Below are 57,671 nucleotides of genomic sequence, written 5' to 3' on the forward strand. Positions count from 1 at the left end.
GTATTCAACTTGATCATCAACAGATGCAAGCGGTGGATGCGAATAATGACTTTGATGAAGATCTTTTAGGGATCTTTATTGAAGAGGCAGAAGAGTTATTGGTGGGGATTGACCAAGACCTTAGTACTTGGACACGTGATCAGACCAATACTTCAGCTTTGAATAATTTAATGCGTTATTTGCATACCCTAAAAGGTGGTGCAAATATGATTGCCGCATCTCATGTGGGTTTAATTTCGCATGAATTAGAATCGATTTATGAGCGCATTATTCGTCAGCAAATTTCGATTACGCCTGCGTTAATTCAAATTATTCGTTTAGTGCAGGATGATATTTCAGATCGTATTCAAACCATTCGTGACCAAGGGATCGACTACCCAGCGAATAATGTGATCGATATTCTCAAGAATATTCAGTCAATTGTGGCAGGAGAGCGTTCAGAAGCTGTTGTATTGGCTTCGGCCCCTATTTCTGCTGAAACTGAACAAGCAGCAGTAGAACCAGATGTATCGGTGTCAGAGCCGATGGATGTTGCTGAAGACACTGCAGAAGCAGTGGTTGAAGCTCAAACGACTGCTCACACTGAGTCTGCTGTTGAACATCTTGAACATGCGGTTGCTGAACATGTTGAGCATCCAGATGACGATCTACGTTCTGTCATGGAAGAAACCTTCCTTGAAGAATCTGAGGAAATTCTTGAACAAGCCGTTCAATTATTAAATCAATGGACTGAACAACGTAGTGACCGTAACGTATTGCTTCAATTACAACGTGCTGCCCACAGTATTAAGGGTGGTGCGCGTATGGTTGAAAATGAACCTGTTGCCGCAATTGCGTATCAACTTGAGACGACGTTTGAGCATTTCGCGGTTCATCATTTCAACTCAAATGCGTATGACGGCTTGCTCAAAACGACTTTGGCATGGTTAAAAGAAGCGATCTTCAACTATGACTATAGTAATTTTGACAGCATCAAATTGAGCTTAGAGTCCATTCAATATGTGGATGTTACGGTTCAATTGCCAAACCGTGTTGCAGAATTAGAACAAGGTATTGTTAGCAAAGGCTTTGAATTTATTCAAGGTGATGGTGTTGAACCTCCATCTATGTTGGGTGAATGGTCTGAAGCCAATTCGTCTGATAACAGCAATGAGATGATTCGTATCTCGGCTGATCTCGTCGAGAAGATGATTGACTTATCAGGCGAAAACTCGATTAACCGTTCACGTATTGAGATGGACTTAGGTCAGCTAGGCAATACCTTGAATGAAATGGAGTTAGCCATCAAGCGACTTGCTGACCAGTTACGTCGAATGGATGGTGAGCTTGAGTCACAAATTATTGCCAAACATGGTTCTGAAAATTCACGCTATGCGGATTTCGACCCATTGGAGATGGACCAATATTCATCGATTAACCAATTGTCAAAATCTCTAGCCGAATCTGCGTCGGATTTGGTTGACTTCAAGAGTACTTTGGCAGAAAAAATCCGTGATGCGGAAGGTTTGCTATTACAACAATCACGTATTCAGTCAGAAATTCAAGAAAGTCTGATGCGTACCCGTTTGGTGCCATTTGATCGTTTGTTACCACGTTTACAACGTATTGTGCGTCAAACCTCTTCGACCTTGAACCGTCCTGCAGAATTGATTGTTCAAAATACAGAAGGTGAATTGGACCGTACGATCTTAGAGCGTTTGGTGACACCATTTGAACATATGCTGCGTAATGCGGTCGACCATGGTTTAGAAGATACTGCTGACCGTTTGGCTTTAAAAAAGCCAGAAGTAGGTAGCATCGTCTTGAACATTAGTCGTCAGGGTACTGATGTACTGGTGTCTTTCAGTGATGATGGTAAAGGGATTGATGAAACCAAAATTAAAGACAAAGCCTTAAAACTTGGTTTAATCAAAGCGGATCAGTTCCTCGATAAACAAGAAATCTTGCAATTGATCTTCCATCCAGGTTTCTCAACGGCACAATCGGTAACGCAAATTTCGGGTCGTGGTGTTGGTCTGGATGTGGTGCAAAGTGAAATTAAAGCCTTGGGTGGTCATGTTTCCGTTGAGTCTGAGTTAGGTAAAGGGACGACCTTTACGATTCGTGTACCAACCACAGTAGCGGTCAGCGATGCCTTGATGGTGAAAGCGGGCGATCAGCAATATGCGATTTCATTAGCGCAAATTGAACGTATTGTCCGTATTGCACCTACGGCACTCGAAACTTACTTCAATAGTAAGGATGACGTGTTTAAAATTGACAACACCAATTACAAACTACGTTATCTATCAGAGTTTGTGGGTAATCAGCCAATTCCACGTTTAAATAATGTCGGCCATTCATTGCCTGTATTGCTAATAAAAGGCAACAGTGGTCAAACCATTGCTTTATTGGTAGATCAGCTGGTGGGTTCACGTTCTCAAATCGTGGTGAAACCAATTGGTCAACAATTTACCAGTGTGGCCGCGATTGCAGGTGCCACGATTCTAGGTGATGGTCATGTATGTTTGATTTTGGATGGGCAAAATATTGCACGTCAAATTCAAACTACGCAGCGTGTTAAACATTCAGCTGAACAGCGTGATTTGGGCCGTCAATCCAATGCACGTCGTTTAGTGATGATTGTCGATGACTCGGTGACAGTACGTAAGGTGACTTCACGCTTACTTGAACGTCAAGGTTATGACATCGTGACCGCGAAAGATGGTGTAGATGCAATTGAGCAGCTTGAAAATGTCCGTCCAGACTTGATGCTACTCGATATTGAAATGCCACGTATGGATGGTTTCGAAGTGACAAACTTAGTCCGTCACCACGATATTCACCGTGACTTGCCAATCATTATGATTACATCGCGTACTGGTGAAAAACATCGTGAGCGTGCATTTAGCTTAGGTGTGACTCACTATATGGGTAAACCATTCCAAGAAGCTGAATTGCTTGCCAATATTGAAGCTTTAATTGCAGAAAAGCAGGGGTAATTTATGAGCCAAAACACTGTTTCTCAGGTTGTCAGCGATAAAATTGATCAGCAGGAACTGCAACATCTCATTACGGTTTCTACCGGTTTTATCGATGCGTATATCATCGATTGTCATGGTAAAGAGCCAATGTTGTTACCACAAAATATTGTTCTTTCAGCGCTCGATAGTGCAACCAATGTTCCTTTTGTTGAATGGCATGAATTGAAATTGCCTGTTTTCTCAGTCAATGATCCTGCAAAAAATCAGGGTGTGGCTTTGGTCATTGAAGGGGATGATGTTGGACAGCGTTTTGCACTGATGTGTAATGAGATGCCGAAAACCATTCGTTTGCGTATTTCTGAAGTGGTTGATGAAGAAAAAGCCGTGAAAGACGCCAATATTTTCCAATATGTACGCATGGCCGATCAGGTATTTCATATTCCAAATTTAGCCAATATTCAAAACAGCATTGGGCTTCAAGCGGCTTAATATTTGCAAAAACGAGATATAAAAAAGGAACTCAATGGAGTTCCTTTTTTATATTGCAGAGAATACTTAAGCCAACAGGTTTTCTAAAATCTTTTCGTAAATTTCAGAAAGTAGCTCCAACTCTTCCACATTGACGTGTTCATTGATTTGGTGAATCGTGGCATTCAAAACACCCAATTCAAGCACCTGTGCACCTGTAGGCGCAATGAATCGACCATCAGAAGTACCACCACTGGTCGAAAGTTCAGTTTCTGTCCCTGTAACATCACGAATGGCATCACGTGCGGCATTCACTAACTCACCGACAGGGGTGAGGAATGGAAGACCAGATAAGGTCCAAGAGATATCATATTCAACGCCATGACGATCTAGAATTTCCAAGGTGCGTGCTTTGAGTTCGTCCGCCGTCACTTCTGTTGAATAGCGGAAGTTAAAGAGTAAATTCATCGTGCCCGGAACAACGTTGGTTGCACCTGTGCCGGCATTAATATTGGAAATTTGGAACGACGTTGCAGGGAAGTATTCGTTACCATTGTCCCACACGGTATCGCAAAGCTCAGCCAATGCTTTTGAAGCTGTATGGATTGGGTTGATTGCTAGATGTGGGTAAGCAACGTGACCTTGTTTACCTTTAACTGTTAAATTGGCATTTAGCGAACCACGACGACCATTTTTAACAATATCGCCAAGTGTGTTGGTGCTTGAAGGTTCACCCACCAAACACCAAGTCATTTTTTCATTACGCGCTTCTAAAGTTTCAACAACTTTGACTGTCCCATTGATCGAAGGACCTTCTTCGTCAGAGGTAATGAGAAATGCAATAGAACCTTTATGGTTTGGATGTTTCGCAACAAAACGTTCGGAAGCGACAACCATAGCTGCCAACGCTGTTTTCATATCTGCGCTGCCACGACCATATAGTTTTCCGTCGCGAATTTCAGGAAGAAATGGGTCAGAACCCCATGCATCCAAGTTACCCGTAGGTACCACATCAGTATGACCTGCAAAGCAAAATACTGGTGCTTCAGTCCCTTTACGTGCCCAAAGATTATCTACATCATCAAAACGCATATTTTCAATGTTAAAGCCAATCTTGGCTAAACGATCTGCCATAATGTTCTGGCAGGTATGGTCAATCGGTGTCACCGACGGTTGGCGCAGTAGTTCTAGGCTGAGATCAAGAGTTGCTGTTGAGGTCATGCTAAATACAGAAGTCAAAAATGTCGCAATATAATAGGCGAATCAACAAGCGAAGGGAAATTTAGACGTAAAAAAACCCTATTAAAAAATAGGGCTCTTTTATAAATTCTTGGGAAAGAAATTAATTGCGGCGAATTTCTTCCGAAGTTTTCTCAGCAGTATTGGTTACCGCATCTCCAGCTTTAGATACGTCTTTACCAACACCTTTTACTGTATTACAACCTGTCAGTACAAAAGCAACCATAAGTGATGCAGCTAAAATTTTTTTCATTGACTGTATTCTCCATTATGAAAGAATAATTTTTAGAGGGATAAATTATTCTGATGTGAGATTTAGATTAAAAAATAGCCGTATCAAACAGTAGGTGGTTTTTACGGTGGTTGAGTAAATAAATGTAAATTTCTACTAAATGGTGGATTGAGTCTTAAATCGTTTGCGGCAAAATCAAGCGTGGCTGTCTATACATATAATAGCTTTCCTCACTGTCTTTTTTATATAAACCATCTGTCCACCAATGTGCGGTTTTACTTGTCGGTTGCTGCTGCACGCAAATCCATTCATGTCGTTGTAGGCGATAATAGCCTTGACTCGTAGATGGAATGACATGTCCCCATTGACCTATTCTACGTGCAGGATTGACCCAGTTTGGTAATGTGCTGGTACGCTGAATAGGTAAATATAATTGACCCTTTAAAACGCAATAGCGCTGTTGAATCTGCTGCCCAAGTGCTTCATCAAATTGGAATTGTTTTTGGGTGAAATGATTGAGCTTTCGAGCCAAAGTATCACTACGATTTAAGCCATACCAATAAGGTAATTGAAAATCACGCTCGGCTAGATAATATTTTAAAGCCACTTCCCAATGTTCAACTTCACCACTTTCAGTATTTTTTAAAACAAAATCGAGTTCACCTACTGTACGAGGGCCGTCAATTTTTTGAATGCTATGTCCGAGTAACTGGTAGGGATGGTATGGGTGATCGAGAAGCCAAAACCACATAAACATTTCGAAACGTAAACCAAGACGAGTACTTTTTAATTTTTGTAAAAATTCTACTAATGCACTTGGGTGTTGTTCGAGTTGTTTTAAACGGGGTAGGTAGGCTTCAAAATGTTTTTGCCAAAGCTCGCTTGGATGAAAATGAAAGGGATAGCGGATTTCGAGTTCATAGGGAATTTGCTGCAGAATATTTGGGCTAGCAATACAGAAAGCTAATTGGCGAACTAAGGGCTGTTTAAATTGCAACCATGGCTCAAAATAAGACGACGTTGTCGGGGTTACAGCCATATTGAAACCTTTCGAATAATGCAGAATAACAACGGATAATTGTTAAAAACATCTTATACTACCTGAATTGAAAGTTCAGGGTAGCGGTATGAAGACGTTGTTTTGGCGAAGCTTAGTGGTTGTCTTTGTCATTTTAGGCTTTATAGGGGCTTTATTGCCGGGAATGCCCACGACAGTCTTCTTAATATTAGCAGCATGGGCAGCTTCAAAAGGCTGGCCACAAATGGATGCTTGGTTATTGAATCATCCTAAATACGGCCCAACCCTACGCGCTTGGCGCGAAAATGGCACCGTCCCCCGCAAAGCAAAATGGTTTGCATCGATCATGATGTTTGTGAGTGGTCTGATTATGCTTTTTACATCAGCACCGATTGCCGTCAAGATTTTCACTGACTTAACCATGTTGATTGTTGGCATTTGGTTATGGACACGACCAGAGCCAAATAAGATTAGGACTATTGAAACATCGCCGCAGACACAACCACAAGATAAAGATAAGCAGAAAGAGCAAGAGCATGTCTGAATATACCCAAGATCAAGCAGATATCCTGATTAACTTGAAAGATCAAACTTTAACTTTGCCGAAACTGAATAAGTTTTACCTCATTTCATCGGGTAAAAATGGCATTGGTGAACAGGAAAATAGTGGCAAGACGCCACGTGGCTGGCATAAGGTCGCTGAAAAGTTTGGTGGACAACAACCTCAAAATGCAGTTTTTAAAGCGCGTCAATGGACAGGAGAGGTTTACGATGAGCAACTTGCCGCATCATATCCTGATCGGGATTGGATTTTATCTCGAATATTATGGCTAAGTGGTTTGGAACCGGGCTTTAATGCAGGTGAGGGCTGTGATACTTATCAACGCTATATTTATATCCATGGCACACCAGATCGCGAGCCTATGGGGATACCGATGTCACATGGTTGTATTCGCATGCGAAACAGCGATGTTGTAGAACTTTATCAATTGATTCCATTAAATGCGCTGGTTTACATCACTGAACATTGAACACGTCGTTAAAAGTACAAGCCATGAAAACCGAAGTTCATGGCATCAAAACAAAGATTTGAAAAATTAAAGTGAGTTTGAAAGGCGTTTTTTTGTCAGGACTTTTGTCAGGACTAATGCTCGCAAACTAACAGAAAATCGTGTTTGAATGTATTTTGTACACTGTGGTGTTTTAGAATGTAGTGTATGTGATGAATTAATCGTCGGTTCGCTGAATGATTAGTTATGAGTCCACGCGAAAAACTGTTTTTTATGTGAATGATGCAGAATATAAGTCATATTTTTAGTAATAAATTTACAGGTTTATAGCTAAAAAATGTTCAAAAATACTGATTTTTCCGCAATATAACTTATTTTTTAATCACTCAAACAGAAAAAGTGGAAAAGAGTTAGAAAAGCGTTTGACAGACCGTGAGGATTCTCTATAATGCACCTCATCAAACGATGAACATGTTTTGAAAAGGGCGCTTAGCTCAGTTGGTAGAGCGTCTGCCTTACAAGCAGAATGTCGGCGGTTCGATCCCGTCAGCGCCCACCAAGCCTTTTCAGTGTTAAGATATTTAGAGTGCAGCGGTAGTTCAGTTGGTTAGAATACCGGCCTGTCACGCCGGGGGTCGCGGGTTCGAGTCCCGTCCGCTGCGCCACTTTAAATCTTAATTCGTTTGAACCACAATAGCGACATTGTGTAAGTGCAGCGGTAGTTCAGTTGGTTAGAATACCGGCCTGTCACGCCGGGGGTCGCGGGTTCGAGTCCCGTCCGCTGCGCCATTTACATGATAGACCTTTTGAGGGCGCTTAGCTCAGTTGGTAGAGCGTCTGCCTTACAAGCAGAATGTCGGCGGTTCGATCCCGTCAGCGCCCACCATATTTTTTTGCGATGCAGCGGTAGTTCAGTTGGTTAGAATACCGGCCTGTCACGCCGGGGGTCGCGGGTTCGAGTCCCGTCCGCTGCGCCATTTCAAAGAATATAATTGTTGTACCCTTTAAGGGCGCTTAGCTCAGTTGGTAGAGCGTCTGCCTTACAAGCAGAATGTCGGCGGTTCGATCCCGTCAGCGCCCACCATATCTTTTAAGATATAGGTTGTGTTTCGAAAGAAACTACGTGATGCAGCGGTAGTTCAGTTGGTTAGAATACCGGCCTGTCACGCCGGGGGTCGCGGGTTCGAGTCCCGTCCGCTGCGCCATTTATCTTAAAAATCTCTGTTCAAGAGAATGCCTTTAGAAAAATCTTCGATTTTTCTCTTGCGCTCAGACAAAGCTTCGCTTTGTTACTCTTCGCTCAGGGCGCTTAGCTCAGTTGGTAGAGCGTCTGCCTTACAAGCAGAATGTCGGCGGTTCGATCCCGTCAGCGCCCACCATATTCTTCTATAGAAACTTCTTTATCCAAAAGCTTGCCTAAATTTTCTGATTTACATAGAATCCGCTCTATAATAATTTTAATATTGTATGTGATCTATGAGAAATCCATATCAGCGCAAGGCAGCGTCTAAAACTCAAACTACAAATTACAATCCTCAAGAAACCTATAAACAATTTATTGAAAATATGGTCGCTCAAGGTGGCGTGATTGCGTTATATCAAGATGGTTGGGCACTTTGTGCGACACCTACAGGTCAGCGTTCCTTCGCCATTTGGCAAAACCGTGGTTTGGCACGTTTATTAATTAAAGACAATTGGTCCAATTATGAAATTCAGGAAATTTCATTAAAAGACTTTATCGAAAAAGTCATTCCGTTTTTACGTAGCGAGAGCACTACGGTGTCTTTAGATTTGACCCCGGAAGGGCAAAATATTTTGGTTGCACCTGAAAAGATGCTGTTAGATATTAAAAATTATTTATATCAAGTCTACCAGCAGCGACCAGAAATCTTTGAAAACCTTAAAATTCCTTTGCCACGTAGCATTCGTTTAAATTAATGGTTTATTTACAGCATAAAAAAGCCCTTGTTCACTAATCGAACAAGGGCTTTTTTTAATACTCATTGAGTACAAATCCGCTCAAAAAGGCAAAATATTCTCGTAGCCAAGAATTGTAGCGGATGTACAGCGGTGTTGGCGCTGCAATGGTATACACCTGTGTATAGCCTAGCTTTTGTGCAATTGCTTTTGCACGTGGGAGATGAAAATCACTACTGGCAATCGCAATGGGGGCATCAAGCGAAATCTGATGTCGTTTTAAAATCATTTTACTATTGATCAGATTGAATTCTGTACTGGTACTTCTGCTTTCTTCATATATGCGTGCGGCTGAAATATCATAGTGTTGAAGTAAATAGCGTTTCATGACAGAAGATTCGGTCATTTTTTCATTAAAGCCTAAACCACCCGTCATGATCATGATGGCATTGGGCTGTTTCAAGGCATACGGTGCTGCGGCATCGAGACGTGCCTTTAAGGTCGGAGAGGGTTGACCATTTTCAATACCGCTACCCAAAACAATGATGGCTTGGACGGAAGTAAATGGCTTGGATTGCTGGCTATTGAAGTGTAAATACGCAAAAAACAGCAAAAGGCTCAATAGCCAAAGCCAAAACAACCACCATGCAGCATGCCAGAGCCTTTCGAGTTTGGGAGATTGATCTAAAATATTGTGGATTTGCGTTGCAAATAGTCCAGATAAAAGAAAAATACACCCAATGACTAAGGGTAAAAGAATGCCTAAATGAATTTTATCTAATGTAAGTAACCAAATGGCGTCTACGCAGAGCAGCAAGCCTACACAAAGCAGTAGTATTCTTTTCATGCAAAAAATTAAAGCAGTATTCGTATTTGGCCTAAGTATAGCGTGAAAAAAACCAGACACGAGGTCTGGTTTTGAGTTGGGGCTATTGATTAGTAAACATCTTATTAGTAAACATCACGGCGGTAACGTCCAGCTTGACGCAGTTCAGCAACAATATCTTCACCTAATATATCAATTAATGCGTGGTCAACGTCCGTTGCCATACCGTTGATACTACCGCAAACGTAGATCACGGCACCTTGTTCTACCCATGATTTTAATAAGGTCGCATGGTCACGTAGCTCATGATGCACATAGCGTTTCTCCGCTTGATCACGAGAGAAGGTGAGGTCTATGCGTTGAACTAAGCCTGTGTTTTGCCATGCTTCAATGATGTCTTGATAAAAAAAATCATGTGCGCGTTGACGCTCACCAAAAATCAGCCAGTTTTGCGTATAGTCTTGACGAACGCGTGCATGTAAAAGACTGAGTAAACCTGCAATACCTGTACCGTTACCAATACAAATCACAGGACGATTATCTGCAATCAAATGGAATGATTCATTGGTGCGAATACGCAGTTGTAGTGTGCTATTAATCGCTGCATGTTGTGTTAACCACCCTGAGCCTAAGCCAAGTTCACCCTCTGCATTGGATTGCTGACGCACCACTAAGCGTAATACTTGCTGACTTGGAATACTGGCAATGGAGTATTCACGAGTTGGAAGCGGTGGAAGCTGTTCAAGCAAATGATCAAGATTGGCAAAGGGTTCAATATCTGTATTTAGGTTGCGATCCCATAATGCATCTTCAATACGTTGCTGAGTAGAATCAACCACTTGCTGACTTTGAATCTGGTACTTTTGCATGAAGTTTGCAATACGTTCAGCACTATTACCCGGCTGAATCTCTGCAATATCACCCGCTTGCCAGTTGGCTTCATGTTGCGGTTTTAACTCAATATTAAATGCAGGTGCACCTAAACTGTTCGGGTTGAGTAGATCACGTTTGGTCAATGTCCATGCATCAAAAGTTTTTTCAATTTGCATGTGCTGAAGTTCAAGTTTAGTCGCTTTGGCTAAAGCGCTATTCCATGCTTGAATGGCTTGGGTGTCGCCATTATTGACTTCAATTGTGTCAAACAGGTGCTTCGCAGCATTACTCTGCATCCAACGATGAATCGCATGACCAAAGCTACAGAAAGTATCCGGATATTCTTCAGAACCTAAAGCTAATACGGCAAACTGAACATGACTCAAATCGAGGCTTTGTGTCATCAGTTTACGTTCAAAGCTTGAAGCAAGGTCAGGTGCTTCGCCAGTGCCATAGGTACTTGCAACAAATAAAACCTGAGCGGCTTGCGTTAAGTCATCTGCTGAAAGTTGCTGAACAGCTTTCACTGTTACAGGCTGACGAGCCTCTTGTAAGCTTGTTGCTGTACGCCATGCCAATTGTTCAGACTGACCTGTTTGTGATGCATAGCAAATTAACCAAGGCTGTGCATTTGGGTCGATGGTAACTGGTGCTAAGCTTTGACGGGCTTGCTGTGTCAGTTTTTTCTGTTTACGACGTTTGAGATAGAGCATCCATCCTGTGACAAAGAACAGCGGCATCATGAGGGATGCAATAACCACAAAGAACTGATAAATCGGTCCGAAGAAACTACCGCGATGTACAGGCAACATGCTGGTCATGATTTTTTCATTTAGCTTTTTATCTTCGTATAACTCGATATCGGTGAGAGCAGACGTTTTGTAGTTATAAGTCGCTTTGTTGCGAGCACGTTCATGTTGAGGGACGGCATCCACAAAGTTAATTTCTAATTCACCATTGGCTTTTTTCGGAATATTAAAAGTGACACTTGAGTATTCACGACCAATATTTTGATTAAAGCCATTCCAACTTTGCGTAAGGGCAATATTCACTTGTTCTGGTTTTAGACCACGTTTTTCTCCGCGACCTTCAGCACCATGTTTATTTTCTTGAGCGCCGTGTTCAGAGGGACTCGACGTTGCAGGGTTTCTTTCAGAACGTGCTTGGTGTTCGCCATGAGTTTGTTTTGCCTCAGTGGCTTGTTTTTCACCACCTTGCTTTGCACCCGCCTGTTCAGCAGGTTGTCCATTCGGTTTTGGACCTTCTTGTAACTGGGGCTGTGGACGTTCAACGCCCATGACTTTAAACATGCCATTACGCCACCAGTCATAAGACCAATACAAACCTGTACATGCCAAAATGAGATAGAAAATAATCACCCATGTGCCGACGACAGCATGTAGATCCCATAGGAAATTACGACCTTTAAGCTTTGGTTTTACTGCAAGCCATTGTTTAACAGAATGTCTTTTGGGCCAACGCAGATATAAACCACTCAATACAAAATAAATCAGCATGAGTGTACATGCGCCGGTAATTTGTTTACCAACAGGGCCAACAGTTAAATTACGGTGTAGCTGCTGTACAAACTGGAAGAATTTTTGACCTTTAATTTCAGGTAAAACTTCGGCTGTATAGGGGTTAACCATCATGTTATAGCCACGACGAGCACCTTCTTTGACAATATTCACGGTACTTGAGGCGGTAGCATCTGAGGCAATAGAGATGCTGTTAATTTTCATGTCAGGATCAGACTGACTAAAGTGCTGATAAAGCTCAGCAGGGGGTAGTTTAGGTTGCTGTTGAGCCTGAACCACATAACTGTCCTGATTGATTGCTTTAAGTATTTGCTGTTCATAGGAATAAATGGCACCTGTAACCCCCATGAGCGAGAGTATTAAGCCGGCACTAATCCCCAAGAACCAGTGAATCTGGAAAAGGGTTTTCTTAAACATGATGGATTTAATATTGATAAAAGGTTGCTGAATTGCGACGAATTATAAACGATGATGTAGTAGAGAATGTGGGAAAAGTAAGTAATATTCATTCTCATTATTGTAATTATCAATAATTATTCAAAAATTAAACAGATAAAAAAACCTCCAAAAAGCGGAGGTTTTTTTATACATAAATGTCTGTTTAGCTTAAATTGCTTTAGCAGGGCCTACAGTTTCATTTAAATGTTTACGAATGGTCAAAAATGGAAACTTCTTGCTATCCATACGTTTAGGCAAGATGTATGCGCCGTCTTGACCCTTTACTTTAAAGTTCAAAAGGATGAAGTCTTTGGTGTCATACCATTCATGAATGTCTTTCCAACCGACAGTCATCGTCCCCATGTTTGCACCCATACGTTGCTGCATAGAGATCCCATGCGGCTGAACACCCATACGGATGCCTTTAATTTCTTGTACAGGGACTTCGTTCAGTTTGCGTTTCGCATACCATTCGATACCGAATTTACGCACAAGGAAGTAAATCACGACACAGACAATAGCTACCCAGCAAAATACTGTTGAATAGTTCTTAATAAAGATGAGGCCCAAGAGTGCCAGTGCAAGAATTGCACCCATAATTAGCCATGCTTTTTTGCCAATTTTGAAGTTACTGCGAGACAGAACAAGTTGAGCATAACGTTGTTCTTCTTCAGAAATTTCATAAGCCACTGGCTCTAGCGTGTAGGCGTATAAATTTTTTGCGGTCATAGTGAAAGTAACAGATTTAAAACTGTAAAAAGTTTAGCATTATTTATACCAATTCAGTGAGTATATTGTTCCAAAATCATCCAAATTATAGCGAAGCCAGTTCAGTCGATGCTTGATCATGCTCATGACTGAGATTTTGTTTCAATTGGCTAAATTGGTTCAACACGTTAAACATTAAGGATAGCTGTTGTAACACAATTAAGGATTTTTGATCTTCCTCACTATTTTGTGACAATCGCTGACGGATTTCTTGCAACATATTTTGCGCAGATAAGTCTGGAACTTCGTCACGTAGTAATGCACCTTGAATGTCATCTGTGGCTTTATCCAGTAAATTTAAGACCTGTTGATCTTGAATTTTTTCACGATGTGCACCTAAGGCTGCGATATAACTAATAAAGGTATGATTGAGACACAAAAACTCAAAGGCTAAAGCTTTTTGAGTCGGGTCGGTATCGGGTTCGGTGGCTAATGTGGAAATCAGTGATGCTACTTCTGCATCGGTATTATGTGCTGCACGACGGACCACACGATAATTCAAGCCGTTATTACGACCAGATTTGTATTGTTCAACCACTTCGGCCAAATAATCACACTGCGCTTGAATCGAACGGCTGATGGTCCGAGGTAGGCGACGGAACTTCCAGTCTGGGAAAATGAAACTCACACCAAACCATGCCAAGGCACAGCCAATCAGTGTATCAATCATACGCGGCATAGCTGCGGCAAAACCCATGCCATCTAAGTTAAAGTTGATCAGCGCCAAAATGGTAATAAATGCAGTGGCTTGTGCATATTGCTTACTGCGTAATTCAAAAAACAACACGCCACTTAAAATGAGCAGTAATAGTTGACCTTCGACAGAAGGGACAAAATATAAAATCGCATAACCTAAAATAATCCCGACCAAGGTGCCAATGATACGTAAATAGAGGCGACGTTTGGTGGCGTTAAAGTTCGGCTGGCTGACAAACAGTGCGGTCAATAAAATCCAATAGCCATAACTGATATTGGTCACTTGGACAAAAATATAACCAATAAATAAGACAGTCGATAAACGCACAGCATGACGGAACAGCACCGACTCTGGACTCAAATGTTGTTTGAATCGAATGACGATATCGTCCCAGCCTTTTAAATCATCATCTTTTAAACGATTTTCAATCAGGGCTTGTCGGTCAATATAACGCTCAGTTTCGACGTTGCGTAATTGCGCATCGATGCCTTTTAGGTTTTGGTATAAAGCAAATAAAGAGTTGATCCAGACTTCATCGTATTTTTGTTCTTCACGCAGCTTTTCGAGTGACAATTTTAGATTGTGGAACGCATGTTTAAAACGTTGATTATGATGATAGGGTTTTCGCTGTAAGATGCTGATACTTAAATCTTTACAGGCTTTTCCTTGAATTGAGAGCACGCGTTGAAAGCGAAATAAAATATCACTATGTTCAAAAATACGGGTCAATTTTTGATAATCAATATGTGCGGAATCGGCACGTTCATGGATGTCTTGCGCGACAAAATAATATTGCAGGCTACGACGTGTATCTTTTTGTCCACGGTCTCCTTTTAAACGCGTTAATAAGGCCGTTTTCATATCGTTGAAAATGCCAATTAATTTGCCATTTTCGAGCGATAGCTCAATCAAACTTTGCTGGTAACTTTCTGGTGTCATATCGACATCAAACAAGTTAGATTTTGCAAATAAGAAGTCACCTAGAGATGAATAGCTTTGCGCCAATTTGTCCTGAACTTGACGTACAGGAAACAGTAGAAAGCTCAAAGTCGAAAGCAGTCCATACCACATCGCACCGATGACCAATAAACCTGCTTGTGTATACCAATTTTCAAAAAGTTCGACCCCTAGCATGGAATACACGGAGATTACCAGACAGCCATAAGAAATGGTGGCATAGCGACGACCCAATGAACCCAAAAGAATCCAACCGATACAAGACACAATCAGCCCCAAAGCAAATAAAATCGGATGTGGGAACAACAGATAAATGGATACCGCAGTAACAAAGAACCCGATATAGGTATAAATTTGATTGAGCACACGGACTGAAAAGCGGTCATCGATATCACTTAGACCTGCGGCCACCACACCCAAAGTGAGGGGAATGGTCATTAATTGCTGATCTAAAAAATAAGGGACAAAAGCAGTTCCTGCGAAGGCAATGACCATGCGCAAGTTATACATAAAGGTCGTGTTATAGGTTGCTTGTTTCAGTCGTGCGAGCCAGGCGTTCAAAATTTTTCCTTTGCTAAAGCGATGGGGCAGTAAGCAATGTGTATCGTGTGAATTTTCACATTGAAGCCAAGAAATAATACTATGTGCAGTGTAAACTTGTCTGCAAAACTTGCTTGCAATAAATGAATTATTCTTATGAAAAGCGTCGAATCACAAAAGGAATTTTCTCAACGCTGGATCGTCTTATTGGCGTTGCTCACTGCTTTAGGTCCACTTTCAATCGATATGTATTTACCGGCTTTGCCTCAAATGGCTGACGATTTTGGTGTCACAACCCAACAAGTAGCCAATAGTCTTCCAGCGTATTTCTTGGGTTTGGCGATTGGGCAGTTAATTTATGGGCCAGTCAGCGACCGCATTGGGCGTAAAACACCGCTATATTTCGGTTTGGTTTTATATATTTGTGCCAGTTTTCTGTGTGTCTTTGCCAATAGTGAATGGAGCTTGATCGCGGCTCGCGTTCTACAAGCCTTGGGTGGCTGTGTTGGTGTGGTGATTGCTCGTGCAGCAATTCGTGATCGCTTAAGTATGCAAGCTTCTGCTCAAGCCTTTGCCAGTATGATGATCGTGACAACAATTGCACCAATCATTGCACCTACTTTAGGCGCATGGGTGTTACAGGTGTTTGAATGGCAATACATATTTGCGGTATTGGTACTTGTCGGTATTTTTTGTCTTTTCTGCGTACATTTTTTCTTTCAAGAAACCCTGCCTGTTGAGCGACGCTTAAAATTAAGTTTGAAACAAGTCTTAGGTTTATATGGTGCGATTGTACAGGACGAAACTTTCCGTAAACCGATGCTCACAGGCTGTTTTTCTGGCGCAATTTTATTTTGTTATATCAGTGGCTCATCTGCCATTTTAATGGATGGTTATGGTCTGAGCCAACAGCAATTTGCTTATGTATTTGGGGCGAATGCTTTAGGGATTATGGTGTTTTCAACCCTCAATAAGAAACTTGCAAATCGACTGGATGTTCGCCATCGTTTGCAATTGGGTAATGCACTTCAATTGTGTGGTGTGCTGATCTTATTGGCGGCAGGATTATTTAATCTTTCCTCTATCATTGTTGTAATGTTGGGCATGTTCTTATGTGTTGCTTCAATCGGCTTCACTGGTCCAAATGCGATGGCATTGGCGATGTCTGAACAAGGCTCACGAGCTGGCACAGCCAGTGCAATCATGGGAAGTATGCAATTTGCCTGTGGTCTATTGGCCGGAGTGTTTTTGAACTTTTTAGTATGGTCAGCGCTGATTAATATGGCCCTGATTATGCTGCTATTTGTGGTTGTTGCAATGTTCACCATGCGTAGTTTAAAAGCTTCAGCCATGGGTTGAACTAAATGCAGGTGATGACGTTTAGCAGGTCTGACTTAAACGTCGGTCATCAACGTACGTGTATTATTGATCAAATATCCGCGTCACTCATTATAAATGTTCATCATCCATAACTATGAATGATTGTGCTATTTTCCCATTGTGAGGTTAGTTTCTATTTTCTCGAAACTTATATCTAAACAATCATCCACTTGAAAATAAAAAGTGAAACAGTGGATCGCTGTTGTCCCACTCGAATGAAATAGAGCAACTGATAAATAAGTATTATTTGCATCAAACACAGTACTTTATGCTGAATCAATACATTGTGAATGTCTCTATCGGTAATATGTCGGATTTTATCATTTTTATGACATACCTATAGGGTATGGATTTTTACCTTTAAGGTATGGGTGTTGAGCTTTTTTGCCATCTGAATCGGCTAAGTCTGAATTTTAACTAAATATTTCAGTCTATTTTCAGTGATGGATTCAGCGTTTTTGCTTTTTGCTTTCAAGTATTTCGTTATTAAGGGCTGCAAGTTGGGACTTTAATGCGACTAAAGCACGGATATGCAGCTTGAAATTTGTCCGCTCAAATAGGCGAATAACAAAGCGCCCAGAGTTAGGGCATACAACAATGACAGGACAATAGAGAGCTTAGGATGAAAACTCAAACTGTATTCCACCCAATGAAAACCCTTGTTGTTGCCATGAGTTTGGCAACGGTCTCAATGGCTCATGCAGGCAGCAATACTTCTGAAATTGAACAATTACGTGCAGAAGTTGCAGAACTGAAAAGTTTGATTAAAGCGCAGCAGCAAGTTCAACAACAGCAACAAACAGAGATTCAGCAAGTTAAAGCGCGTCCTGTTGCACCACCACCGCCACCAGCTTCTCCAGCTGCAAGCTTAAAATCTAAAACAGGTGCAGATGTAAGTCTTTACGGTTTTGTTCGTGGTGATGCGAACTACATCATCGAAGGTGCGGATAACGACTTCAACAACGTACATACGTCTAAAGAAGAAGCACGAGATAAACTTCGCGCAACTGCAAAAACCACACGTTTTGGTTTAGATTTTACAGCACCTGTCGGTGGTGATAATAAAGTGGGCGGTAAAATTGAAGTCGACTTTGCAGATGCAAGTGGTTCAAATGATGGACTTCGCTTACGTCACGGTTACTTAACCTTTAACAACTGGTTATTTGGTCAAACGACATCTAACTTCTTATCTAGCCATGCACCAGAAATGATTGATTTCAATACAAACTTGGGTGGTGGTACTACACGTATTCCTCAAGTTCGTTATAACTACAAATTAGCTCCAGATACTCAACTATTTGTTTCTGCGGAAGAAGGGGATAGTAAAGGGACTGTTGCTGCAGATCCGACTTATCGTCTTCCAAACTTAACTGCCAAAGTGACTCAAGGTTTTGCCGCAGGTAAAGGTACCGCTTCAGCTCGTGCATTGGTTGAAAACTACAAATCTAAAGCTGCAGATGATACTGAAACAGCTTGGGGCGTAGCAGCGGGTGCATCTTATGCAGTGACTGATCAATTGAAATTGAATGGTGATGTTTCGTATACAGAAGGCAACAGCAACTATTTATATGGTTCTAACTCGGCTTACTCTGTTGTAGATGGCAACATCGAGCAAAACAAATTCACTGCTGTACAAGTGGGTGCAACCTATAAGTTTAATGAAAAACTACGTTCGACTTTAGCTTACGGCGCGCTATTTGCGGATGATGGCAGCGCGTATGCGAAAGATGCATTGAATTCAAATGCGAACGAAGAAGCACAGCAAGCTTGGATTAACTTTATTTACGCACCTGTAAAACCAGTTGAACTTGGCTTGGAATATGTAAATGGTAAACGCAAAAACTTTGCGGGTGAATCTTATAACGATGACCGCGTTGGCTTAATGGCTAAATATAGCTTCTAAGCTCAACGACTGATTCTAATCGCACAAAAAAGCCTGACTCAGTTCAGGCTTTTTTGTTTAAATGAGGGGTGTAACAAAGCAGATGAACAAATATGTCTGAGCAATTAAAGTCACCGAATAGCCTAGTCATGATGTCGTTGAACCACATACAGTATATGGATCACGCTTAAATCTTTAATATTTTATATAGATAAAAAATACGAATGCATTTAAATAAAAACAATTGGATATAACTTTAAATTATAGAAAAATTAACTTTTTGTAATAAAAAGTACTGAAATTTTATTGTTCAGGCTGCATAATGTGCGACTTTTCAGAAATAGTGCAAAACAGTACAGACATACACAATGTTCTGTCATTGAATTTGCTTCATTTGAGGCTGTTTCTCAATTTAAAACTTTTAGCGATTTGTTAGTCATTTTGAGTTAATTTTTAAAGCTCAGACTTACTTATTTGAATCAGATGATGAATATTTTTCAAACTCTTTAGCTTGAGTCGTTGAATTGCATTATTGATTTGAAATTACAAAATGTAGTTGTATTTCAGACTATAAAGGCAGCTAATGCTGATAGAAGAGCTTTAAAAATATTCAAATAATTTTGGACAAATTATATGGAATTTAATTTTAACGCGTTTTATACCTTAATCGCAGCGGTAATTGTGCTTTTGTTGGGACGGTTTCTTGTTAATCGTATTGGCTTTTTAGGCCGATACAACATTCCAGAGCCTGTTGCCGGTGGATTAGTTGCAGCGATTATTTCTTTAGTAGTGCACAGTCTTTGGGGCTATAGCATTACAACGAGTAGTGAATTACAAACGAGTTTCATGCTGATTTTCTTTGCTTCTATTGGTTTGAGTGCAAATTTTGCCAAATTAAAAGAGGGCGGGATCGGCTTGGTCATCTTTATCGTCGCTGTTGCTTCATTCATCATGGTGCAGAACCTCGTAGGTATCAGTCTTGCGACGGTGCTAGGTATTGACCCTCTTATTGGTTTGATTGCAGGTTCTATTACCCTTACCGGTGGTCATGGTACTGCAGGCGCATGGGGTGAAATTTTAGAAGTTCAACATGGCATTCAAGGTGCATTAGCCTTAGGTATGGCAAGTGCGACATTTGGTTTGATTATTGGCGGTATTATCGGTGGTCCACTGGCTAAGCTATTAATTAACCGCTATCAACTTGCAACGCCTCGTACTCATGAACAAATTGAAAAAAGTGATAACACTCCTCTAGCAGATATTAATTCAACAGAATATGTGCCGTTTGAATATCCGCATCGAGTTCGTCTCATTACAGCAGATAATGCGATTACCACATTAGGTTTATTTGCAGGGTGTTTAGCATTTGCGGACTTCATGACCGATTTTAGTAAAGGTACTGTATTTGAATTACCGACATTTGTTTGGGCACTGGCTGGTGGTGTAATTTTGCGAAATGTACTGGAGGGTATTTTCCGTGTACAAATTTTTGACCGCGCTATCGATGTATTTGGTAATGCATCTCTATCTTTGTATTTGGCGATGGCATTGTTGTCATTAAAGTTATGGCAATTGTCCGATCTCGCTGGCCCACTTGTAGTCATTTTGGGTGCACAAACGCTGACGATGGCTTTGTATGCTGCTTTTGTGACTTTCCGTGTCATGGGTAAAAACTACGATGCTGCTGTTTTATCAGCAGGTCACTGTGGTTTTGGTATGGGTGCAACCCCGACGGCTGTGGCAAATATGCAAGCGATTACAAATATGTATGGCCCTTCACATAAGGCATTCTTAATTGTGCCGCTATGTGGTGCATTCTTTGTTGACTTAATTAATGCGACGGTTATTCAATTAATTCTCAAATTTTTCGCTTAATTCTACAAAGGCTCTAAATTAGAGCCTTTGTTTTTTTGTATTCGCATTTTAGGTATTGATTATGGATGAACAATTAAATGCAACTCTCATGGGCTGGGTCAAAGTTTTTAATGATCCGCTTTGGGATTTCTTAGTCGTATTCTTAGTGGCGGTTGGTATTTTCTATACCTTAATCACCGGCGCAGTTCAGATTCGTCTATTTTTTCATAGTATTAAAGTGATGAAATCTAGCCGTAAAGAAGGCGATGATGAACATGGGATTACACCATTCCAAGCCTTTGTGACGGGACTGGCAAGTCGTGTCGGTGTGGGTAATGTCGCAGGTGTTGCAATTGCGATTGCAATTGGTGGGCCAGGTGCAGTGTTTTGGATGTGGTTTACCGCATTTTTAGGCATGAGTTCAGCATTTGTGGAATCTTCACTTGCACAGCTCTTTAAAGTGCGTGATACGCAAAATCAGCAATTCCGTGGTGGACCAGCGTATTACATTACACAAGGTTTAAAGCAAAAGTGGTTGGGTGTGGTTTTTGCCATCGCGCTGATTTCAACCTATGGTTTTGTCTTTAATGCGGTGCAAGCCAATGCGATTACAGGTGCGACCTCACATGCGTGGGGCTGGGATAAAGCCAACATCATTTTAGACTTAGGTGGTTTCGGTTTTGAAATCTCTTGGGTGGGCTTATTCTTGGTGCTCATAACTGCGCTGATTATTTTTGGCGGGATTAAACGGATCGCCAAAGTTGCAGAAAGATTTGTGCCCTTTATGGCTTTGCTTTATCTCGCAGTTGCTTTCTATGTTGCATTTGCTAACTTTGCGATTCTCCCAGATATTTTCCAGTTAATTTTCAGTAAAGCCTTTGAATTTGATGCTGCGGCAGGTGGTTTTTTCGGTGCTATGGTTTCTATGGCAATGATGCAGGGGATTAAACGTGGTTTATTCTCGAATGAAGCGGGTATGGGCTCTGCACCCAATGCTGCGGCAGCATCAGATGTTAAACACCCTGTCAATCAAGGCCTAGTTCAGATGCTCGGTGTCTTTGTCGATACATTTGTCGTGTGTACCTGTACGGCCATCATTATTTTGGCGTCCGGTTTGTATGAAAATGCAGGCTTTGAAGGTGTTGCTTTGACGCAAATGGCGCTTGAGAGTCAGATTGGTGCTTGGGGAGATGACTTCCTTGCCATTATCTTGTTCTTATTCGCTTATTCTTCAGTAATCGGTAACTATGCTTATGCTGAAGGTAATGTACAGTTTATCAATAACAATCCTAAAGTGATGTTTATATTCCGCGTATTCGTCCTCATGATGGTGTACTTTGGTTCAATCATGAGTGTGCCACTGATTTGGAACTTAGCAGACCTCTTCATGGGCGTGATGGCAAGTATTAACCTCTTTGCGATTCTATTGCTGACACCATTTTTATTGATGCTGTTGAAAGACTATACCTCACAGTTAAAACGTGGCGTAAAAGAGCCCGTGTTTAAAATGGATGAGCATCCAAAATATAAGGATCGCGTTAATTCCGATATTTGGTAAAGTCAAAAATTAACTTAAAAAGCTCCGTTATCGGGGCTTTTTTTGCTAGATAAGGGCTTAAATCCTGATGTGGAAATTCTGCTAGACATTGAAACTTTGACAGCCAATGACTTTCTAGGCAGTATGTCAATATAATGTGTATCGATCATCGGCATTAACGAATAATAACAGTGACGTGAATGCGGACTGATTAGACTACTTTTTCTCTTCAAATCTCGAGTTGTATTGTATTTGGAATATCTCTCAATGAAAAGCATAACTGTTTTGATGACTGCATTCGCAATCAGCCTTGTGGGTTGTCAAAGTGTGGGCTCAAAAACGGTCAGCGCTGAAACAACCTCACAAATTCGAACTTATACAGCAGCACCTGCTCAAGTTGCGAATAACCGCATTGACTTTAAAAAAGTGAAGAAGCAGGAAAAGCGTCCGATTGTTGCTTTGGTTTTAGGGAGTGGTGGGGCACGTGGTTATGCACACATTGGCGCCATTCAGATACTTGAACAGCAGGGAATACACCCTGATTTTATTGTTGGAACCAGTGCGGGCAGTATTGTAGGTTCAATCTATGCTTCAGGTAAAAGTGCCAATGAGTTAAGAGATATCGCCTTAAATATGAAAGCCAATGATGTTCGAGAAATACGCTTGGACAAAAAAGGTTTTTTTGACGGTAAAAAAGTTGAAGATTATATCAATGAGCAAGTTGATGACGTGCCTTTAGAGTTGTTAAAAACCCCGATGTATGTGGTGGCAACTGAGTTAAAGGATGGCAAAAAAGTCGTGTTCAACTATGGCAATACGGGACAGGCTGTTCGTGCCTCAGTGTCGATTCCGAGTATGTTTATTCCAACGATTATTGAAGACACAGAATATGTCGATGGCGGCTTGGTCAGCCCAGTTCCTGTGGATGTTGCACGAGATTTAGGGGCAGATATTATTATTGCGGTGGATATTTTGGCACGACCGATTCATACCGAAACGTCGAATGTTTGGGGCTTGTTTAACCAAAATATCAATATTATGCAAAATCGTTTAGCTCAAGAAGAACTCAAGCGTGCAGACATTGTGATTCAACCTGATTTACGTGAAAAAGCACATATATTTGATGTGAAAGGCCGTGAAGCGACGATGCTAGCAGGTGAAGAGGCAACTTTAGAAAAACTTGGAGAGATTTCTCGGGTTTATGCTGAACATCAATACAGCAAGGGGCATCATATTCCTTATTTAGCAGCCAAAGATTAGGCAGGTACAATCAGTAAATTGAAATGCATCCTGTTCACGTAATAGGGTGCATTTTATATTTTGGTCAGGCATTTTGATCTTCTCATGCTCAATAGCATCCAGTAATCATTAATATATTGGATGATGATTGGTTTTAGGTCTTAATCAAAAGATTTGCCAGATATAAAAATCGTGATAATAAAAAAATACACAGTTAATTATTTGAAATTAATTAAGAAAATCCTATTAATTGGTTTTACGTAGATTTTAAGAGTATATACCTATATTAGCATTTTTATTCATGTGCTTACGTTTACCAATAGCGTTGAAGTGTTTAGAATATCATCAGGTTATTAATACTTAAAACCAATAATTGTTTTGAAGGTAGCAGTAGATGAAAACGCTTGATGTGGGGCAAAAAGTAAAGCTTGCGATGATGGAAGATAGCGTATTTATTGTCACTCATGTACATGTCGATAATTCTTATACGCTAGAAAGCACTAATGATGGTGAACAAAAAACCAGCTATGACAACGTCTCTTTCGAGATGTTAAAAGTCTTAGACGATTAAGTTTAATGCAGTGCTGTGTTGAATCGATGGAGCAACGCGTTTTAATGGATGTGTTTTATATATAAAACACAGCACAGCTTGAATTAAAAATCGTATAGATAACGTGATAAATGCTTGTTTATCGGGTGTATATCGATATATATTTTACTGAATGATGGTATGATCACTATAAATAATAATGATGGTTTTTTTGCCGATTTGAACATTTAATTTTGATTAAAATCTATATAATAATCACATTAATCATTGTTATATCACGAGTCTAGAGAAACAAGATGTCCCCATTAGATCAAATTGCGAATGCACTAGACGACCAGTCAGAATTATCGATGTCAGTTTTAATGACTCCTGACATGGCGAATTTTTCGGGTAATGTGCATGGTGGAACGATTCTAAAATTGTTAGACCAAGTCGCGTATGCTTGTGCAAGTCGCTATTCTGGTAGCTACGTGGTGACACTATCAGTCGATAAAGTGAATTTTAAAGAACCAATTCACGTGGGTGAGTTAGTGACTTTCCTTGCAAGTGTGAACCATGTAGGTCGTACTTCTATGGAAATTGGTATTCGTGTTGAAGCGCAGAATATTCAAAAACGTACAGTGCGTCATACCAATAGTTGCTATTTCACAATGGTTGCTGTTGATGATCAAGGTAAACCAAAACAAATTCCGGCATTGAATCTAGATAATGACTGGAAACGTTGTCGTTTCGAAGCTGCGGAACATCGTAAAGTGGCACGTTTACAGGAAAATCATCATCCTTCTTGCAGTATTTATAAAAAGTCGACACAAAGCTAATCGCTTTGGTGGCTGAATATTTGAAAAGATCGCTTTGGCGATCTTTTTTTTATTCTGAAATTCGTCTGGAGAGTGCAGTTGGGATTTGAATTCCGAGTGTGCGACTAAAGTTTATTCTTCACAGCTCAGTTAATGATAGTCATTCAGTCCAATACTGTTTAATATAAAACGATACGTAGCGTTTCGTTTTTTAAATTATGAGTGAAACTGAAAAAACTTCTCGGCGTAAGCAATGTATCTTACAGGCAGTCACAGATGCTTTAGCGGAAAGTGATTATCGAAGCATGACCATTGAAGATATTGCGGCTCGTGCAGGCGTGGGAAAATCGACGATTTACCGTTGGTGGAAGCATAAGTCCGATCTGGTTTTCGATGCTTTTAAAGCGCACACCGCCTCGGTGTTTGAACTCGATTTATCACAAAGTTTAGAGTTCAATCTAAATCAACAATTGCTCAAATTATCACGGGCTTTAAATCAGCACGTGGGTCGAGCATTGCTAGTGGTTTTGGCAGAGCATCGTGAAGCAGCAGGTGAGTTTTTTAAACAGTATTTGTTACCTCGACGTGAAGCGACACGTGAGCTGATCCAATTGGCCATTCAACGAGGCGAAATTCGCGCGGATTATCCTTTCGAACTCATGTTGGACATGTTGTACGGCCCGATTCATTATCAGATTATTTTCTTTAATACCCAGCCAGATGAAGACTATATCAAGCGACTGGTGCAGTTGGCGCTAAACCCGATTTTTACGCAGTCCCAAGCCACGCGTAGCAGCGAGACAATGATCTCATGACTACTCAACATCAGGCATCGCTATGGAACAAGTCTTTCGTTTTTTGTCTGTGTAATAACTTGTTTTTATTTAGCTATTACTTTGCGCTGCTGACCATATTGCCCATTTATATTATGAAAGAATTGGGTGGTTCGATTCAGCAAGCGGGTATGGCTTTAACGCTGTTTTTGGTGTCATCCATTGCGATTCGTCCCTTTTCCGGCATGATCATTGAGCGTTTTGGTAAAGCCAATTCTGTACGTATTTCAGGCTTTATCTTTGTCGTTTTTGCGCTGAGTTATTTGTGGATTGACAGCATGTGGTCGTTGTTGGTCATTCGTTTTTTACATGGTTTTTGGTTCAGTATATTAACCACGGTCAATGTTCCCATCGTAAATGATTACATCCCAGATCATCGAAAGGGCGAAGGCATGGGCTACTTTGTCATGTCGACCAACTTAGGCGTGGTGATCGGGCCATTTTTAGCGCTGAGTATGATTCAATTCAGCAGTTTTAGTACCTTATTTGCAGTATTAGCCTTATTGGTTGCAGTGGGCTATATTTTTACGTGGTTGGTTCAAATACAAGAATACGTACAGCATAAATCAAGTGATCAAGCGAGCCAATCCGCAGCCATCCAATGGCGTGATGTGATAGAAACACGGGTACTTGCCATCAGTTTTGTGGCATTGCTGACCGCATTTGCATATTCGAGTGTGATGAGTTTTATCACCGCTTATGCAGAGTTGAAGCATTTACTCGCTTATACCAGTATCTTTTTTATTGTCTTTGCTGTGTCGATGTTGCTCGTCCGTCCTTGGGTTGGCAAAGTCTATGATCGTAAAGGCCCGAGTGCAGTCATCTATCCATCATTTATTTGCTTTGCCATTGGTTTGGTGGTTGTGAGTTTTCTCACGAATCAATGGGTGCTTTGGATATCGGCCGTTTTTATGGGCATCGGCTACGGTTCAGTGTTCCCATGCCTGCAAACGGTCGCGATTCAAACGGTAGAAAAAGCCCGAATGGGACATGCGATATCCACCTTTTTTGCCTTGTTTGATATTGGCCTTGCTGTCGGTTCGGTCATTATGGGTGTGCTGATTGCATACTTTGGATTTCAGGCAACCTATTTATTTTGTGCGGTGATGGTGCTGTTCACTATGTGGATGTATCGTCTATTTGTGGCAAACCAATTTAAACGCAGTGCTTTAGGAGCTGAATAATGGAATTACGACATCTACGATATTTTGTTGCGGTTGCCGAAGAGCTAAATTTTACCAAGGCTGCGCAGCGAATGTGTACTGTGCAACCTTCTTTAAGTCAGCAAATTAAAGACCTAGAACAGGAAGTTGGGGTGCAATTATTGATGCGAACCAACCGAAAAGTTGAGCTGACTGCAGAAGGTCAGGCCTTTTTAAAAGAAGCGCGTTTGAGTTTAGAGCATGCTGAAAAAGCCATGATAGATGCGCGTCAAATTGCGCAGCTCAGTAAAGAACAACTGAATATCGGCTTTGTTCCTGTGGCTGAAATGAAGGTCTTTCCTTATATCATGCCAAATATTCGTGCTCAGTTTCCTGAGTTAAAAATTCATTTTCATAGCTTAATGGATGTCGATCAGATCAGTGCAGTACGTAAAGGGGAGATTGATATTGCCTTTACTCGTTATGTCGAAGAAAGCCCTGATATAGAATCTGTTCAGATTTTTACTGAGCCTTTGGCGTTGATTGTACCGAAAAATTCGCCTGTTGCAGAACAGCGGCATATCAGCATTAAAAACATGAATAATCAGGATTTTATTATTAGCGATGAACACTCATCACCTGAGCTATACCGAATTATTCAAGATTTCTTTAAGCAAAATAAACTGAATGTGAACTTGGTACAGCACTCGACCAATATTTTGTTAAATGTCAATTTGGTCGGTATGGGCGTGGGATGGAGTTTGGTGCCGTCTTATGTCATTCCATTGCTCGGTGATAAAATATTGGTTAAAAGTACAGTTGAACCCTTGCCGACCATTGGTCTGTATGCGAGCTATCGAAAAGATCGTAAAAATGATGCGATCGAATTGATTTTAAAAGTCTTAAAAGAGCAGTTCTATATGGGCTTTTTCTAAGCCTTTAAATATTGCCCTAAGATTTAAATAAAAAAATCCTGAATTAAGCGCTTCGGGATTTTTTATTTATCATATTTTTAATCAAAGACTCAATGATATGTTGCCTTTATCGCTCTGATTTATTTAAACCATTTTTGTAAATAGGGTTTCATCACGCGGTAGGCAATCAAACAGATAAAAATAATCAGATAGAGTGGCCAAATCGTAATAAGAATAACCAACAGGCTCAACACAAATTGCCAACCTTTTTGAATACCGTACCATGCTCTTTGCCAGAAACTATCGCCATTTAATTGAGCAATAGCATCAAGGTTAATATCGATATGTTCACGGACAGTGGCAGGTTGAGTAAAGCCAATCACAATCGTGCTATAGCGGACACGATCTTGAACTTCTAAGCGAGTCAGGCGTGAGATTTCATTGACTTGTGCTGCTGCAACATGGTCGGGCACGACCTGTGTTTGCGACATTTTTTCTTCGAGTAGTTTTAGCTCATAGCGTTTTGCTGAATATTGCTGACGGTTCAAAAAGTGCATAAGGGGCAACAGTTGATTGACGAAATGTGCAGCTTTTTCACTTGGCACACGAATGATCATTTCCGCTTGCGGATTCACTTTTTCAAAGATTTTAATTTTGCCGTCAGCAATCGGGTAGGATTGACTCTCTTGCACCATAAAGTCGATATTTTTCTGTTCAATAAAGCCACCTAAACTTAGCGTCAGTTTTTCAATTTCTAAGGCAGTCTTAACCACATCTTTCGACTCAAAACTGACATTGGCTTCTCGTACCATTTTACGTGAGGCTTCGGCTGGGTTGACCTGCTCATTTAAAATAGTTTCAGGTTTCTGTGTTGTTGAAGGCGTGGTAGACGGCTCATTGGATGTGCTTTCCGCTGCTTGATCTTGCTGTGTACTGACTTGAGCAGGTTGTGCATCTGCGCTGGCTTCAGTTGCCATTTCTTCGGTTTTCTTTGAACAGCCTGAAATTAAAATCACCGTTAGCATGGCAATTAAATATTTATTTTTCATCGATGTAGAGCTCAATTGTTTGATTATCAGAAAGTCGGAGTAAATACTTTTTGCTTTAAATATAAATTCAAATTTAGCGTAATTATTAGTCGGGTGTATTGTATCGGAAAGTGTTTAAAGCAGGGATGAACGCAACATAATTCTACATAAAGCCGCGTATAGTCATAGATAGAACAATAAGGATGAAAATAAGGATATCTACAATGAACCCAGCAATGAAACTCTACAGCAATCCACGCTCACGCAGTAATACCATACTGCCTTTATTGAAAGAATTAGACATCGAGTCAGAAGTTGAGATTATTGAAGTGCCATATGAAGAGATGCATCAAGCGGCATATCTCAAGATTAACCCCATGGGCAAAGTTCCCTGCTTGGTCGATGGTACTGCTGTGATCAGTGAAACTGCAGCCATCTTTAGCTATTTAGCCGATAAATTCAGTGACAAAGGTTTAGCACCCGCATTGGATGATCCAAAACGGGGTGAATATTTGAAATGGATGTTTTTCTGTCATGGTCCGCTGACTGAATATGGACATGAAAAATGTCGGCATTAGTACTGAGTTGATGGATGAAAAACGTGGCAGTTTGAGTTTTGGTAATGAAAAAATACTTTTAGATTTTATTAAAACAGGGCTTGCGCAGGCACAGCCATATCTGTTGGGGGATAAAATTAGCGCAGCAGATTTGTATTTAGCTTATTGGATGGTGTATGCCATTTCATTCAAAATATTGCCATATTTAGATGAATTTAAACCTTTTATTCAGCAGATTCAGCAACGTGAATCAGTAAAAAATGTGCATTGGTTTCAGTCGATTTAACTTGGATGCTTATTTGATTATTGGCTGAACGTGGCGTTGCTATATGTCTAATCATATAGCTCTTTCTTTGAGAACTACAAAGAAAGAGTTTTAAATATCAATCATAAGATACTAAAGCGATTTTAATTATTGCCTAGATAATGTATGGCAAATGTTGAGCTAAATTAAATAGACTCAATCATTGTTGGTTCTATTTAAAAAATCATCGGCTTCATCATCAGATAGAGGTGGGCCTAAATCTCTTTCAAGTTTGGCATATATTTCAAGCAGTCTTTTTTGATGTGGGTCCATATCTAAGGCACGATGCTGCTGATATGTTAATTGATCATCAATCCAATCATAATCTTGAACCGCAGCCCCTGCGAAACTGGTTTTCAAATGGAGTTTGTAATAACCATAAAAGTTGTGTTTCTTGGTATCTAGACAGAGATAGGCGAAGGTAGACCAACCACTTTCGGGAAATTTAAGGCGAGTTCGGCAGGGCTTCTTTTCTAGTGTAAATGTGGGTGAATAGACTTGGCCTTTTAGAATGATATTTTTATCTTGACCAAAATATTGAGTTTGTAATGCAAATAAAGCAAGAATCACTGTGGTGAGAAAAAAGCTGGCAATGACTGCATAAAAAAATGAAATGTATAAATGGAAGGACAAAAAATTAGATTCTTCGTTTTTGTTCACATCTTTTTCTAAGCGTAATAAATAGCAATTCAAAGAAATAAGAAAACAGAGGCAAAAAACGAAAATAGCTAACCAACTATTGGCATGAAAATGATGTATCTCTACGAAAATGAGTGAACAGATAAAAATAAAGCCCAACAAACTATAAATGAATAATTTCTGAAATCTTTTTTGCATTTTGCGAAGCTTATAATTATGTATTGAACGATTATAGCATGCGATGTTTATAGTGATTATAGAAAAAATCACCATGCTTTATGCATGGTGATTTTTAATTCTTGCAGATCTATTTAGATTATTAAGCATGCAATTTTGCAAACAATTGTTGGCTCACGCTGTCTAAAGTTTGTGGAATTGCAATCGCTGCAACAAAACGGTCTGGGCGAAGAATCGTAACAGATTCAGTGGTTTTACCAAACCAACCACGAATATCAGTACCAATATCACCAATCGTAATCACATTGTCGTACTTGGTGCGATTTTCATTGCTAAGCTGAACAGCAGGCAATACTTGGATAAATTTAACGCCCAATTTTTGCCATTTTTTCATGGTCGCATCTGACAGACCCCATTTCGGATCGACGCCCCAAGCAATGATTGCAAAGTCGTTACCGATGACTTCATCAAGTAGGACTTTTTCGCCAGATTCAAGTTGAACATGTGGCTGAATGAACATTTTACCTACAGGTGAGTCTTTAACACCGTTATTGATCAATGCACCGTCGTTGTACTTCGGCATTGGCTTGAAGCGCATTTCCAATAGATATTGTTTGATCGGTTTGATGTAATTGAGTGCATAGGCAATACCATCACGGACGAAACCTTGCCATTTTTTCGGTGGAGCAAGGACATGACCCGCCATTACAGAAAGATCAATCATCGCTTTTGCATGATCTTTACGTTCAACTTGGTATGTATCTAAAAGCGCAGGGCCAGCTTTGCCTTGTACAACCATTGCAACTTTCCACGCAAGGTTGAATGCATCACGCATACCACTGTTATACCCTTGACCTTGCCATACTGGCATGATGTGCGCAGCATCACCTGCAAGTAAAATACGGTCTACACGGAATTTATCTGCAATACGGGCATTGTGGGTATAAACGCGCTGACGAATCACTTCAATACCGTCGGTCGTTGGAAGCACTTTCGACAATAATTTGGCAATGTTTTCAGGTTTGCTTAATTCTTCTTGAGTTTCACCAGGCATCACCATAAATTCGAAACGACGAATACCGTGTGGAAGCGCAGCAGATACATAAGGACGCACAGGGTCACAGCATAGGTAAATGTGTGGCGTTGCAAGTGGGTCGTTATTGATGTCGATCACGATCCATTGGTTCGGTGCAGTTTTACCATCGAAGCCGATGTTGAGGGTACGACGGACCACTGAGTTACCACCATCACAAGCAATCAAATACTGCGCTTGAATTTTTTCAGCTTCACCGTCTTTATTTTGAATATTTAGCGTTACACCATTGGCATCTTGGCTAAAATCAGACAATTGACGAGAGAATAAAACATTTGTGGTTTCGTACTGTTTTAAACCTTGTAGCAGTACATTATCGACTTGTGGTTGAATAAAGGCATTACGACGTGAGAAACCAAATTCACGAGTGAGCGGTTGAATGTCTGCGAAACAACGGCCTTTAGGGGTTAAGAAACGCATCGCGTGGTTCGGTGTCGTATGCGGTAACACTTGGTCCACTAAACCTAATGATTGGATGGTACGTAATGATTCATCATCAATACCAATCGCACGTGGGTAGTCAATCAGGCTGTCTAGTTGTTCAATCACAGTGACGTTGACGCCTTGCTTACTTAAGTAGTTTGCAATGGTTAAGCCGACAGGACCTGCGCCCAGAATGGCAACTTCCGTTGTGTAATTTGCTTTATTGCTCATGCGTAAACATCCAATCACTTCACATATGCCACTATTAAGTTCTAAAGCGAGGCTTTCAACAAGCTAGGCATAAGTCGAAACGATGAATCGAATTGTCGTGTTTTTTGCAGGGTTTTATTTTAAGTAAATGATATATATTTATTTATATTAAAATGATCAATCATTTTGAATGATTTATCGATCATTAAAATCTATCAATTAGTAGCTTTGAGCATAAAAAAGCCGAACCATTTTTCAATGATCCGGCGACTTTAATTCATTTAGCACAACATTCTATTAGTGAGGGATAAATGTTGAGCAGCAGACTAAATGAATTTAGCGTGTGGAGTACGCTATTCGTCTATTACTGAGCAGGTTGAGCTGGTGCAGAACCTTCAGCATTTGCTTCTGAAGCAGGTTGAGCAGCAGTACCTTCAGCAGCAGTTGTTTCAGTCGCTGGCTGTTCTTGAGTGCTAACCACTACTTTTTCTTGTTCAGGCGCTTCTTGTTTATCTTTGCTTGCAGCAAAACTTGTTGCAGCTGCAGCAGCTAGAGTAGAAGCAAGTAAAATTTGAGTTAATTTCATTTTGAGCATCCTTATATATTTTAGTAAGTCCTGAAAAGATCATCACGTCCATCAGGAGAGAGCTCATGCTAAATCGAGAAAACCGAGTGATCAATGCGAGCAACAAAGTGAAACAGACTGGTTAACTGGATGAATACATAACCGTCCATCCTGTGTTTTAAATGTAAAAAAAATATCGGAATCTTCATTTAACTTTGCAAGAAAAAATGACCAAATCGACTTCATGATTCATTCATTGTTTACATGATGATTACATCGATGTCGTAAATAAGCAGAATCCAGAAATTTCACTAAAATCCAAATGTAAGGATTCTTTTCGATATGGCTATTTTTTTAAATATAAGAGTTAACTTTGCCAATAAAGTGTGACTAGATATGTAATGCATTCATGCCAATTGAGTAAACAGGCTGTTCAATAGCCAGATGATTATAAAATTCGTTGAAATAAGAGGCTGAACGATGCTTTAGAAAAATGAAGACAGAGAAATGAAGACTAGACTTGCAGCATTTTTTTGAAATCATTATGGTAAAGGCCATCAATCATTGGCTATTTATTTGAGTGACTCACTTTTGAAATTAGTTTCTACCCACGGTGCGATTCCGGTTCATATTATTTCTGGCTTTTTAGGTGCGGGTAAAACCACAGTTTTACAGCAGTTATTAAAGCAAAAGCCAGCGGGCGAAACTTGGGCCGTACTGATGAATGAGTTTGGGCAAATCGGGGTCGATCAACAGATGTTGCCGCAAGATCAGGGCTTTGCGGTGAAGGAATTATTGGGTGGATGTCTATGTTGTAGCAGCCAACTGCTGATGCAAATTGCGTTGTCACGGTTATTGTCAGAGGTGAAACCCGACCGACTGTTTATCGAGCCAACAGGTTTGGGGCATCCTGGACAACTTTTGGAGCAATTGACTGAGCCACATTGGCATCCGCATTTAGCCATGCGGGCATTGGTGACCGTGGTTGATGGCTCACGCTTACATGATCAAGATTGGACATCGCAAAACCTGTATGCCGATCAACTCAAAGTGGCACAAATCGTGGTGGTGTCTCATGTCGATTGTATGAGTGATGCCGATCAAGCTGGTTTGGAACGACTCAAACAAGCGTATTTACCGTATCAGCAGCAATGGATCAATGTTGTCAAAGGTGATTTAAAACTGACACGTATTGATCTTGCCTATGTGGGAAGTCCGCGTAAAATTCAGCCTTTATTGGCGATGCAAAAGCAAATGCCGGTTGATGTACCCACAGAAATTAAACAGTTGCCTTATCATTATGTTGAATCCGCTCAGGGCTATAGTGTCGCAGGTTGGAAACTCCCAAAACGTTGGATTTTCGACTTTTTTGAGTTGTTAGATTTACTCTGTGAGCAGCAAGATTGGCTACGAATCAAAGGTATTTTTCAGACAGACCAAGGGTGGAAAACCTTTAACTTTAATCCTGATCAGTTTAATTATCAGTCGAGCGAGGAAAGTATCGATAATCGTGTCGAAATTATTTACCAAACTGAACGTGAATGGCTCGAATTTGAAGATCGCTTAATACAGTGCCGTATTGATGCCGAGAAAGCTGAGAAATAAGTAAATCAGCGCAGCAAAAGCTTGCTAAATCTTATATGCTAGGCGCCAAATTTGAGGACTTTACCATGGCGCTAAAAGCTACAATTTATAAAGCAGATTTGAACATTGCCAATATGGATGTACACCAATATGGTGATTATCAATTGACGATGGCTTTGCATCCTTCTGAAACGATTGAACGTTTGATGGTACGTGTCTTGGCATATGCACGCTATGCAGATGAAGCATTAGAATTTACCAAAGATCTTTTCGAAACAGACGAACCAGCGCTGTGGGAAAAAGATTTAACAGGTCAATTGGTGAAATGGATTGAAGTCGGTTGCCCTGACGAAGACAAAGTCAAAAAAGCCAGTGCACGTTGCCCACACGTTGCTGTGATTAGCTATGGTTCTTCAGTAGACGAATGGTACAAACGCAACAGCAAACTGAAAACCCTGAAGAATGTTGAAATTTGGCAATTATCTGAAGCGAGTACAGCTGCCATTCAAGAGTTATGCGAACGAACCATGTCTTTACAATTAAATGTGATGGATGGCGAATGGACTTTGATTGGTGATAAAGCTCAAGCGGTGATTGAATGGACACAATTGCAATAAGCGCATGATGTGATTTAACTCATCACGATGGATGTGAGTTCAGGCTTGCATCCTGACTATAAAATTCGGTATATCTACAAACAATGAGAAAATTTTAAAGATGGGGAGCAGCCGATGTACCCTGATTTTTATTTGTTATTTGTGGCGCTTATGATTGGCGCTGTCATTGGTGCGGAACGTGAGTACCGAAGTAAGTCGGCAGGTCTGCGCACCATGATTATGGTCAGTTTAAGTTCATGTTTATTTACTATCTTATCGTTACGTATCGGCGTTGATAGTCATGATCGAATTGCGGCCAATATTTTGACTGGCCTCGGCTTTTTGGGTGCGGGGGTAATTTTTAAAGATGAAAATCGAATTTCAGGCATTACCACAGCAACTACCATTTGGATGACCGCTGCCTTAGGCATGGCTGCGGGAGCGGGCTATGTCATGCTGAGCTTGATTGGTACGGTGATTGTGCTGATCGTTTTAATTGTTTTGATTTATATTCAAGCGTGGATTGAAGCGAAAAACCAAGCACGGAGTTATCGTATCGTTTGTCACTTTCGACAACAAACGCTGGATGACTATGAAGAGCTGTTTAAAACCTATCAAATGCAAGTGGTTCGTAGTGTGCGACATAAAACTGAACATAAAATCAGTGGGCGTTGGATCTTAATTGGCTCTGCGACAAACCATAGAAAATTAACTCAAGATCTAATGAATGATCAGGATATTCTGGAGCTCAATTTTTAACAGCGTATTTACTACGGCATCCAAAGTAATCCTGTTTATAATAGGGTTTTATTTTGATTGCGGCATTTGAGGTTGAGAGCATGAGCAAAGAATTAGAAATTATTGACTTAGTGGTAGGCGAAGGTAAAGAAGCGGTTAAAGGCGCTTTGATTACAACACACTATACAGGCTGGTTAGAAGATGGTACTAAATTTGATTCATCATTGGATCGTGGTAATTATTTTGAAACGGTAATTGGTACAGGCCGTGTGATTAAAGGTTGGGATCAGGGCATCATGGGGATGAAAGTCGGTGGTAAACGTAAGTTAATCGTACCATCACATTTGGCTTATGGTGAGCGTAAAATGGGTAATGTAATTCCTGCCAATTCAAATCTTATTTTTGAGATTGAATTGTATGACGTAAAAACTCGCGATTAATAGATCAATAGTTTTAGATCAATGACATGGACGTTATTGATCAATTGGATAAAATAGATGTTGTTATTTTTGTCTTTTACCGTAGATTAGAATAATTACTCGAGTATAAACGCAGGAATCAAAGCCGTTGTATTTACAGTTGCCTTGTACCAGATTGTTCTGGGTTTTTACCTTTATTATTTTTACACTGGCATTTACTGTATCGACTGTTCAAGCACAGTATGAAACTGCGCCTAAATCATTTTATTTAAAGCATCAAAACGAAGTTAACCAAATCTACTTCACAGAAGATACCAGTAGCCTATTGCAAGGCAAATGGTTGTTTTATCCAAATCAATTTTTAACTTCTCCAAGTTCAGTTCTGGTCGGTCAAACGGTCTATCTTCCCGTATCATTTAAAGACATCACAGGGGATAGTAAAGGCTTTGGGACATTTACTGGACATTTCCAAATCCCCAAACAATTTATTGGCCGTCGTATCGCAATATTGATTCCAAATCAGTACGGTGCGTATCGGGTATTTTTAAATGGTGATGTGATCGTCCGTTTGGGTGAAGTGGGACAAACTGAAGCAGAACAAAAAACGGAAAATGCTCCACGAATTGCCTATTTCGTCGCTCAAGATGAATATTTCACCTTAACCATTCAAGCTTCGAGTTTTAACAGTATGCATGGCGGTTTTGAAAACCCGATGCGTATTGGTATTGCTAAGACAGTAAACCGCCAATTCCAACAACAGATGATGAGTATTGGAATGGTGTCTGGTGCCGTCTTGGGTGTGGGACTATTTACGATTCTATTTTCAGTCTTCCGAGGTTTACGCGGTCGCAATAGCCGAAGTAATTTGGTGTTTGGCTTATTTATTGTCTTTTTAGCACTCCATAATTTATTTTCAGCACCTTATGCCTATACAACTTTTACTGATATTAATTGGTTGTGGGGTACGCGATTAGAATACTTATTTACCTATTTGGCATCGATTTTCTTTTTAAGTTATATCCACTTGCTTAATCGTCGCTATTTATTTACCTTAAATTATCAGATCGCGATGTTGCTGTTGTCGTTGAATATTTCAGTGACTTTTGTTTCGACGCCTGAAATTTTTCAACCTTTGGCAACTTACAGTTTTGCCTATGTGATCGTTGTTCTAAGTAATTTTGCTTATGGTTTTTACCTAACACTGAAAAAGAAAGAGCCGTATTCAAAATTAAATTTAATCGCGGTTATTTTCCTGTGCATTACTTTCTTAAACGACTTTTTGCTGATGATGAATTTGATTGATTCAGTCAATTTATCGTTCATTTCAACCAGTTTGTATGCCTTGTTGATCATGTTTCAACAATCTCACCATTATGCACAGCAATCTATGCATACCGAGCAGTTAAATAATAGTCTGCTTGAGCTAAACAGTTCACTCGATCAGAAAGTTAAAGAACGCACCTTACAGCTTCACGAGCTGAATACAAAATTAGAGCTACAAATTCGTATTGATGCCTTAACAGGGGCATTTAACCGCCGTGCATTGAATGCTGAAATTCAACGTTTATATTCAGAAGTCCGTTTTCATAGTCACCGAACGTTGGTCTTTGCCATGTTAGATGTCGATTATTTTAAAAATTATAATGACCACTATGGACATCTCAAAGGCGATGAGGTGTTACAGCAGATCGTGAAAACCATGCAAAATACCCTGCCAAGTTCAGCCTATGTGGCTCGCTACGGTGGAGAGGAGTTTGCCATATTGATGCATGATGTTCCGTATGCGATTGCCCAAGAGCAATTGCAATTGGTACTCGAAGCCATGCGTAATGAACAACTTGAACATGTTAATCGGGGTGATGAAAAAAATTACGTCACACTGAGTTTGGGCATGGCATGGATGGATAAGCAAAATGACTTCGAAAGTATCGAAGCTTTAATGAAGCATGCAGACTATTATTTATATATGGCCAAACAGGCAGGACGCGATCAACTTAAGCCTTGATACCATGAATTGTATAGGTTTAAAAACTCTGAGGTGATATCGCTAGTATTCTTTGCCAATCCTTATTTAGATTCATTTATCTTTAAATTCATCTATACAATCATCTTATTTGAAAATCTATCCCTCTACGAACTTTATCTCTCTACTAGCAGAGTTGTTTGACTAATTTAAGAGGTACATCAGCAGGCTCAAAATCCTGATGTGCGACAAAGCCATATTTTTGGTAAAAGGCGAGTGCCGTATGGGTACTTTCTAGACTGATCTCGGTAATATTCTTTTTCCGGACGCAGTGCATCATGTTTAATAATAACGCCTTACCAATGCCTTGGTACTGACGTTCAGGGCAAATATAGTTCAGTAAAATTTGTCCCTGATCACTGACTAAAATAAAGCCGACCACTCGATTATCACTGACGTAGACCCAACTGTCGTTGTAAAGCATCCACATTAGAATATTTGATTGATTTGCCTCCTCAAGCCAAGTTTGAATCACACTTTCATTACGTTGATGGTCCTGGATACATGAACGAATGCTGTTGTGAATCACGTGAATAATTTCGGGTATATCCTGAATTTGTGCTTCGCGTATCATAATTTTTTCTTTTTATAGAAAACTCCAACAGCCTGTCATTTCAGAAGATATCGCCTTGTGCTTAAAGAGGCTTCTTGTTGCGTTTTATGTTTTTTTGCAGCCATTGCGCCGTTGGGTTGGGTTTTTATTTCAAAATTGTTGCAAAATTTACAAATGTATATTTATAAGTTAATCGTTAAATACGGATAAATAACCACATAAATGCATCTAACTATACTGTTTTTAAAGTAATAATAGATCTTTTAGAAATGTATACATACTCAATGATTTCAGCAGGTGTAATAGTTTGAAATAAATTAGCAAAGAAAATAGGCAAGATTTCAGCTTTAAAATAGTTTTGTATGAATTTTAAACGTTATTGTGCGTTATATTAGTCCATAAAAATATTCGATGATTCAAGATGTGCATGCGCGTCATCGGCAGTAGGTTGTTATTATGGTTAATTTTCTCATTGTGATGTGTATTCTGATTGCGTTGTCTGCAGCGGGCATTGTGGTCAAAAAAATAATAAAAACAGAAAAATATCGTCAAAAATATACGCGTTACCAAGCACCAAAAAAATCGAAAAGTATCTCTTTAGCATCGAATGATGATGCTATACGCCAAGTCGATCAGGTCATTGAAGTTGATGAATATGAACAGCAACTTTTTGATGATATTGCGGAAATTTTCTTTCAACAACAATACAAATTAGATTCGCTACAGGCAGCCGAGCAGTTACAAGAAGTCTTTTTACGTCGCATGCCAGTGAATTGTAAAACTCAAATTCGCCAATTAGATTTGAATGAATGGTCGATTTATTGGAATTTTTACAATCAATCACTCGAGTATTATTTAGGCCGATACGGTGAGTTTTATACACATGTCGACCGTTTTGGCGAAGAACATAAAATTGAATATCGCTATCAAGACTCCGCAAGTTGAAGCAAAATGCGATCTTGGACTAAATCGAGATAACTCAAATCATCGGTTATTCGGGCCATTAAAATCGCGCCTTCATAATCCGCCAAGCTGACTTTGGCAAGTTGAGCGGCATGTTCGATGGTCATGCATCGCTGAAAAAACACTTCAAAGGCGAGTTGCCACTCGTGAAAGATGGACTGTAATTTTGCAAAAATCTCGGTAGGCAAATGTTGACGTTCCATACTTAATATCCCGACTAAACAACCTAATCCACCTTGACTAAAAAACTGGATGGCCAGTTGATGGATTTGCGAGAAAGCCTGTTGAGGAGATGCAGTGGATTGCTGTAATTGCTGAAAAATACTGTGCTGTAACTTTACATGCGTCAGGTTTAAAATCTCCATTAATAAAGCGTCTTTATTCGGATAGTCATAATAAAACGCAGCTTTTGAGAGACCACAGACTTCGGCCAATTTCCCCATGCTACAGCCCATATAGCCATAGCGTTTAAAAGCGTGTGCTGACTGTAACAATAGATGTTCAGAGGTGTTTTTCCGTGGACGCATGTAATTCTCTATCCGAATAAATCAATATGATGTGTATGAAGTAAATTGGTCTAGGCGATTAATAGTTCATCAAACCTTCCAATGACTTCCTGCCATAAGAGTTCAGCACCTTTGCGGAAATATCCCATATGACCAATCTGTTTTAGACCATAATCTTCCGCTTCAATATTGATATAGTGCATTGATGCTTGCGCATAATGCTGCATAAAAGCATGTCGTGAATTGGGTAATGCCCAGTCATCATCGAGCGCAGCGACCGCATAAATCGGCGTTTGAACTGCAGCATATTGTTGAGACAGCTCACTCAGCTCAGGGTCGGCAAAGAAATAGGTTGGGTTTTTACACCAACGGCGCCATTGTTTATAGACGTCGACAGGAAGGTCAGCGCCCATATTGAGTTTGCTCCAAGGCAAATATCCTTTGACGGCAACCATTGGCGGAAAAACGATATTCCACATCACATGAACCTTCATTTTTTCTTTAAAGGGCATATAGCCATGCCAACCTGCGCCAGTGCCAAAACAATACATGGCACGTATCTGATCATGATTTGAGGTGAGGCCTAGTGCTTGACCGCCATAGGAGTGTCCCACTAGAAAAGTTTCCTGACCGTGTTGTTGCATATAAGCTATGGCACCAGAAAGGTCATAACGTCCCCAGTCGAGGTAGGACATTTTAAAGCCTTTGAGTTTTGGAGGAGCAGAACGTCCAATACCACGATAATCAAAAGTTAATACTTGATAACCGAGTCCTGCGGCATACTCGGCAAAACGACGGTAAAATTGTTGAGGTACACCTGTTGCACTTGAAATAATAATATTGGCTTTAGCAGCAGAATTAGGCCGATATTCAACGCCTGAAAGCGTATAGCCATCGGTTGCTGGGAAACTCACGGGTGTAGTACGTATTTCTTGCGTTGCTTGTTCTAAATCCGTTGGCATAATTTTTCTCTTCGTGTGGCAGGGTGCTAAGGGTTTATTCGGTTTAAACAAAGGCTTATTTGCCCTGAAAATTGGCTGCGCGACGTTGTAGCATGGCCATCACACCTTCTTGTACATCTTGTGTTTTTAGTAGTGGTTGTAAATGCTGATCTAATTGAGCAAAGGCAGCATCGGCTCCCAAATGCACCCCTTGCTGTGCTGCAGCGAGTGTTGCCTGAACCGCCAGTGGTGCAGCCTGTGCAATTTGTTCTGCAAGTTCTATTGCACGAGATAAGGGCGCTTGCTCAGTGATTTCAGTGACTAAATTCATATCAAATGCCGTTTGCACATTGAAACGTTCACCTGTGAGTAAATAGCGCATGGCTTTATTCCAACCCGCTGCTTGCACAAAGCGAACTGTTGCACCACCAAAGGGAAGAATGCCACGTTGCACTTCCATTTGAGCAAACTCCGTGTGACGCTGTGCGATCACGATATCGGCATTCAGCATGAGTTCAATACCCGCTGTAAAACAGAACCCTTGTACCGCGACCACAACTGGTTTTTTTCGTTGTCGTGAGTTGGTTCCCCACGGATTAATTTGCTGATCAGGAAAATTAAACAGCCCGCTGCCAAGTTTGGGTTGTAGTTCGACCAGATCTAGACCCGCAGTAAAATGATCGCCATGAGCAAAAATCACCGCACAGCGTAAATTTGGATCATCTTCATATTCAGTGAGCGCCAGTGAAAGGTCATGAATTAAATGACTGTCAAACGCATTTCGTTTATCTGCACGGTCCAAACCGATTAAATAAAGATGACCACGAATTTCTCGACTTACACGACCTTGTTGTTCTGACATTTGGATAATTCCTTCTGATTATTCTTTAGGCATACCTAAGTTTTTAAACGATTGTTAGAAAACTGTCAAAACTGATGCGTTCAAAACATCAAAATCATCGTCTGGTGGATGAGTGGTTTGATTTAAAATTTACAGAGTTGATATGAAATAGTGTGGGATATAGCTTGCCTTTAGGCCGATTTTTTCCATAATAGCTGCAGCTTTTTTTAAGGCCCAATCAACCATGTCGAACTTAGAAATTTTTGCAGTCATTATTAGCTTAATTGGCGTGACTTTAACCATTAAGCGAAATATGTGGTGTTGGTGGTTTAACTTTGCAGCATTTCTACTGTATGCCTACCTGTTTTATACCTACAAACTTTATGGCGAAACCATTTTGCAGTTTTTCTTTGTGGTAGTGAACTTCTATGGTTTCTATCATTGGTTGAAGGGCAAACAACAAGATCATGACATCCGTATTGAACCGATTGCGACCAAACTCGTGATCTTTCAAATGCTCTTAGCAGCGGTGGGCGGTTTGATTTTTGGTTTAAGTTTGCACTATTTTACCGATGCAGCCGTACCGATTTTAGATGCACAATTGGCCGCGTTTAGCTTACTCGCAACGTATTGGACCAGCCGGAAACATATTGCTACTTGGGTGCTTTGGGTATTTGTCGATATTATCTATGTGGGTATGTTTATATACAAAGACCTGTATCTCACTGCGGCGTTGTATGCTGGTTTTGTGGGCTTGGCGGCATTTGGTTGGTGGCAATGGACACAAGTCAAAAATAAACAACAGCAACAGGCGATGAAAGCTTTATAAGGATCATTGGGTGATGGCAAAGCTACTTTTAATAGCCGATTCCGAACCCGATGAATAAGTAAAGAGCGTGCAGAGTCATGATTATCGACTTTCAACTTGAGCAGCAACTACGTTTTGATCGACAAGCTGGGTTTCTATTGCAGCAAAAAGCGAGCTTTTTTCAGTTTGAACAAATAGCAGATGTGTATAACGCTGAATGGCTCAATGCATTTCCACAAGGCACGCAATGTAGCATCAGCGGTTTGGATGATGGTGCAGATGAATACGGCATCCAAATCAGTTACAAACACCAAAGTATCTTGATTGATTATTCACAAGTAATCAAATTGGTACACCGTGATCGGGATGGTGTGGTGCATAGCATGATCTTAAATTAACAACTGATGTTACGCACGTAAAAGTACTTATGCACTTTTAAAATGATTTTTAAGTCTATTCGACGGAGTCTTACATCTAAAGATTGAATAAAGGGATTAGCCTTCGGCTGGAGGTACTCTTACGGAACATTGTTTCTCATTCGGCAAAATGAGAAGCGTGCTTCGTAAAGAAACCATCTTGCGGTGCAATGCACCTCACCGACAAAACTCGTTCACTACCGTCAAATTATTCAAAGCATCGCAAAAACATTTTTGATTAGAAGTCGTCCTGTCTCAAACACTTGCGGATGACCTTACCGCGTATCGTTCTTTTATTTGAAGTAAATTGCGCTTTGATGGTTACTGCATAACATCAGTTAATCAGCTATGTATTGAACTTTTTCATCATTATGGCTCGCACTGCACGTCTTATGAACCCAGCGCTTTGATACATGCAAAACCAATTCAACAGCTTCCTGAACAAGCCAGCTTTGATATTGTAAGCCTCGACTTCGGTCATTGGTACGCAAAGTTGTCCTATGCAGGGATGTATTTAAAAATCGATGCGGGCTGGGAATTTCAGCTCGAGTTTAAAGATCAGCATGGGCAAATCTATCAAAAAGTCCTTTAAGGCAGAGTCCCTCTGAATTTCAGTATGGCAATTCTGTTTTTCTAGCTTGGTTTCAGGTCAATGACAGCCACAGCGCTTTCCGATTTAATCCAAAACACAGTTATAGCAACTGTAGACTGGGCGAAATAAAACAATAAAACCAATATTGACCTGAAGGATTACGAGAATGGCACATCAATTTACCGTCAATGCCACAATTCATGGCGTTTCACTTGAAGATTTTAAACGACTAGCCGCAGATATCAGCTTGCATGAAGCGGTGTGCAAACGCATACCGGGTGAAAATCTAGAAATTTTAGAATCAAAAAAAACAGGTGATATGTATACCTTAAAACGTGCGTATAACCTTGATGTAAATATTCCAGATATTGCCAAGAAGTTTTTAAAAGATGCGTTTCGTCTGAAACGTACGGATATTAGTAATTTGGCGGCATTAACCTCTGACGTCAAACTAGATCCGAACCTACCGCTCGAAGCCAGTTGTAAACGAAGTGTCAGTGGTGATGCAACACAAGTGAGTTTCAATTTGGACTGGACGGTGAAAGTCAAAGTTCCACTTATTGGTGGATTACTTGAAAAACATGCAGAAGGTGAAATTCGTCGTTTTAGTCAGCTTGAGATTGAAATTGTAGAAGATGAATTGCGTAAAAATTTAAAAGCCTGAATTGATTTGAAAGAGATTTAAAAAAAGCGGTCATTGACCGCTTTTTTATTATTTTAATGAGATGTTTTTTCAAAACGTTGACGATAAAGCATCGCAGTAAAGAAGGTCACCAAACAGACAGTCCATATATAATACATAGCGCCAATGTTGCTGTATAAACTCAACCATTGAACCAATGGCAAAGTGATACCACCCGCGATGGCATAGGCCAAATTGTATGAAAATGAAATGCCCGAGAAACGAATCTGTGCAGGGAACATTTTCACCATACTATAAGACACCATACCAACCGTACCTGATGCCAAACCGAGCAACATATAGAGCGCAAACACGGTCGATGCTGCCACATGGCCCAGGCTGTTATAGAACACGCCCGCATTTATCGCGACAAGGAGGGAACCGAACAGCATCACTTTGCCCGCACCGAAGCGATCTGCCAAAAGACCTGCCAAGATACAACCGACCATTTGCATCACAATAGCGGCACTTTGCATTTTAAAGGCATCGGCACGTTCAAAACCAAAGGCGCCCGTGAGTAAATTTGGCATCGCTAAAATCAGCACAACAACGCAGCCAGTTAAGAACCATGTAAACAGCATACCAATCACAACCCCTGTTTTGTGCTGTTGCAGTACTTGTTTCACTGGAAGTTCTTTAGCCAATTGTTTCTTTTCTTGCATGGCTTTAAATACTGGCGTTTCTTTTAAATAACTGCGGAGATAAAGCGCAATAAAACCAAAGATTCCGCCTAGAATAAATGGAATCCTCCATGCCCAATCATGGATTTCTGACTCTGTAAATTGTAATGAAATAAACAAAGACATCAGTGCGCCCAATAGGATACCTAAAGATAAGCCAGCAGTGAGTAAGCCATTGGCGATCCCAATTTTTTGCTCAGGCACATGCTCTGAAACAAAAGTCCATGCCGCTGGGATTTCACCACCAATAGCGATCCCTTGAATCACACGCATCAGTAGGAGCAAAAGTGGTGCTGCATAACCAATACTTTCAAAAGTCGGCATCACACCAATCATCAGTGTAGGCAGAGCCATGAGTAAAATAGACAAACTAAATAAACGCTTACGACCAATCAAATCGCCAAAATGCGCCATCACCACACCACCCAATGGGCGGAAAAAATATCCTGCGGCAAAAATACCGTAGGTATTCAGCATCGCCCAAAATGGACTGAGGCCAGTGGGGAAAAACAGTTCCGAAATAATTTTGGCGTAAAACACATAAATGACAAAGTCATAAAACTCAAGTGCGCCACCGAGGGATGACAGTCCGAGGGTGCGTTTATCTTGACGAGTCAGGCGTGGCTGAGCTTCCATGCAAATATTTTCCAGCAGCAAATAGCATTTGAGGATTTTAGTGATTCAAATTTTTATTGAATAATCAAACTTTGTTGCCTTATTAAAAACTTATAGTTATGAAAATATTATTAATTAAGAACAAAATAATATAGATAAAGTCGCATTAACTAAAAGAATGATTGGTAATAGATAATAGTGTACCTTGATGTATAAATGATAAATATCAATGGTATAGGGTAGTATGATCTACTATTTTACTTTGTGCTCTATATAAACCACAAAAGATTCAAAGCCATAGCACGCTGTTGTTTTATACTCAGAACCGATAATAATGCATATTGCATGGTTGTTTTTTTTAAATAACTGATATTACGCAGTAACATCAGAAGCGTTATTTGATTCAAATGAAAGAATGATACGCGGTAACGTCATCCGCAAGTGTTTGAGACAGGACTCCTTCTAATCAAAAAAGTTTTTGCGATACTTTGAATAATTTGATACTAGTGAACGAGTTTTGTCGGTGAGGTGCATTGCACCGCAAGATGGTTTCTTTACGAAGCACGCTTCTCATTTTGCCTAATGAGAAACATTGTTTCGTAAGAGTACCTCCAGCCGAAGGCTAATCCCTTTATTTAAATCCTAGATGTAAGACTACGTCGAATAAACTTAAATATCATTTTAAAATTGTGAAATTACTTTTACGTGCGTTACATCAGTTAAATAATTTAAGCTTGCTAGACTTAAAAAAGGATAAATACATGAGTTATGTTGCTGCTGTTGCACAACGTGGTGAAGCAATTTTGACGCTCACTGCCGCAGAGGTACAAGCATCTGAAATAGGTTCTGCATGGTTAACTGCACTAAGTGAAACACTGCATGCCACTATGCTTGAGGGTCAAGGCGTAGGCATTGCCGCACCGCAAATTTATGTTTCTAAGCGGGTAATTATCGTGGCTTCACGTGCAAATTTACGCTATCCCGATGCGCCTGAAATGGAGGCGATCGTGATGGTCAATCCAGTGATTACATCTCGATCTACGACCACGGTTTTGGGTGAAGAAGGCTGCTTAAGTGTGCCGAATGCACGAGGACAAGTCCCGAGAGCCGAGCAAATTCACGTGCGATATTTGACCCTTCAAGGTGAAGTCAAAGAGAAAACCTTGAATGGCTTTCCCGCACGGATCGTACAACATGAGGTCGATCATCTGAATGGGATCTTATTCACCGAGCGTTTAGAATAAAAACCGTGCTATTCCAAAAATATAAAAGTGACCAATTGAGCTAAAAAAATAGCGGAAAAGTAATTTGAATAGTGGTGCAAGTGAAGTTTAAAGGCTTCAAAGATTGCATGCTTAACTGTGAAAATAGACTTTCTTTTTGAAGCTAAAACCTTGTATAACTAGCGAAATAATAAAATAAAAAAGTAGATTAATGGGGAAAAATTGGGGCAATGCTGTCTGTACGAAATGGGGCGTACAATGGCGTAAATTGAAGCATCTTTTGTTTGAGTCAGACTATCTCATCATCAATTGGTCTGACTACGATAAAGGGCGTTTACTTCTCATCTTTGGCATGCTGAGTCAAGTTAGCGTGTTGAAGTGGTGCATCATGAATTTTTATTATTCGACCAATCGGATTTGGTTTAATCCGAGTGAACTCAAGTTCAGGATCATCGTCGCTTGTATAGTCCTACTCAGTTATGGCGTATTGGCAGTACTCAGTCTTTATTTCAAAAAATATTTAAATTTTAGACTGTTTTTTAGCTATTTTGCGCCCGTCCTGTTTGGGATCGGCATGATCTATGGTGGCTATATGATCGGGATCTATAGTCCTGCCACTATGGCGGGGACTGTCAATCTGCTGATGGTCGGTTTGGTTTTTTATCGTCCTGCGATTATGCTCAGTATTACATTTCCGATCACACTGTTTATTGGCTACATTTGCTATCAAACTTCGATTGACCATCTAGAATATGCACCGATTTTCAGCCCAGCTTTAAAACAGAGTGAGTTTTACGACAACGCCTTTTGGCTCATGAGTATGGCGGAGTTGTATTTGCCCATATTGATCGTCAGTGCAGTATTTTTTCAGATTTTGCTTTTACAGTGGCGACACCGTGAACAAAAGATGGAAGTCCTCAGCCGTGTTGATGGCCTGACCAATGTGTTTAACCGTCGTTATGTCAGTCATGAACTTGATACGCTCAGCAAACAGACACGGCCTGAATTTGCAGTGGTTTTGCTTGATCTCGACCATTTTAAATTGATCAATGACCAATATGGACATGATGCAGGAGATGCCGTTTTACAACGTGTTGCTCAAATTTTAAATGACAATACTCGTGTACAAGATGTGGTTGGGCGTTATGGCGGTGAAGAATTCATTTTAATTCTAAAAAATCAGAGTTTAGAGCAGGCGATAGAGGTCGCTGAACGTTGTCGATTGGCCATTTCTGACGCTGAAACCATGATAGCCAACCAACATATGTTGAAGATTAGTGCAAGTTTTGGTGTAGCAACTGCGATCGAGGGGACACCGTCTGCTATGGTCACGCGTATGGCCGATCAAGCGCTGTATATGGCAAAGCAACAAGGTCGTAACCAAGTACGCAGCTTTCGTGAGTTAAAATTGGCAGAAGATTAAATAATTTAAACGATAGTTATGCAGCAATTACAATTTCAGCTCGGATTAGCGCAGCTCGACTTTCAGACCGAGCAACAGAATATTCATTTTGATCATGGCTTAGTCGCTTTGGTGCAAAAATGTGTCCGACATCAGCGTTTCGATGCTTTGGCAATTGAATATTTGATCTATGAAATTGAAGAAATTTTAGAACGATTACAGCTCGATTATCAGACGCAGCGCTATGCTCAGTCGAATGATGCGATGCTGCATCTATTGGCGCAGAGCTTTTTTGAACATGCGACCCACATTGACCGACAAAGCCTAGAACATGGCTTTAATGAAATGATTGAACATACCGAATATTATCAAAATCTATTTGGTGAGCAGGCAATCATTCAACTCAGTTATTTCGTTTTTATTCGAGAAATGATGCACCATTTAAACCTACAGCACATACAAGTTTTAGCTCAGAATGCGTCTTCATCATAAGGACTTATACAGATGCAGCTCAATTTGTTATAAATAAAAAAGCACACAACAAAAAATAGACCTTATGAAAACGCCTGTTCCAGATTATTTACAGCATGTCTTTAATGCCTGCGATGCCAATCAGCACGGAGATTTAGCAGATTATATTCCTGAGTTAGCCCATGCCAATCCGAATAGACTGGCTTTGGCACTGTCTACCGTAGATGGCACGATTTATTCCACAGGTGATGACGAAGTCGAGTTCACCATACAGTCGATGTCTAAACCCTTTGCTTATGCCTTAGCGATTCGTCATCTTGGCTTGGATAGCGTTTTACAAAAGGTCGGTGTCGAGCCATCGGGAGAGGCGTTTAATCAAATTGCGCTCGATCCACAAAGCAATACCCCGAAAAACCCGATGATCAATTCGGGGGCAATCACCACACATTCACTTTTACCACATGATAAGCACAGTACCCGAGCTGACAAACTCCGTGAATTTTTAAGTGAACTGGCAGGGCGTGAGCTGAGTTTTGATGACGCGGTTTACCAGTCTGAAGTGAAGACGGCTTTTCGAAATTTGTCGATCGGTTACATGCTGCGCACAGTCGGTGTACTTGAAGAAGACCCTGAAGATGTGGTGAACGGCTATATTCGTCAGTGTGCAATATTAGTGACGGTTAAAGATTTGGCAAAAATGGCCAGTGTACTTGCCAATGGTGGCGTGCAAGCTGCCACAGGAAAACGGTTGCTGTCACGTTCGGTGGTGCGCCAAGTGTTGAGTGTGATGATGACTTGTGGCATGTATGATGCTGCGGGTGATTGGCTGACAATGGTCGGTATTCCTGCCAAAAGTGGTGTGGCCGGTGGCATCATGGGGGCTTTGCCGGGGCAGGTTGGGCTAGCGGTCTTTAGTCCGAAACTCGATACACATGGGAATAGTGTTCGAGGCGTCGAAATATTTGAACGACTGTCTAAGGACATGGGACTACATGTCATGGAGGGAACGCCTTCGGCGCAAACGATCGTCCAGAGTCGCTATACCTGCGGTATTGATCATTCGGTGGTGGTGTATGAACTGCGCGGCGTATTGCAATTTACTGAGTCGGAAATGTTGCTGCGGATCTTAGAGGATGAACCTGTTGCGACTAACCATATCATTTTAGATCTGACCAATATTTCTTTGATACACGATGTTGGTGTCCGAATGCTCTTTGAAGGTGTAGACCGTTTAATTGCGGATGGTCATCGCGTGGCAGTGATCGACTCAGAACATCTCTTGGAACAAAGTCGAAGTCATGCAGGACATGAGGTGGTTGTTCGGGAAGAGCTGAGTCAATATTTACAACGGTTTGAGCGTTAATTAATAAAACGTGATTTTTGAGTTAGGCAAAGGGCTCATAAGTTTAGTGCTTAGATCGGCTATAATTTTCTTTTTGCGTTAAATTTGCTTATGTCATTTGAGTTAAAAGTCAGTTTACTCCCGAGTGTTGAAGCTTTATCCCGACAGCATAAAAAGCTGAATAAACTGATTGAGCAAATCGAACAGCAAAAGCTGGATTTAGATCTTTGGCAAAATGCCAAAAGTGAAATTCAGAGTTATATCCAGCTGAAACTTGTGCCGATCTATCGTGATTTGCATGCGGTGTACTTTCGTCAGCTTGAGCAACTTTGGCTGCACATACAACAAGAAGACTTTGCCAAAGCAGATTTAGCACAGCTGGATGCAAAATTGACGAAACTGTCTAAGCAGCTAAAAAAATCCAACTATTTAAATACAGCAGAACTTGAAAAAGTCGCTGAGGTGGATGCTTTTTATCAGCAGCATCATGCGCACAATCAAAAGCCAAATAAAAAGGCCAAGTCAGTCCAAGCTAATCAGATCAAAGTAGATGGTCATGTTGATATAGAACAACAAACTATAGAACAGCATGAATCTTATGAAGCGTGGGACAGCGAACAATATCAACGTGAGAAAGAAGAGCATCAGCGTAAACGCCTAGCGCAAAAGCACGAGCAAGCTGAAAAGTTAGTGAACCAATCACTGAAAACTGTGTATTTAAAAATCACAGCTATGATACACCCAGACCGTGAGCCTGATGAAGCTAAAAAAGCAGAAAAAACCGAATTGCTTCAAGTGGTGAACCAAGCTCATGAAGCACAGGATTTGTTTTATTTATTAAAGCTGCAATTACAGCTAGAAACCAATAAGGGTAAAAGCCCTAAAGCTTTAACAGATGAACATTTAAAGTTTTATAAAATGGCACTTGAAGCGCAAAGCCAACGCCTTGCCAGTCAGATTGATGACATCACAGATAGTTTCCACTGGAGTGAAAAGCCGAAGCCTAAAAATATGCAGGTGAAAGATGTGTATAAGGTGATTGATGGTGATGTTTCAGTGCTGAAAGAGCAAGTAAAGTGGGAAAAAGAACGCCTGAAATATATGGAGAAGGTGAAAGGATTGGAAGTGTTGTTGGAGAATGGGGTGCTTTAGATTTTGCTTTTCTCCCTCTCCCTTTGGGAGAGGGGCGGGGTGAGGGTTGACGTTATAATGAAAAATATTTAAAAGCACCTGTCCTTTACGCAGCAGTGCTTGTAGTGGTTTAATAAAGTTGACCACTACAGCTGCTCATCTCCTGGAAGGAGAGGGAATTTCTTTGCGTATCACATATTCACAATATAATTAAGAGAAAAATAAAAATGAAAATAGACCCTGCATTATTAGAATTCGCCAAATCCATGCGCCACACTGCACCGATGCAGAACAACTCATATGGCAAATCCTACGTGCTAAGCGTTTTATGAACCTGAAATTTCGTCGTCAGCATGTGATCCAATCTTATATTGTGGATTTTTACTGTCATGAAATTGGTTTAGTGATTGAGTTGGATGGCGGTCAGCATGGGTCTGATGATGTGATTGAATATGATGCCGAACGGACGAAGTTTTTACAGGATTTGGGTTTAACGATTGTTCGGTATTGGAACCATGATGTGTTAGGAAGGACGGATGTGGTGTTGGAGGATTTGTGGCAGAGATGTTCTGAATTGAAAAATATCTCTCCTTAATCTATTGGGAAATTATCATAAAAATTATTTTTATCAGTTGCTTGAAATGTTTAATTTAATCCCAATTTCGTATTCTTATTAACTTAAAAATTATAATTTGAGGGGGGGAATATGGCAGAGCCAGTATCAGTAGCAAACGAATTTATAAAGTATATACCAGTAGGCATAGGTACTTTGGTGTCAGTCATTATTTCATCACTATGGGTAACATTTCTACATTTTCGCGAGAAAAAACAAGATAAGTTGAGTGAACTCAATCAAGAGCTTAATGAAATTCTTCAAATTTCTATTCAATATCCATATTTAGAGTCAAAAGCGTATTGTGATAATTGGAACCATTTGGATCCAAACATACATAGCGATGAAAAAGCTTTACGTTATTATAACTTTACAACTTTAGTTTTTAATTATTTATCTAAATTAAGTGCTCACTGTAAGTATGATGATGAATGCATACAAAAAAATCATATTAATATGAAGTCTTGGATTCGTTTGCATAAGAAAGCTTGGGAAAATCCATTGAACGATCCGAATGAAAATATCGATAGTTATGATGCAAAATTTGTATCTTTGGTTAATAAATGCTTGGGGAAAAATTAATGAAAAGAAAAGCCATAATTCTTGTAAACGATGATGGGAAACTTCCGGGTCTATCAAAAGATTCAGACAACATTGTAAGTTTTTTGAAGAGCTTAGCTGGTGGTTCTTGGTATGATTCAGAAATTGAAATTATAAAGAATCCAACCTTATATAATTTAAAGTTAAAGTTAGCTATTCAACGCTTGACACCGGTTGATTTTTGCCTTGTCTTCTTTAGTGGACATGGTGGGAACGATGGGAGAAAAACTCACATACAGATAAACAATCAAAAAGAAACCATTGAAGAAAGCGCTTTATTTGGATTTGCAGATAAACAGATTAATTTTTTTGATTGTTGCAGAAGTTTTTCAGAAGATTTAGTACAAAAATCCCAACGTTCTACGACATTTGCAATGGAAGATAGTCAAACAAATTATCTCAGTATTGCTGAGAGTCGAAGAATATATTCTGAATTAATAACAAAAGCTGTTAATCAAAGAGCTGTGTTTTATTCATGTGAATTAAATGAAGTTTCATACGATAGCTCTGAAGGAGCTGTTTATTTGAGCTCATTTTTAAAAAATGCTAGTGAATATTCTAAACACACTACCGATAAATCGAAGTTGGCGATACTAGTACATACTCAAGCAGAGAAATACGTTAAAAGTTTGAATCCTCGATCAGATGGTAATCAAAATCCAACATATGTTTACCCTAAAATTGGTGGGAATGTTCAGGATTATTTACCAATTAGTATAAATCCTTATAGTATAGCACATTACCGTCCTATGTTTGGATAATAAAAAACCCCTCATTCGAGGGGATTTTTTTGAATCAAACTACAGCATTAAAGCGCCGCAATCTGCTCCATATTCGCTTTAATTTTCGCTAACTGATCAGCAAACTCAGCAAGTTTCACTTTCTCGCCTTCAACCACAGCCGCAGGTGCTTTCGCAACAAAACCTTCGTTAGAAAGTTTAGTCGCAATTTGGTCATGCTGTTTTTGAACCTTGTCTAAGTCTTTCTGTAAACGACCCAATTCCGCTTTAGGGTCAATTAAACCCTTCATTGGAACGAATACAGACACATGACCCACTACAGAAGATGAAGACAATGGCGGTTGTTCACCGTCAGCTAGGAAAGTAATGCTTTCAACTTTAGCCAACGCTGTGAATAACGCTTCAATACGTGTGATCTGCGCTTTTTCAGCATCAGTGGTGTTTTGAAGTAGAACAGGCAACAAACGCGCATTACCTAGACCCATCTCACCACGGATGTTACGAACCGCACCAATCAAACCTTGTAGCCATTGCATATCAGCTTCAGCTTGTTCGTTGATTTTCGCTTCATCAGCAACAGGGTATTGCGCCAACATGATTGTTTCGCCAGAAATGTTCAATTTCGGCGCAAGTGTTTGCCAGATTTCTTCTGTTAAGTAAGGCATCAACGGGTGAGCCAAACGTAAAGACGCTTCCATCACAGCAAGTAGAACACGACGTACTTCAGCTTTACGCTCAACCGATACGTTTTCATCATTTAGAACAGGCTTAGTCAGCTCTACATACCAGTCACAGTATTCATTCCAAATGAACTCGTAAATCGCTTGCGCAGCCAAGTCTAAACGGTACGTTGCAAATGCAGTTTGCACCGCTTGTTCCGCTTTTTGTAAACGGCTAACAATCCACTGTTCAGGCAATTCCCAAAGGTCTTGACGAACTTCTTGACCAATCACTTGCTCTTCACAGTTCATCATCACGAAACGCGTAGCGTTCCAGATTTTGTTGGCAAAGTTACGGTAGCCTTCAACACGCTTCATATCGAACTTAATGTCACGGCCTGTGTTCGCAAGCGCACAGAAAGTGAAACGAACCGCATCTGTACCGTAAGATTGAATGCCTTCAGGGAATTCTTTACGTGTTGATTTTTCAATCTTCGCTGCTTGTTTCGGGTTCATCAAACCAGTCGTACGTTTTTGTACTAAAGTTTCAAGATCAACACCGTCAATCAAATCTAATGGGTCAAGCACGTTGCCTTTAGATTTAGACATTTTCTGACCTTCGCCATCACGTACCAAACCATGAACATACACAGTTTTGAACGGAACTTGCGGTGTGCCATCTTCATTTTTCATGAAGTGCATGGTCATCATGATCATGCGGGCAACCCAGAAGAAGATGATGTCAAAGCCAGTCACAAGCACATCAGTCGGGTGGAAAGTATTTAAGAAATAGTTTTCTTTATCTTTCGCCGCGTCGCCAGTCCAACCTAAAGTTGAGAACGTCCAAAGACCAGAAGAGAACCATGTATCAAGCACGTCTTCGTCTTGTTTCAATTCAACTTCAGGTGCAATACTGTTTTTCGCACGAACTTCAGCTTCATCACGGCCAACAAATACGTTACCTTCAGCATCGTACCAAGCTGGAATACGGTGACCCCACCACAATTGACGAGAGATACACCAGTCTTGAATGTTGTTCATCCACGCCATGTACATGTTGCTGTATTGCTCAGGAACGAATTTAATCTCGCCATCTTTAACCGCTTTAATCGCAGGCTCGGCAAGCGGTGCAATTTTCACATACCATTGGTCTGTTAATAGTGGCTCAACGATCACGCCTGAACGGTCACCGCGAGGTGGCTTAAGTGTGTATGGTTGAATCTGGTCTAACCAGCCTTCAGCTTCAGCTTGAGCAACCAACTGTTTACGTGCAGCAAAACGCTCTAAACCAATGTAGTCCGCAGGGGCAGGAATGGTTTTAGAAATTTGCTCGCCCGCTTTCGCGATGTATTCAAACTCAGCAAGAACTTCAGCATTTTTGTTGAAGATGTTGATGATTGGAAGTTCACAGCGTTTGCCAACTTCATAGTCATTGAAGTCGTGCGCAGGTGTGATTTTCACACAGCCTGTACCAAATTCTTTATCTACATATTCGTCTTTAACGATTGGAACTGCACGGCCTGTGATTGGCAAGATAATGTTTTTGCCTACAAGCGCTGCATAGCGTTCATCATCAAGCGCAACCGCAACTGCTGTATCGCCAAGCAATGTTTCAGGACGAGTTGTTGCAACAACGATGTGATCTTTACCGTCGTGGGTACGAAGTGATTTGTCTTCAAAGAAGTATTTGAAGTGCCACAATGAACCTGCTTCTTCTTTATCTGACTCAACTTCTAAGTCAGAAAGCGCAGTTTGTAATTTAGGATCCCAGTTTACGAGGCGTTTACCACGGTAAATTAAGCCTTCTTCATGCAACTTAACAAACACTTCTTTAACCGCATTTGATAAACCTTCGTCCATCGTGAAGCGTTCACGAGACCAGTCTACAGAAGAACCTAAGCGACGAATTTGACGGGTAATGTTACCGCCAGATTGTTCTTTCCATTCCCACACTTTTTCAATGAACTTTTCACGGCCAAGGTCATGACGGCTAATACCTTCAGCACCCAACTGACGTTCAACAACCATTTGTGTTGCAATACCCGCATGGTCGGTACCTGGCTGCCAAAGGGTGTTTTTGCCAGACATACGGTTATAACGAGTCAACGCATCCATAATGGCATTGTTAAAACCATGACCCATGTGCAAGCTACCGGTGACGTTTGGCGGCGGAATCATAATACAGAATGAATCACCTTTTTGAGATGGCTTGAAGTAGCCTCTCTCTTCCCAAGTCTTGTACCATTTTTTTTCGATCTCGGTCGGATCGTAGGTCGTAGCAATATTTTGCGCTGAATCAGTCATAGTCTAAACAGATCAAAAGTGGATAAAAAATTAGATCTATTGTAGCAAAAAAAATGGTGAATTAGGGATGTTGGGCGAATGTTAACTTTTAGGATTTGGCAGTAAATAAAAGAGTCCGTATGATAGGACCTAAGATAAGAAGTACCCATTGATCCCAAAACTAAGATAAAAGGAGCAATATCAAATGACTTATTCTATTTCTTTAAAGATTCAACCTACGACATATCAACGTTTTGAGACAATTCATCAAAAACTCAATGCAGGTGAAACAGAAAGTCAGTCCAAAGCCTTAGGGGATAATTTAGCGGATATTGCATGTGAAATTTTAGATCAAGTTTTTGGCCAAATGGCGCGCATGAATAAGTCTGGAGACAATGAATCCGAAAAAATTATTCAGCAAATACGTGAAACGACCCGTAAATATATGCCGTGGTCGGTGTCTTTTTTTGGCAATGACCGCCTTGTACCGATGGTAAATTATTTATATGGACGTTTTTACAGCGAAGATGGTCAGCATTATATGCATTATCCGATCGATGCCTCTTTAGCCACCGACTTGCTTGCCTATGTCAATCAAATGAAAGAAGGGCAGAATCAATATGTGCCGCTCGCATTGAAGGCATTTACACAAGTGGTCGATGCCGGGGTGACGCATTTGGTGCGAGAACCGAAAAAAATGCTGAAATTTAACATGGTAGTGGATAAAACTTTAACCGGTGTCATCAATCTCACCACGCAACTCGGTTATAAACGTTTTGATAAACTCGGCAAAATTTATGATGCACAATCGATGAGTCAGTACTTTGATCATTTTATGGTGTTTTTGAACAATGAGCCTGTACTACATAAAGCATAAAATACATATAAATGAATAAATTAGTTATTTAAAAGGATGTCAAAATGGCAAAACGTGATGATTTGAACGGAAAAGTGGTATGGATTACTGGGGCATCGTCAGGTTTGGGTGAAGCTTTAGCAAAAGAATGTGCTTTGCAAGGGGCGCAGGTCATTTTGACCGCACGTCGTTTTGAAGAGTTGGAAAAAGTCCGTGTTTCATTATTACATCCAGATCAGCATCTTTCAGTGTGTGCAGATATTACCAATGAAGAACAAGTTCGCCATGCTTATGAACAAGTCCTTGCGCATAAAGGTCGAATTGACTGGCTAATCAATAATGCGGGATTGAGTCAGCGTGCATTGATCACGGATACGACTATGCAAACTGAACGTGCCATCATGGAAGTAGATTATTTTTCGCAAGTCTATTTAACCAAAACCGTTTTACCGACATTTTTAGCACAAAAATCAGGACGTATTGTGTTTGTTTCTAGCGTGGCTGGTCTACTAGGTACGCAGTATCGCGCTTCATATTCGGCGGCGAAAGCAGCCATTCACTTATGGGCCAACAGTTTACGTGCAGAAGTTGCTGAGCAAGGGGTAGATGTATCGGTCATTTTCCCAGGCTTTGTCAAAACCAATGTGTCTATTAATGCTTTAAATGGAGAAGGCAAGGCGCAAGGCTATGATAATGAAGCCACGGCCAATGGCTTAGAAGCAGATGAGTTTGCAAAAATTACAGTAAATGCATTGCTCAAAGGGGAAGAATACATTGTGGTTGGCG

At 40.5% G+C, this 57,671-nt stretch carries 51 protein-coding genes, 8 tRNA genes and 2 pseudogenes (2 of these 61 running past the window's edge); 44 read left to right on the plus strand and 17 right to left on the minus strand.

Annotated features, from left to right (window positions below):
* On the plus strand, positions 1 to 2,981 hold the 3' portion of the coding sequence (locus FTT72_RS03620) for an Hpt domain-containing protein (protein WP_180177877.1). Its footprint begins 1,534 nt before the window's first position; the window shows 2,981 of its 4,515 coding nt (coding positions 1,535–4,515); its start codon lies off the left edge, out of view; its stop codon occupies positions 2,979 to 2,981.
* Between the two features lie 3 nt (positions 2,982 to 2,984).
* The gene (locus FTT72_RS03625) at positions 2,985 to 3,452 is read left to right on the plus strand and encodes a hypothetical protein (RefSeq protein WP_180004987.1); all 468 of its coding nucleotides are present in this window, start codon (positions 2,985 to 2,987) and stop codon (positions 3,450 to 3,452) included.
* A gap of 66 nt (positions 3,453 to 3,518) precedes the next feature.
* On the opposite strand, the gene dapE is transcribed toward FTT72_RS03625, so the two are convergent.
* The 3 genes from dapE to FTT72_RS03640 form a co-directional block, all read right to left on the minus strand.
* Positions 3,519 to 4,652 carry a succinyl-diaminopimelate desuccinylase gene (dapE, locus tag FTT72_RS03630; RefSeq protein WP_180177878.1) on the minus strand — a complete coding sequence of 378 codons (1,134 nt, stop codon included), beginning with the start codon at positions 4,650 to 4,652 and terminating at the stop codon, positions 3,519 to 3,521.
* 121 nt (positions 4,653 to 4,773) lie between these two features.
* Positions 4,774 to 4,923 carry an entericidin A/B family lipoprotein gene (locus FTT72_RS03635; RefSeq protein WP_078191053.1) on the minus strand — a complete coding sequence of 50 codons (150 nt, stop codon included), beginning with the start codon at positions 4,921 to 4,923 and terminating at the stop codon, positions 4,774 to 4,776.
* Between the two features lie 154 nt (positions 4,924 to 5,077).
* Positions 5,078 to 5,941, minus strand: coding sequence for a DUF1853 family protein (locus FTT72_RS03640; RefSeq protein WP_180177879.1), 864 nt, complete (start codon positions 5,939 to 5,941; stop codon positions 5,078 to 5,080).
* 88 nt (positions 5,942 to 6,029) lie between these two features.
* Here FTT72_RS03640 and FTT72_RS03645 point away from each other — a divergent pair, with 88 nt between their 5' ends.
* The 11 genes from FTT72_RS03645 (at position 6,030) to FTT72_RS03695 (ending at position 8,868) form a co-directional block, all read left to right on the plus strand.
* The gene (locus tag FTT72_RS03645) at positions 6,030 to 6,464 is read left to right on the plus strand and encodes a YbaN family protein (RefSeq protein WP_180004991.1); all 435 of its coding nucleotides are present in this window, start codon (positions 6,030 to 6,032) and stop codon (positions 6,462 to 6,464) included.
* Positions 6,457 to 6,951, plus strand: coding sequence for a cell wall-recycling L,D-carboxypeptidase ElsL (gene elsL, locus FTT72_RS03650; protein WP_180004992.1), 495 nt, complete (start codon positions 6,457 to 6,459; stop codon positions 6,949 to 6,951). The genes FTT72_RS03645 and elsL overlap by 8 nt, the downstream gene beginning before the upstream one ends.
* A gap of 462 nt (positions 6,952 to 7,413) precedes the next feature.
* Positions 7,414 to 7,489 (plus strand) — tRNA-Val (locus tag FTT72_RS03655).
* A 29-nt stretch (positions 7,490 to 7,518) separates the two neighbouring features.
* Positions 7,519 to 7,595 (plus strand) — tRNA-Asp (locus FTT72_RS03660).
* A gap of 47 nt (positions 7,596 to 7,642) precedes the next feature.
* Positions 7,643 to 7,719 (plus strand) — tRNA-Asp (locus FTT72_RS03665).
* Positions 7,720 to 7,740: 21 nt separating this feature from the next.
* A tRNA-Val gene (locus tag FTT72_RS03670) sits at positions 7,741 to 7,816 on the plus strand.
* Between the two features lie 14 nt (positions 7,817 to 7,830).
* Positions 7,831 to 7,907, plus strand: a tRNA-Asp gene (locus tag FTT72_RS03675).
* Positions 7,908 to 7,938: 31 nt separating this feature from the next.
* Positions 7,939 to 8,014 (plus strand) — tRNA-Val (locus tag FTT72_RS03680).
* Between the two features lie 44 nt (positions 8,015 to 8,058).
* Positions 8,059 to 8,135 (plus strand) — tRNA-Asp (locus FTT72_RS03685).
* A gap of 98 nt (positions 8,136 to 8,233) precedes the next feature.
* Positions 8,234 to 8,309: transfer RNA gene (locus FTT72_RS03690), tRNA-Val, on the plus strand.
* Positions 8,310 to 8,406: 97 nt separating this feature from the next.
* Positions 8,407 to 8,868: a DUF2750 domain-containing protein gene (locus FTT72_RS03695; RefSeq protein WP_078191441.1), complete on the plus strand. Its 462-nt coding sequence runs from the start codon at positions 8,407 to 8,409 to the stop codon at positions 8,866 to 8,868.
* Positions 8,869 to 8,923: 55 nt separating this feature from the next.
* On the opposite strand, the gene FTT72_RS03700 is transcribed toward FTT72_RS03695, so the two are convergent.
* The 4 genes from FTT72_RS03700 to yccS all read right to left on the minus strand — a co-directional run bounded on the left by FTT72_RS03700 (position 8,924) and on the right by yccS (position 15,505).
* The gene (locus FTT72_RS03700; RefSeq protein WP_180177880.1) at positions 8,924 to 9,694 is read right to left on the minus strand and encodes a YdcF family protein; all 771 of its coding nucleotides are present in this window, start codon (positions 9,692 to 9,694) and stop codon (positions 8,924 to 8,926) included.
* Between the two features lie 104 nt (positions 9,695 to 9,798).
* Positions 9,799 to 12,501 (minus strand): sulfite reductase flavoprotein subunit alpha, encoded by a 2,703-nt coding sequence (locus FTT72_RS03705; protein ID WP_180177881.1) that lies wholly within the window; start codon positions 12,499 to 12,501, stop codon positions 9,799 to 9,801.
* A gap of 189 nt (positions 12,502 to 12,690) precedes the next feature.
* Complete coding sequence (locus FTT72_RS03710; protein WP_180177882.1) at positions 12,691 to 13,251, minus strand: YcxB family protein; 561 nt, start codon at positions 13,249 to 13,251, stop codon at positions 12,691 to 12,693.
* Positions 13,252 to 13,336: 85 nt separating this feature from the next.
* Entirely contained in the window at positions 13,337 to 15,505 is a 2,169-nt protein-coding gene (yccS, locus tag FTT72_RS03715) for a YccS family putative transporter (protein WP_180089119.1), read from the minus strand.
* A gap of 135 nt (positions 15,506 to 15,640) precedes the next feature.
* Between yccS and FTT72_RS03720 the strand changes: the two genes are divergently transcribed.
* The 10 genes from FTT72_RS03720 (at position 15,641) to FTT72_RS03765 (ending at position 27,633) form a co-directional block, all read left to right on the plus strand.
* Complete coding sequence (locus FTT72_RS03720; protein WP_180177883.1) at positions 15,641 to 16,843, plus strand: multidrug effflux MFS transporter; 1,203 nt, start codon at positions 15,641 to 15,643, stop codon at positions 16,841 to 16,843.
* 643 nt (positions 16,844 to 17,486) lie between these two features.
* The gene (locus FTT72_RS03725) at positions 17,487 to 18,767 is read left to right on the plus strand and encodes a DcaP family trimeric outer membrane transporter (RefSeq protein ID WP_180009825.1); all 1,281 of its coding nucleotides are present in this window, start codon (positions 17,487 to 17,489) and stop codon (positions 18,765 to 18,767) included.
* A gap of 612 nt (positions 18,768 to 19,379) precedes the next feature.
* The gene (gltS, locus tag FTT72_RS03730) at positions 19,380 to 20,621 is read left to right on the plus strand and encodes a sodium/glutamate symporter (protein WP_180177884.1); all 1,242 of its coding nucleotides are present in this window, start codon (positions 19,380 to 19,382) and stop codon (positions 20,619 to 20,621) included.
* Positions 20,622 to 20,682: 61 nt separating this feature from the next.
* Positions 20,683 to 22,158 carry a sodium:alanine symporter family protein gene (locus tag FTT72_RS03735; RefSeq protein ID WP_180007539.1) on the plus strand — a complete coding sequence of 492 codons (1,476 nt, stop codon included), beginning with the start codon at positions 20,683 to 20,685 and terminating at the stop codon, positions 22,156 to 22,158.
* 246 nt (positions 22,159 to 22,404) lie between these two features.
* Complete coding sequence (locus FTT72_RS03740) at positions 22,405 to 23,397, plus strand: patatin-like phospholipase family protein (protein WP_180055511.1); 993 nt, start codon at positions 22,405 to 22,407, stop codon at positions 23,395 to 23,397.
* A 373-nt stretch (positions 23,398 to 23,770) separates the two neighbouring features.
* Complete coding sequence (locus tag FTT72_RS03745) at positions 23,771 to 23,947, plus strand: hypothetical protein (RefSeq protein ID WP_180177885.1); 177 nt, start codon at positions 23,771 to 23,773, stop codon at positions 23,945 to 23,947.
* A gap of 275 nt (positions 23,948 to 24,222) precedes the next feature.
* Positions 24,223 to 24,744, plus strand: a complete 522-nt coding sequence (locus tag FTT72_RS03750; protein WP_078191431.1) for an acyl-CoA thioesterase — start codon at positions 24,223 to 24,225, stop codon at positions 24,742 to 24,744.
* A gap of 197 nt (positions 24,745 to 24,941) precedes the next feature.
* Positions 24,942 to 25,538, plus strand: coding sequence for a TetR/AcrR family transcriptional regulator (locus FTT72_RS03755; protein ID WP_180025824.1), 597 nt, complete (start codon positions 24,942 to 24,944; stop codon positions 25,536 to 25,538).
* Positions 25,535 to 26,740: an MFS transporter gene (locus FTT72_RS03760; protein WP_180177886.1), complete on the plus strand. Its 1,206-nt coding sequence runs from the start codon at positions 25,535 to 25,537 to the stop codon at positions 26,738 to 26,740. The genes FTT72_RS03755 and FTT72_RS03760 overlap by 4 nt, the downstream gene beginning before the upstream one ends.
* Entirely contained in the window at positions 26,740 to 27,633 is an 894-nt protein-coding gene (locus FTT72_RS03765) for a LysR substrate-binding domain-containing protein (RefSeq protein ID WP_078191428.1), read from the plus strand. Before FTT72_RS03760 ends, FTT72_RS03765 begins: the two co-directional genes overlap by 1 nt.
* A 119-nt stretch (positions 27,634 to 27,752) precedes the next feature.
* On the opposite strand, the gene FTT72_RS03770 is transcribed toward FTT72_RS03765, so the two are convergent.
* On the minus strand, positions 27,753 to 28,661 hold the full coding sequence (locus tag FTT72_RS03770; protein WP_180177887.1) for a DUF4349 domain-containing protein: 909 nt from the start codon (positions 28,659 to 28,661) through the stop codon (positions 27,753 to 27,755).
* 215 nt (positions 28,662 to 28,876) lie between these two features.
* Between FTT72_RS03770 and FTT72_RS03775 the strand changes: the two are divergent.
* Positions 28,877 to 29,483: pseudogene (locus tag FTT72_RS03775) on the plus strand (glutathione S-transferase family protein).
* 174 nt (positions 29,484 to 29,657) lie between these two features.
* Here FTT72_RS03775 and FTT72_RS03780 read toward each other — a convergent pair.
* The 3 genes from FTT72_RS03780 to FTT72_RS03790 form a co-directional block, all read right to left on the minus strand.
* The gene (locus tag FTT72_RS03780; RefSeq protein ID WP_180177888.1) at positions 29,658 to 30,338 is read right to left on the minus strand and encodes a hypothetical protein; all 681 of its coding nucleotides are present in this window, start codon (positions 30,336 to 30,338) and stop codon (positions 29,658 to 29,660) included.
* A gap of 121 nt (positions 30,339 to 30,459) precedes the next feature.
* Positions 30,460 to 32,064 carry a bifunctional 3-(3-hydroxy-phenyl)propionate/3-hydroxycinnamic acid hydroxylase gene (locus FTT72_RS03785; RefSeq protein WP_078192235.1) on the minus strand — a complete coding sequence of 535 codons (1,605 nt, stop codon included), beginning with the start codon at positions 32,062 to 32,064 and terminating at the stop codon, positions 30,460 to 30,462.
* 343 nt (positions 32,065 to 32,407) lie between these two features.
* A complete protein-coding gene (locus FTT72_RS03790; protein ID WP_078191424.1) occupies positions 32,408 to 32,629 on the minus strand; it encodes a hypothetical protein in 222 nt (73 codons plus the stop codon).
* Positions 32,630 to 33,199: 570 nt separating this feature from the next.
* Between FTT72_RS03790 and FTT72_RS03795 the strand changes: the two genes are divergently transcribed.
* The 5 genes from FTT72_RS03795 (at position 33,200) to FTT72_RS03815 (ending at position 37,950) form a co-directional block, all read left to right on the plus strand.
* Positions 33,200 to 34,213, plus strand: coding sequence for a GTP-binding protein (locus FTT72_RS03795; protein WP_180177889.1), 1,014 nt, complete (start codon positions 33,200 to 33,202; stop codon positions 34,211 to 34,213).
* A gap of 65 nt (positions 34,214 to 34,278) precedes the next feature.
* Positions 34,279 to 34,809: a YaeQ family protein gene (locus tag FTT72_RS03800; protein WP_180055506.1), complete on the plus strand. Its 531-nt coding sequence runs from the start codon at positions 34,279 to 34,281 to the stop codon at positions 34,807 to 34,809.
* 114 nt (positions 34,810 to 34,923) lie between these two features.
* A complete protein-coding gene (locus FTT72_RS03805; protein WP_180005309.1) occupies positions 34,924 to 35,547 on the plus strand; it encodes an MgtC/SapB family protein in 624 nt (207 codons plus the stop codon).
* An 80-nt stretch (positions 35,548 to 35,627) separates the two neighbouring features.
* Positions 35,628 to 35,966: an FKBP-type peptidyl-prolyl cis-trans isomerase gene (locus tag FTT72_RS03810; RefSeq protein WP_180005310.1), complete on the plus strand. Its 339-nt coding sequence runs from the start codon at positions 35,628 to 35,630 to the stop codon at positions 35,964 to 35,966.
* 127 nt (positions 35,967 to 36,093) lie between these two features.
* A complete protein-coding gene (locus FTT72_RS03815) occupies positions 36,094 to 37,950 on the plus strand; it encodes a diguanylate cyclase domain-containing protein (RefSeq protein ID WP_373686887.1) in 1,857 nt (618 codons plus the stop codon).
* A 145-nt stretch (positions 37,951 to 38,095) separates the two neighbouring features.
* Here the strand turns inward: FTT72_RS03815 and FTT72_RS03820 are convergent, their stop codons facing one another.
* Positions 38,096 to 38,542 (minus strand): GNAT family N-acetyltransferase, encoded by a 447-nt coding sequence (locus FTT72_RS03820; protein ID WP_078191420.1) that lies wholly within the window; start codon positions 38,540 to 38,542, stop codon positions 38,096 to 38,098.
* A gap of 435 nt (positions 38,543 to 38,977) precedes the next feature.
* Here FTT72_RS03820 and FTT72_RS03825 point away from each other — a divergent pair, with 435 nt between their 5' ends.
* Positions 38,978 to 39,466: a hypothetical protein gene (locus FTT72_RS03825; protein ID WP_180177890.1), complete on the plus strand. Its 489-nt coding sequence runs from the start codon at positions 38,978 to 38,980 to the stop codon at positions 39,464 to 39,466.
* Here the strand turns inward: FTT72_RS03825 and FTT72_RS03830 are convergent.
* The 3 genes from FTT72_RS03830 to FTT72_RS03840 are packed head-to-tail and all read right to left on the minus strand — an operon-like array spanning position 39,448 to position 41,793.
* Positions 39,448 to 40,011: a TetR/AcrR family transcriptional regulator gene (locus FTT72_RS03830; protein ID WP_180177891.1), complete on the minus strand. Its 564-nt coding sequence runs from the start codon at positions 40,009 to 40,011 to the stop codon at positions 39,448 to 39,450. The two genes, FTT72_RS03825 and FTT72_RS03830, sit on opposite strands and share 19 nt — an antisense overlap.
* A gap of 50 nt (positions 40,012 to 40,061) precedes the next feature.
* Complete coding sequence (locus tag FTT72_RS03835; RefSeq protein WP_180177892.1) at positions 40,062 to 40,952, minus strand: alpha/beta fold hydrolase; 891 nt, start codon at positions 40,950 to 40,952, stop codon at positions 40,062 to 40,064.
* A gap of 55 nt (positions 40,953 to 41,007) precedes the next feature.
* Complete coding sequence (locus FTT72_RS03840) at positions 41,008 to 41,793, minus strand: crotonase/enoyl-CoA hydratase family protein (protein WP_180177893.1); 786 nt, start codon at positions 41,791 to 41,793, stop codon at positions 41,008 to 41,010.
* A 223-nt stretch (positions 41,794 to 42,016) separates the two neighbouring features.
* On the opposite strand from FTT72_RS03840, the gene pnuC reads away from it, so the two are divergent.
* The 4 genes from pnuC to FTT72_RS03860 all read left to right on the plus strand — a co-directional run bounded on the left by pnuC (position 42,017) and on the right by FTT72_RS03860 (position 44,252).
* Positions 42,017 to 42,601: a nicotinamide riboside transporter PnuC gene (gene pnuC, locus FTT72_RS03845; RefSeq protein WP_168379271.1), complete on the plus strand. Its 585-nt coding sequence runs from the start codon at positions 42,017 to 42,019 to the stop codon at positions 42,599 to 42,601.
* 77 nt (positions 42,602 to 42,678) lie between these two features.
* Positions 42,679 to 42,978, plus strand: coding sequence for a hypothetical protein (locus FTT72_RS03850; RefSeq protein WP_168379270.1), 300 nt, complete (start codon positions 42,679 to 42,681; stop codon positions 42,976 to 42,978).
* Positions 42,979 to 43,402: 424 nt separating this feature from the next.
* A complete protein-coding gene (locus tag FTT72_RS03855; protein WP_180021221.1) occupies positions 43,403 to 43,588 on the plus strand; it encodes a hypothetical protein in 186 nt (61 codons plus the stop codon).
* 166 nt (positions 43,589 to 43,754) lie between these two features.
* Positions 43,755 to 44,252: a DUF2505 family protein gene (locus tag FTT72_RS03860; protein ID WP_078192225.1), complete on the plus strand. Its 498-nt coding sequence runs from the start codon at positions 43,755 to 43,757 to the stop codon at positions 44,250 to 44,252.
* Between the two features lie 53 nt (positions 44,253 to 44,305).
* Here FTT72_RS03860 and FTT72_RS03865 read toward each other — a convergent pair whose 3' ends face one another.
* Entirely contained in the window at positions 44,306 to 45,586 is a 1,281-nt protein-coding gene (locus FTT72_RS03865) for an MFS transporter (RefSeq protein ID WP_180177894.1), read from the minus strand.
* A 740-nt stretch (positions 45,587 to 46,326) separates the two neighbouring features.
* Between FTT72_RS03865 and def the strand changes: the two genes are divergently transcribed.
* The 8 genes and pseudogenes from def to FTT72_RS03905 all read left to right on the plus strand — a co-directional run bounded on the left by def (position 46,327) and on the right by FTT72_RS03905 (position 53,108).
* Positions 46,327 to 46,809 carry a peptide deformylase gene (gene def / locus FTT72_RS03870; RefSeq protein ID WP_180177895.1) on the plus strand — a complete coding sequence of 161 codons (483 nt, stop codon included), beginning with the start codon at positions 46,327 to 46,329 and terminating at the stop codon, positions 46,807 to 46,809.
* A 190-nt stretch (positions 46,810 to 46,999) separates the two neighbouring features.
* Positions 47,000 to 48,211 (plus strand): GGDEF domain-containing protein, encoded by a 1,212-nt coding sequence (locus FTT72_RS03875; RefSeq protein WP_180089132.1) that lies wholly within the window; start codon positions 47,000 to 47,002, stop codon positions 48,209 to 48,211.
* Positions 48,212 to 48,229: 18 nt separating this feature from the next.
* Positions 48,230 to 48,682, plus strand: a complete 453-nt coding sequence (locus tag FTT72_RS03880; protein ID WP_180177896.1) for a hypothetical protein — start codon at positions 48,230 to 48,232, stop codon at positions 48,680 to 48,682.
* Between the two features lie 64 nt (positions 48,683 to 48,746).
* The gene (locus FTT72_RS03885) at positions 48,747 to 50,024 is read left to right on the plus strand and encodes a glutaminase (RefSeq protein ID WP_180177897.1); all 1,278 of its coding nucleotides are present in this window, start codon (positions 48,747 to 48,749) and stop codon (positions 50,022 to 50,024) included.
* Between the two features lie 90 nt (positions 50,025 to 50,114).
* Positions 50,115 to 51,155 carry a molecular chaperone DnaJ gene (locus FTT72_RS03890; RefSeq protein ID WP_180177898.1) on the plus strand — a complete coding sequence of 347 codons (1,041 nt, stop codon included), beginning with the start codon at positions 50,115 to 50,117 and terminating at the stop codon, positions 51,153 to 51,155.
* 206 nt (positions 51,156 to 51,361) lie between these two features.
* Positions 51,362 to 51,729: pseudogene (locus FTT72_RS03895) on the plus strand (endonuclease domain-containing protein).
* A 111-nt stretch (positions 51,730 to 51,840) separates the two neighbouring features.
* On the plus strand, positions 51,841 to 52,329 hold the full coding sequence (locus FTT72_RS03900) for a hypothetical protein (RefSeq protein ID WP_168154247.1): 489 nt from the start codon (positions 51,841 to 51,843) through the stop codon (positions 52,327 to 52,329).
* A complete protein-coding gene (locus tag FTT72_RS03905; RefSeq protein ID WP_180177899.1) occupies positions 52,329 to 53,108 on the plus strand; it encodes a caspase family protein in 780 nt (259 codons plus the stop codon). Before FTT72_RS03900 ends, FTT72_RS03905 begins: the two co-directional genes overlap by 1 nt.
* 47 nt (positions 53,109 to 53,155) lie before the next feature.
* Here the strand turns inward: FTT72_RS03905 and FTT72_RS03910 are convergent, their stop codons facing one another.
* Entirely contained in the window at positions 53,156 to 56,050 is a 2,895-nt protein-coding gene (locus FTT72_RS03910) for a valine--tRNA ligase (protein ID WP_180177900.1), read from the minus strand.
* A gap of 184 nt (positions 56,051 to 56,234) precedes the next feature.
* Here FTT72_RS03910 and FTT72_RS03915 point away from each other — a divergent pair, with 184 nt between their 5' ends.
* Positions 56,235 to 56,906, plus strand: coding sequence for a hypothetical protein (locus FTT72_RS03915; protein ID WP_180177901.1), 672 nt, complete (start codon positions 56,235 to 56,237; stop codon positions 56,904 to 56,906).
* 44 nt (positions 56,907 to 56,950) lie between these two features.
* Positions 56,951 to 57,671: the 5' portion of an SDR family oxidoreductase gene (locus FTT72_RS03920; protein ID WP_180177902.1), read on the plus strand. It continues 86 nt past the right edge of the window; only the first 721 of its 807 coding nucleotides appear in the window; the start codon lies at positions 56,951 to 56,953; the stop codon falls past the right edge of the window.

This window comes from Acinetobacter sp. YH01005, from assembly GCF_013420465.1.
Classification (GTDB): Bacteria; Pseudomonadota; Gammaproteobacteria; order Pseudomonadales; family Moraxellaceae; genus Acinetobacter; species Acinetobacter amyesii.

Coding starts and splice junctions, on each gene's coding strand:
- FTT72_RS03625 (WP_180004987.1), top strand. CDS start 2,985: ATGAGCCAAAACACTGTTTCTCAGGTTGTCAGCGATAAAATTGATCAG.
- dapE (WP_180177878.1), bottom strand. CDS start 4,652: ATGACCTCAACAGCAACTCTTGATCTCAGCCTAGAACTACTGCGCCAA.
- FTT72_RS03635 (WP_078191053.1), bottom strand. CDS start 4,923: ATGAAAAAAATTTTAGCTGCATCACTTATGGTTGCTTTTGTACTGACA.
- FTT72_RS03640 (WP_180177879.1), bottom strand. CDS start 5,941: ATGGCTGTAACCCCGACAACGTCGTCTTATTTTGAGCCATGGTTGCAA.
- FTT72_RS03645 (WP_180004991.1), top strand. CDS start 6,030: ATGAAGACGTTGTTTTGGCGAAGCTTAGTGGTTGTCTTTGTCATTTTA.
- elsL (WP_180004992.1), top strand. CDS start 6,457: ATGTCTGAATATACCCAAGATCAAGCAGATATCCTGATTAACTTGAAA.
- FTT72_RS03695 (WP_078191441.1), top strand. CDS start 8,407: ATGAGAAATCCATATCAGCGCAAGGCAGCGTCTAAAACTCAAACTACA.
- FTT72_RS03700 (WP_180177880.1), bottom strand. CDS start 9,694: ATGAAAAGAATACTACTGCTTTGTGTAGGCTTGCTGCTCTGCGTAGAC.
- FTT72_RS03705 (WP_180177881.1), bottom strand. CDS start 12,501: ATGTTTAAGAAAACCCTTTTCCAGATTCACTGGTTCTTGGGGATTAGT.
- FTT72_RS03710 (WP_180177882.1), bottom strand. CDS start 13,251: ATGACCGCAAAAAATTTATACGCCTACACGCTAGAGCCAGTGGCTTAT.
- FTT72_RS03720 (WP_180177883.1), top strand. CDS start 15,641: ATGAAAAGCGTCGAATCACAAAAGGAATTTTCTCAACGCTGGATCGTC.
- FTT72_RS03725 (WP_180009825.1), top strand. CDS start 17,487: ATGAAAACTCAAACTGTATTCCACCCAATGAAAACCCTTGTTGTTGCC.
- gltS (WP_180177884.1), top strand. CDS start 19,380: ATGGAATTTAATTTTAACGCGTTTTATACCTTAATCGCAGCGGTAATT.
- FTT72_RS03735 (WP_180007539.1), top strand. CDS start 20,683: ATGGATGAACAATTAAATGCAACTCTCATGGGCTGGGTCAAAGTTTTT.
- FTT72_RS03740 (WP_180055511.1), top strand. CDS start 22,405: ATGAAAAGCATAACTGTTTTGATGACTGCATTCGCAATCAGCCTTGTG.
- FTT72_RS03745 (WP_180177885.1), top strand. CDS start 23,771: ATGAAAACGCTTGATGTGGGGCAAAAAGTAAAGCTTGCGATGATGGAA.
- FTT72_RS03750 (WP_078191431.1), top strand. CDS start 24,223: ATGTCCCCATTAGATCAAATTGCGAATGCACTAGACGACCAGTCAGAA.
- FTT72_RS03755 (WP_180025824.1), top strand. CDS start 24,942: ATGAGTGAAACTGAAAAAACTTCTCGGCGTAAGCAATGTATCTTACAG.
- FTT72_RS03760 (WP_180177886.1), top strand. CDS start 25,535: ATGACTACTCAACATCAGGCATCGCTATGGAACAAGTCTTTCGTTTTT.
- FTT72_RS03765 (WP_078191428.1), top strand. CDS start 26,740: ATGGAATTACGACATCTACGATATTTTGTTGCGGTTGCCGAAGAGCTA.
- FTT72_RS03770 (WP_180177887.1), bottom strand. CDS start 28,661: ATGAAAAATAAATATTTAATTGCCATGCTAACGGTGATTTTAATTTCA.
- FTT72_RS03780 (WP_180177888.1), bottom strand. CDS start 30,338: ATGCAAAAAAGATTTCAGAAATTATTCATTTATAGTTTGTTGGGCTTT.
- FTT72_RS03785 (WP_078192235.1), bottom strand. CDS start 32,064: ATGAGCAATAAAGCAAATTACACAACGGAAGTTGCCATTCTGGGCGCA.
- FTT72_RS03790 (WP_078191424.1), bottom strand. CDS start 32,629: ATGAAATTAACTCAAATTTTACTTGCTTCTACTCTAGCTGCTGCAGCT.
- FTT72_RS03800 (WP_180055506.1), top strand. CDS start 34,279: ATGGCGCTAAAAGCTACAATTTATAAAGCAGATTTGAACATTGCCAAT.
- FTT72_RS03805 (WP_180005309.1), top strand. CDS start 34,924: ATGTACCCTGATTTTTATTTGTTATTTGTGGCGCTTATGATTGGCGCT.
- FTT72_RS03810 (WP_180005310.1), top strand. CDS start 35,628: ATGAGCAAAGAATTAGAAATTATTGACTTAGTGGTAGGCGAAGGTAAA.
- FTT72_RS03820 (WP_078191420.1), bottom strand. CDS start 38,542: ATGATACGCGAAGCACAAATTCAGGATATACCCGAAATTATTCACGTG.
- FTT72_RS03825 (WP_180177890.1), top strand. CDS start 38,978: ATGGTTAATTTTCTCATTGTGATGTGTATTCTGATTGCGTTGTCTGCA.
- FTT72_RS03830 (WP_180177891.1), bottom strand. CDS start 40,011: ATGCGTCCACGGAAAAACACCTCTGAACATCTATTGTTACAGTCAGCA.
- FTT72_RS03835 (WP_180177892.1), bottom strand. CDS start 40,952: ATGCCAACGGATTTAGAACAAGCAACGCAAGAAATACGTACTACACCC.
- FTT72_RS03840 (WP_180177893.1), bottom strand. CDS start 41,793: ATGTCAGAACAACAAGGTCGTGTAAGTCGAGAAATTCGTGGTCATCTT.
- pnuC (WP_168379271.1), top strand. CDS start 42,017: ATGTCGAACTTAGAAATTTTTGCAGTCATTATTAGCTTAATTGGCGTG.
- FTT72_RS03850 (WP_168379270.1), top strand. CDS start 42,679: ATGATTATCGACTTTCAACTTGAGCAGCAACTACGTTTTGATCGACAA.
- FTT72_RS03860 (WP_078192225.1), top strand. CDS start 43,755: ATGGCACATCAATTTACCGTCAATGCCACAATTCATGGCGTTTCACTT.
- FTT72_RS03865 (WP_180177894.1), bottom strand. CDS start 45,586: ATGGAAGCTCAGCCACGCCTGACTCGTCAAGATAAACGCACCCTCGGA.
- def (WP_180177895.1), top strand. CDS start 46,327: ATGAGTTATGTTGCTGCTGTTGCACAACGTGGTGAAGCAATTTTGACG.
- FTT72_RS03875 (WP_180089132.1), top strand. CDS start 47,000: ATGGGGAAAAATTGGGGCAATGCTGTCTGTACGAAATGGGGCGTACAA.
- FTT72_RS03880 (WP_180177896.1), top strand. CDS start 48,230: ATGCAGCAATTACAATTTCAGCTCGGATTAGCGCAGCTCGACTTTCAG.
- FTT72_RS03885 (WP_180177897.1), top strand. CDS start 48,747: ATGAAAACGCCTGTTCCAGATTATTTACAGCATGTCTTTAATGCCTGC.
- FTT72_RS03890 (WP_180177898.1), top strand. CDS start 50,115: ATGTCATTTGAGTTAAAAGTCAGTTTACTCCCGAGTGTTGAAGCTTTA.
- FTT72_RS03900 (WP_168154247.1), top strand. CDS start 51,841: ATGGCAGAGCCAGTATCAGTAGCAAACGAATTTATAAAGTATATACCA.
- FTT72_RS03905 (WP_180177899.1), top strand. CDS start 52,329: ATGAAAAGAAAAGCCATAATTCTTGTAAACGATGATGGGAAACTTCCG.
- FTT72_RS03910 (WP_180177900.1), bottom strand. CDS start 56,050: ATGACTGATTCAGCGCAAAATATTGCTACGACCTACGATCCGACCGAG.
- FTT72_RS03915 (WP_180177901.1), top strand. CDS start 56,235: ATGACTTATTCTATTTCTTTAAAGATTCAACCTACGACATATCAACGT.